At 73.9% G+C, this 52,265-nt stretch carries 47 protein-coding genes, 1 tRNA gene and 1 pseudogene (1 of these 49 running past the window's edge); 28 read left to right on the top strand and 21 right to left on the bottom strand.

All coding sequences use genetic code 11. The features are described 5' to 3' along the window. Positions 1 to 1,662: 1,662 nt before the first annotated feature. Positions 1,663 to 1,935, top strand: a complete 273-nt coding sequence (locus OG553_RS38725; RefSeq protein WP_331719378.1) for a hypothetical protein — start codon at positions 1,663 to 1,665, stop codon at positions 1,933 to 1,935. Positions 1,936 to 2,558: 623 nt separating this feature from the next. Here OG553_RS38725 and OG553_RS38720 read toward each other — a convergent pair. Beyond that, positions 2,559 to 2,759, bottom strand: a complete 201-nt coding sequence (locus OG553_RS38720) for a hypothetical protein (RefSeq protein WP_331719377.1) — start codon at positions 2,757 to 2,759, stop codon at positions 2,559 to 2,561. A gap of 384 nt (positions 2,760 to 3,143) precedes the next feature. On the opposite strand from OG553_RS38720, the gene OG553_RS38715 reads away from it, so the two are divergent. From OG553_RS38715 to istB, 3 genes and pseudogenes are all read left to right on the top strand, one after another. Next, the gene (locus tag OG553_RS38715; protein WP_405983278.1) at positions 3,144 to 3,284 is read left to right on the top strand and encodes a hypothetical protein; all 141 of its coding nucleotides are present in this window, start codon (positions 3,144 to 3,146) and stop codon (positions 3,282 to 3,284) included. Between the two features lie 117 nt (positions 3,285 to 3,401). Next, positions 3,402 to 3,751: pseudogene (locus tag OG553_RS38710) on the top strand (IS21 family transposase); the annotation flags it as partial. Next, complete coding sequence (gene istB, locus OG553_RS38705) at positions 3,748 to 4,545, top strand: IS21-like element helper ATPase IstB (protein ID WP_331719375.1); 798 nt, start codon at positions 3,748 to 3,750, stop codon at positions 4,543 to 4,545. The pseudogene OG553_RS38710 and the gene istB, both read left to right, overlap by 4 nt. A 32-nt stretch (positions 4,546 to 4,577) precedes the next feature. Here istB and OG553_RS38700 read toward each other — a convergent pair whose 3' ends face one another. After that, entirely contained in the window at positions 4,578 to 4,853 is a 276-nt protein-coding gene (locus OG553_RS38700; protein WP_405983277.1) for a hypothetical protein, read from the bottom strand. Between the two features lie 492 nt (positions 4,854 to 5,345). Between OG553_RS38700 and OG553_RS38695 the strand changes: the two genes are divergently transcribed. Further along, complete coding sequence (locus tag OG553_RS38695) at positions 5,346 to 5,624, top strand: hypothetical protein (protein ID WP_331719373.1); 279 nt, start codon at positions 5,346 to 5,348, stop codon at positions 5,622 to 5,624. A gap of 157 nt (positions 5,625 to 5,781) precedes the next feature. Here the strand turns inward: OG553_RS38695 and OG553_RS38690 are convergent. Further along, positions 5,782 to 5,872 (bottom strand) — tRNA-OTHER (locus OG553_RS38690). Positions 5,873 to 6,301: 429 nt separating this feature from the next. Next, on the bottom strand, positions 6,302 to 7,180 hold the full coding sequence (locus OG553_RS38685; RefSeq protein WP_331719372.1) for an NAD(P)-binding domain-containing protein: 879 nt from the start codon (positions 7,178 to 7,180) through the stop codon (positions 6,302 to 6,304). Between the two features lie 106 nt (positions 7,181 to 7,286). On the opposite strand from OG553_RS38685, the gene OG553_RS38680 reads away from it, so the two are divergent. After that, positions 7,287 to 7,877: a TetR/AcrR family transcriptional regulator gene (locus OG553_RS38680; protein ID WP_331719371.1), complete on the top strand. Its 591-nt coding sequence runs from the start codon at positions 7,287 to 7,289 to the stop codon at positions 7,875 to 7,877. 84 nt (positions 7,878 to 7,961) lie between these two features. Here the strand turns inward: OG553_RS38680 and OG553_RS38675 are convergent, their stop codons facing one another. The 3 genes from OG553_RS38675 to OG553_RS38665 all read right to left on the bottom strand — a co-directional run bounded on the left by OG553_RS38675 (position 7,962) and on the right by OG553_RS38665 (position 9,553). Beyond that, the gene (locus tag OG553_RS38675) at positions 7,962 to 8,396 is read right to left on the bottom strand and encodes a YdeI/OmpD-associated family protein (protein WP_331719370.1); all 435 of its coding nucleotides are present in this window, start codon (positions 8,394 to 8,396) and stop codon (positions 7,962 to 7,964) included. A 42-nt stretch (positions 8,397 to 8,438) separates the two neighbouring features. Next, positions 8,439 to 8,852, bottom strand: a complete 414-nt coding sequence (locus tag OG553_RS38670) for a VOC family protein (protein ID WP_331719369.1) — start codon at positions 8,850 to 8,852, stop codon at positions 8,439 to 8,441. A 62-nt stretch (positions 8,853 to 8,914) separates the two neighbouring features. Continuing rightward, on the bottom strand, positions 8,915 to 9,553 hold the full coding sequence (locus OG553_RS38665; RefSeq protein WP_331719368.1) for a glyoxalase: 639 nt from the start codon (positions 9,551 to 9,553) through the stop codon (positions 8,915 to 8,917). Positions 9,554 to 9,699: 146 nt separating this feature from the next. On the opposite strand from OG553_RS38665, the gene OG553_RS38660 reads away from it, so the two are divergent. Continuing rightward, on the top strand, positions 9,700 to 9,873 hold the full coding sequence (locus OG553_RS38660; RefSeq protein ID WP_331719367.1) for a DUF5958 family protein: 174 nt from the start codon (positions 9,700 to 9,702) through the stop codon (positions 9,871 to 9,873). Between the two features lie 16 nt (positions 9,874 to 9,889). On the opposite strand, the gene OG553_RS38655 is transcribed toward OG553_RS38660, so the two are convergent. From OG553_RS38655 to OG553_RS38630, 6 genes are all read right to left on the bottom strand, one after another. After that, complete coding sequence (locus OG553_RS38655; RefSeq protein ID WP_331719366.1) at positions 9,890 to 11,272, bottom strand: YcaO-like family protein; 1,383 nt, start codon at positions 11,270 to 11,272, stop codon at positions 9,890 to 9,892. A 4-nt stretch (positions 11,273 to 11,276) separates the two neighbouring features. Then, positions 11,277 to 11,423, bottom strand: a complete 147-nt coding sequence (locus OG553_RS38650; protein WP_331719365.1) for a hypothetical protein — start codon at positions 11,421 to 11,423, stop codon at positions 11,277 to 11,279. Continuing rightward, positions 11,420 to 12,733 carry an MFS transporter gene (locus tag OG553_RS38645; protein ID WP_331719364.1) on the bottom strand — a complete coding sequence of 438 codons (1,314 nt, stop codon included), beginning with the start codon at positions 12,731 to 12,733 and terminating at the stop codon, positions 11,420 to 11,422. The genes OG553_RS38650 and OG553_RS38645 overlap by 4 nt, the downstream gene beginning before the upstream one ends. After that, positions 12,730 to 13,728, bottom strand: coding sequence for a JmjC domain-containing protein (locus OG553_RS38640; RefSeq protein ID WP_331719363.1), 999 nt, complete (start codon positions 13,726 to 13,728; stop codon positions 12,730 to 12,732). Before OG553_RS38640 ends, OG553_RS38645 begins: the two co-directional genes overlap by 4 nt. A 63-nt stretch (positions 13,729 to 13,791) precedes the next feature. Then, positions 13,792 to 14,583: a thioesterase domain-containing protein gene (locus tag OG553_RS38635; RefSeq protein ID WP_331719362.1), complete on the bottom strand. Its 792-nt coding sequence runs from the start codon at positions 14,581 to 14,583 to the stop codon at positions 13,792 to 13,794. Continuing rightward, positions 14,580 to 16,586: a non-ribosomal peptide synthetase gene (locus OG553_RS38630; RefSeq protein ID WP_331719361.1), complete on the bottom strand. Its 2,007-nt coding sequence runs from the start codon at positions 16,584 to 16,586 to the stop codon at positions 14,580 to 14,582. The genes OG553_RS38635 and OG553_RS38630 overlap by 4 nt, the downstream gene beginning before the upstream one ends. Positions 16,587 to 16,766: 180 nt before the next feature. Between OG553_RS38630 and OG553_RS38625 the strand changes: the two genes are divergently transcribed. Further along, on the top strand, positions 16,767 to 17,663 hold the full coding sequence (locus OG553_RS38625) for a TauD/TfdA family dioxygenase (protein WP_331719360.1): 897 nt from the start codon (positions 16,767 to 16,769) through the stop codon (positions 17,661 to 17,663). 60 nt (positions 17,664 to 17,723) lie between these two features. Continuing rightward, positions 17,724 to 19,697 (top strand): prolyl oligopeptidase family serine peptidase, encoded by a 1,974-nt coding sequence (locus OG553_RS38620; protein ID WP_405983276.1) that lies wholly within the window; start codon positions 17,724 to 17,726, stop codon positions 19,695 to 19,697. Between the two features lie 102 nt (positions 19,698 to 19,799). Here the strand turns inward: OG553_RS38620 and OG553_RS38615 are convergent, their stop codons facing one another. Then, on the bottom strand, positions 19,800 to 22,760 hold the full coding sequence (locus OG553_RS38615) for a beta-ketoacyl synthase N-terminal-like domain-containing protein (protein WP_331719358.1): 2,961 nt from the start codon (positions 22,758 to 22,760) through the stop codon (positions 19,800 to 19,802). Positions 22,761 to 22,885: 125 nt separating this feature from the next. Between OG553_RS38615 and OG553_RS38610 the strand changes: the two genes are divergently transcribed. The 4 genes from OG553_RS38610 to OG553_RS38595 all read left to right on the top strand — a co-directional run bounded on the left by OG553_RS38610 (position 22,886) and on the right by OG553_RS38595 (position 28,827). Then, positions 22,886 to 26,080 carry an amino acid adenylation domain-containing protein gene (locus OG553_RS38610; RefSeq protein WP_331719357.1) on the top strand — a complete coding sequence of 1,065 codons (3,195 nt, stop codon included), beginning with the start codon at positions 22,886 to 22,888 and terminating at the stop codon, positions 26,078 to 26,080. After that, positions 26,077 to 27,249 carry a cytochrome P450 gene (locus tag OG553_RS38605; protein ID WP_331719356.1) on the top strand — a complete coding sequence of 391 codons (1,173 nt, stop codon included), beginning with the start codon at positions 26,077 to 26,079 and terminating at the stop codon, positions 27,247 to 27,249. Before OG553_RS38610 ends, OG553_RS38605 begins: the two co-directional genes overlap by 4 nt. A gap of 115 nt (positions 27,250 to 27,364) precedes the next feature. Next, the gene (locus OG553_RS38600) at positions 27,365 to 27,784 is read left to right on the top strand and encodes a RidA family protein (protein WP_331719355.1); all 420 of its coding nucleotides are present in this window, start codon (positions 27,365 to 27,367) and stop codon (positions 27,782 to 27,784) included. Between the two features lie 17 nt (positions 27,785 to 27,801). Next, complete coding sequence (locus OG553_RS38595) at positions 27,802 to 28,827, top strand: alpha/beta hydrolase (RefSeq protein ID WP_331719354.1); 1,026 nt, start codon at positions 27,802 to 27,804, stop codon at positions 28,825 to 28,827. Between the two features lie 78 nt (positions 28,828 to 28,905). On the opposite strand, the gene OG553_RS38590 is transcribed toward OG553_RS38595, so the two are convergent. Continuing rightward, positions 28,906 to 30,162: a helix-turn-helix domain-containing protein gene (locus OG553_RS38590; RefSeq protein WP_331719353.1), complete on the bottom strand. Its 1,257-nt coding sequence runs from the start codon at positions 30,160 to 30,162 to the stop codon at positions 28,906 to 28,908. Between the two features lie 303 nt (positions 30,163 to 30,465). Here OG553_RS38590 and OG553_RS38585 point away from each other — a divergent pair, with 303 nt between their 5' ends. Both OG553_RS38585 and OG553_RS38580 read left to right on the top strand, forming a co-directional pair. Then, a complete protein-coding gene (locus OG553_RS38585) occupies positions 30,466 to 30,693 on the top strand; it encodes a hypothetical protein (RefSeq protein WP_331719352.1) in 228 nt (75 codons plus the stop codon). A gap of 15 nt (positions 30,694 to 30,708) precedes the next feature. Beyond that, positions 30,709 to 31,587, top strand: a complete 879-nt coding sequence (locus OG553_RS38580) for an aminoglycoside phosphotransferase family protein (RefSeq protein ID WP_405983280.1) — start codon at positions 30,709 to 30,711, stop codon at positions 31,585 to 31,587. 76 nt (positions 31,588 to 31,663) lie between these two features. Here the strand turns inward: OG553_RS38580 and OG553_RS38575 are convergent, their stop codons facing one another. Further along, a complete protein-coding gene (locus OG553_RS38575) occupies positions 31,664 to 32,914 on the bottom strand; it encodes an ATP-grasp domain-containing protein (RefSeq protein WP_331719350.1) in 1,251 nt (416 codons plus the stop codon). Between the two features lie 150 nt (positions 32,915 to 33,064). On the opposite strand from OG553_RS38575, the gene OG553_RS38570 reads away from it, so the two are divergent. The 10 genes from OG553_RS38570 to OG553_RS38525 all read left to right on the top strand — a co-directional run bounded on the left by OG553_RS38570 (position 33,065) and on the right by OG553_RS38525 (position 44,019). Then, positions 33,065 to 33,874, top strand: a complete 810-nt coding sequence (locus OG553_RS38570) for a phytanoyl-CoA dioxygenase family protein (protein WP_331719349.1) — start codon at positions 33,065 to 33,067, stop codon at positions 33,872 to 33,874. Between the two features lie 11 nt (positions 33,875 to 33,885). After that, complete coding sequence (locus OG553_RS38565; protein ID WP_331719348.1) at positions 33,886 to 34,935, top strand: polysaccharide deacetylase family protein; 1,050 nt, start codon at positions 33,886 to 33,888, stop codon at positions 34,933 to 34,935. Next, positions 34,932 to 36,218, top strand: a complete 1,287-nt coding sequence (locus OG553_RS38560) for an FAD-binding protein (RefSeq protein ID WP_331719347.1) — start codon at positions 34,932 to 34,934, stop codon at positions 36,216 to 36,218. The genes OG553_RS38565 and OG553_RS38560 overlap by 4 nt, the downstream gene beginning before the upstream one ends. Positions 36,219 to 36,252: 34 nt before the next feature. Further along, entirely contained in the window at positions 36,253 to 37,245 is a 993-nt protein-coding gene (locus tag OG553_RS38555) for an aldo/keto reductase (protein WP_331719346.1), read from the top strand. 43 nt (positions 37,246 to 37,288) lie between these two features. After that, entirely contained in the window at positions 37,289 to 38,080 is a 792-nt protein-coding gene (locus OG553_RS38550; RefSeq protein WP_331719345.1) for an SDR family NAD(P)-dependent oxidoreductase, read from the top strand. A gap of 44 nt (positions 38,081 to 38,124) precedes the next feature. Next, the gene (locus OG553_RS38545) at positions 38,125 to 39,351 is read left to right on the top strand and encodes an ATP-grasp domain-containing protein (RefSeq protein WP_331719344.1); all 1,227 of its coding nucleotides are present in this window, start codon (positions 38,125 to 38,127) and stop codon (positions 39,349 to 39,351) included. A 70-nt stretch (positions 39,352 to 39,421) separates the two neighbouring features. Next, positions 39,422 to 40,645 (top strand): ATP-grasp domain-containing protein, encoded by a 1,224-nt coding sequence (locus tag OG553_RS38540; RefSeq protein ID WP_331719343.1) that lies wholly within the window; start codon positions 39,422 to 39,424, stop codon positions 40,643 to 40,645. Beyond that, positions 40,642 to 41,826 (top strand): ATP-grasp domain-containing protein, encoded by a 1,185-nt coding sequence (locus OG553_RS38535; RefSeq protein WP_331719342.1) that lies wholly within the window; start codon positions 40,642 to 40,644, stop codon positions 41,824 to 41,826. The genes OG553_RS38540 and OG553_RS38535 overlap by 4 nt, the downstream gene beginning before the upstream one ends. Further along, entirely contained in the window at positions 41,819 to 43,105 is a 1,287-nt protein-coding gene (locus OG553_RS38530; RefSeq protein ID WP_331719341.1) for an MFS transporter, read from the top strand. The genes OG553_RS38535 and OG553_RS38530 overlap by 8 nt, the downstream gene beginning before the upstream one ends. A gap of 14 nt (positions 43,106 to 43,119) precedes the next feature. Next, positions 43,120 to 44,019: an aminoglycoside phosphotransferase family protein gene (locus tag OG553_RS38525; RefSeq protein ID WP_331719340.1), complete on the top strand. Its 900-nt coding sequence runs from the start codon at positions 43,120 to 43,122 to the stop codon at positions 44,017 to 44,019. 78 nt (positions 44,020 to 44,097) lie between these two features. Here OG553_RS38525 and OG553_RS38520 read toward each other — a convergent pair whose 3' ends face one another. Both OG553_RS38520 and OG553_RS38515 read right to left on the bottom strand, forming a co-directional pair. Then, positions 44,098 to 45,357: an MFS transporter gene (locus OG553_RS38520; protein WP_405983275.1), complete on the bottom strand. Its 1,260-nt coding sequence runs from the start codon at positions 45,355 to 45,357 to the stop codon at positions 44,098 to 44,100. Further along, a complete protein-coding gene (locus OG553_RS38515; protein WP_331719338.1) occupies positions 45,354 to 46,676 on the bottom strand; it encodes a hypothetical protein in 1,323 nt (440 codons plus the stop codon). The genes OG553_RS38520 and OG553_RS38515 overlap by 4 nt, the downstream gene beginning before the upstream one ends. A 179-nt stretch (positions 46,677 to 46,855) precedes the next feature. Here OG553_RS38515 and OG553_RS38510 point away from each other — a divergent pair, with 179 nt between their 5' ends. Then, a complete protein-coding gene (locus OG553_RS38510) occupies positions 46,856 to 47,497 on the top strand; it encodes a class I SAM-dependent methyltransferase (protein WP_331719337.1) in 642 nt (213 codons plus the stop codon). Here OG553_RS38510 and OG553_RS38505 read toward each other — a convergent pair. Beyond that, complete coding sequence (locus OG553_RS38505; RefSeq protein ID WP_331719336.1) at positions 47,487 to 48,371, bottom strand: virginiamycin B lyase; 885 nt, start codon at positions 48,369 to 48,371, stop codon at positions 47,487 to 47,489. The genes OG553_RS38510 and OG553_RS38505 overlap by 11 nt on opposite strands. Positions 48,372 to 48,406: 35 nt before the next feature. Then, positions 48,407 to 50,035 carry an ABC-F family ATP-binding cassette domain-containing protein gene (locus OG553_RS38500; RefSeq protein ID WP_331719335.1) on the bottom strand — a complete coding sequence of 543 codons (1,629 nt, stop codon included), beginning with the start codon at positions 50,033 to 50,035 and terminating at the stop codon, positions 48,407 to 48,409. Positions 50,036 to 50,145: 110 nt separating this feature from the next. Between OG553_RS38500 and OG553_RS38495 the strand changes: the two genes are divergently transcribed. Then, positions 50,146 to 50,811: a TetR/AcrR family transcriptional regulator gene (locus OG553_RS38495; RefSeq protein WP_331719334.1), complete on the top strand. Its 666-nt coding sequence runs from the start codon at positions 50,146 to 50,148 to the stop codon at positions 50,809 to 50,811. A 4-nt stretch (positions 50,812 to 50,815) separates the two neighbouring features. Here OG553_RS38495 and OG553_RS38490 read toward each other — a convergent pair whose 3' ends face one another. Next, on the bottom strand, positions 50,816 to 51,679 hold the full coding sequence (locus tag OG553_RS38490) for an alpha/beta fold hydrolase (protein ID WP_331719333.1): 864 nt from the start codon (positions 51,677 to 51,679) through the stop codon (positions 50,816 to 50,818). A 170-nt stretch (positions 51,680 to 51,849) separates the two neighbouring features. Here OG553_RS38490 and OG553_RS38485 point away from each other — a divergent pair, with 170 nt between their 5' ends. Continuing rightward, positions 51,850 to 52,265, top strand: partial view of a TetR/AcrR family transcriptional regulator gene (locus OG553_RS38485; RefSeq protein ID WP_331719332.1) — the 5' portion only. It continues 199 nt past the right edge of the window; only the first 416 of its 615 coding nucleotides appear in the window; it begins with the start codon at positions 51,850 to 51,852; its stop codon lies beyond the right edge, outside the window.

Here is a 52,265-nt window from a genome sequence, read left to right as displayed (position 1 = left end):
TGAACGAAGTACACTGAAAAAACACACACACACACACACACACACACACACACACACACACACACACACACACACACACACACACACACACACACACACACACACACACACACACACACACACACACACACACACACCCCTGGAGCTGCGCGCCTGGGAAGAGACCCGCCTCGCTGCGCTCGGCGGCGGGGCGCTTGCGCCTCAGAGCCGGCCTTTGGCCGGGGCTCCTCCGCCCGCCTGGAGCTCTAGGACGCTCCGCGTCCTAGGGACCCGCCTCGCTTCGCTCGGCGGCGGGCGGCTTCGCCGCCCAGAGCCGGCCTTCGGCCGGGTGGCCCTCCGCTTCGCTCCGGGCTCTTGGCCGCTGCGCGGCCAAGAGGAACCCTCCTCGCTACGCTCGGCGGAGGGGCGCTTTGCGCCCCAAGCCGCTTTTCCGGGCGGGGCTTCTAGGCCTCCGCCCCAGAGCTCTAGAACGCTCCGCGTCCTAGAGGGACCCGCCTCGCTGCGCTCGGCGGCGGGCCGCTTCGCGTCCCAGAGCCGGCCTTTGGCCGGAGCCCCTCCGCTCCGCTCCGGGGCTCTAGGCCGCTCCGCGTCCTAGAGGGACCCGCCTCGCTGCGCTCGGCGGCGGGCGGCTTCGCCGCCCAGAGCCGGCCTTCGGCCGGGTGGCCCTCCGCTTCGCTCCGGGCTCTTGGCCGCTCCGCGGCTTCCAGACCCCCTGGAGCCCCCGCTTCGCGGGGCCTTGGCCGGCCGTTCCGGCCGGGTGCCTGCGCTTCGCTTCGGCCCGGGGTACCCGGGCTTCGCCCGGGTCGGCCGCTTCGCGGCCTTGGGGCCCGCGAAGCGGGCCCGGGATGGGGGCGGAGCGACCGGCGGGCCAGGGCTGAACTCGAGCGGCTGGCAGCGGGAGCGTGGCCCGGCTCGGAGCCGACGTGCCGCTTTGGCTTTAGTAACTCTCAGTCAAGATGACGGTAAAAGACGGGTGACGTCAACCCCACCCGACCCCGTCCGGCACCCCCTGAAGGGGCGCGGGCCCCGGCAACGCTCCGCCGGGCCAACCCCGAGACTCTGCCCCTGAATGCCCCTGGAGAGCCGCCTACCGGCCTCCGAGCTGCACAAACACTGGGGCCACATAGTCGAGGAACAGCCTGCACAACAGCCCACACACCCCCGGCCGTTCCTCGCCACAGCCCGCCCACCACGAAAACACACCAACCTGACGAACCGTCAGAGGCGGTGGGGAAAATTCACTGCGTCGCGAACTGAATTCAGAGAAGTGCTTCAGGACCCCTGAAAGGGAACCAAAAAGAGGCCCCTCATAAGCACTTCTATTTCCAGTCCTGGCATGTAATTCGGCGCTGACGTGCCCCAAGCGGGCGAGGCGACGAACTGATGTGCCCTCCCGGCCCGAGACGTCCCGGGCCAGCCCCTGGGCGGGGGTTGCGGGGCTTACCCCCGCGCTCGGCACTGTGCGTCCAGCGACAACGGAGTGCCCCCTCGGTGCGCCGTGTCAAGCCTTCGCGAATCCGGGTCACCGACTCACTTCAGGGCCTCTGACCAGGCACAGAACCCAAATTCGCGAGAACTCGACCTCGCCGCCCGACCTCCGCACAGTGGCTCCCGCTCCACCCAACAGCCCCGGCAACACGCCGACCCGACCAAAGGACTCCCATGCCCATCACCACGACCATCACCCGCACCACCCAGACAGTCACCCAGACCTTCGAGACGGTGCACACCACCGAGACCACGGAGACCCCGACCCCCGAGACCGGCGCCCGGCCGAACGTCACGCTGCTCCTGGCCGCCGGGACCACCCTCCTGTCCCTCGGCGCCGGCGCCGTGGCGTACCTCGTCCCCTCCCTGGCCAACCCCGCGCAGGTCGCCTTCAACGTGGCCAGCCTCGCCGCCGCAGCACTCCCCTACCTCCACCGGCACCCGTGACGGCGTCACCCAGGCGCACCGCGACCCGGCCAAGGGAGGGACGGCCGGGCCGCAGACGGCCAGGGGTAACAGGCAGACCACCGCGTCGCGTGACGTGGTGGTCTGGGGCAAACCTCAAGCCCACGCATCACGTGATGCGTGGGTCTGGGGCATACCTCAGGCGCGGGAAGCAAGTCGTGAGCAGCCAGACGGCGGTCGCGCCTTCCGGCACTCCTTGCAGGTATGAGGAGCAGTAATGGAGGGGCAGCAGACCCGAGACCGAGGCAGAAATCACCGCCTCAGGCACCCGATGTCCACCCACAACAGCCAGCCTTCAAGCGCTCGCGAACCACTCACATCCCATGGGATCGTTGCAGTTCAACGGCTTGTGGTGTCCCCTGCGTAGGACTGGCCGGGCTCAACCTGTGACACATAAAAGTAGGCAGGACCCACTACAGTGGAGTTCTGTGACGTCGGCACCGCAAGTCTCGGACCATGCAGCGATGCGTTGTCAGTGGTGAGCGGCAGACTGACCTCATGGAGTTCAGCGGCCCCTGCCCGGCATGGATAGGTGGACAGGGACCGCTGCGGGATGTACCCGCACACCTCGCGCCTCCTGGTTGCAGCCAGGGGGCGCGTCGCGTTTACAGGTGGCTGACCAACATCTCGTACAGCCACACCACGACCTGGACGAACCAGTGCGCGGCCTCGTCAGCAAGACCAGCCAACAGGGCCTGGACTACGCCGACGAGCAGTACATCGCGAGCGGTGGTGCGGCTCTCACCCCGGACCGGCCGGCCTTCGTCCTCCGCATCGTCGGACGTCGCCTGGTCGCTCCCGGGCATCTGAGCCCCCTCTCTGGACCGCCGCGCGGCAACTGCAGAGCCGAGTTCGCGACGGTCCGTCAAAACCCGGCTCTCCAGAAGCTGCACAGTGCCCGAAGAGGCGCGACACCAGAGTATCGGTACGTGCCGACAGACCGAGGGGCACTGATGGGTGCGGGCGCCCCGCCACAAGGCGGGCAACACTGCATGCGCCCAGCCGCAGGAGCCATTCCACACCTCCGACCAGCGGCGATAGGCCTCCGCCGTGAGGCTGCTGGTCGAAGGTGCGATGCGTGGACTCGTACCGCAGCACGAACGTCGCCTAGCACTTCAAGGCCCCAAGCAGCGCCCACAACCGCTTGCACCCTTGTGAACTAGACCTATTTGCCAGTCAACAATCCGGCTTTGCGCCGCGATCAGCTTCGTTCCCTGGCAGCGCTCCGCCAGCACGTCACCCGTGCCCGCCAGGAGCGCGACGAGATCATCACCGACAACACCCTGGTCCAGATCAAGGCTGCGGCTTCGGACCGCGCCGCCACCACGTAGGCGCGCCCGGGGATGGCAGAGCTGGTCCCGGGCACAGCGAAGCGGGGGCCACTGGCGGGCCTTCAGGCGGCGCCACGCGGTCACCCAGTCCTCGACGTCCCGGATTCCGCACAGCCTCACGAAGGCGACGCAGCGGAGGGCGGCTGCCGCCTGGATCCGGACCACTACCTGGAGGCCCTGATCCGCAAGCCGGGAGCCTTCCCCGGGCGCCACCGCGCTCGAACAAGCCCGCTCAGCTGGCAAGTTCACCCCGGTCCATGACGCCTGGTGGGCCGCGGCGATCAAGGCCCACGGCGACACCGTCGGCAAACGCTGGCGGCGCGGCCGCCGTGACGTTTCTGCACGAGTGGCGGCTCGCGCATCTTCCCCCGGACACCAGGCCGCTGCCCTCGGTGACCCACTACGACCAACTGCTCCGACGCCGTCGCGCCAGCGGCGGTGAACACCGCGAGGGAGAAGCACGGTGACCCTGCCCCGCCAGCGAGGACTGGCCGAGCAGGCCGCCACCACGGCCATCGACACCGCCTGCCGCCTGCCGCGGCTCCCCTCGATCAGGAACGAGTTCTCCGACATCGCCGACCGGGTGTTGAGGGACCAGATGACCTACCGCGGGTTCGTCGCCGAGCTGCTGATGGCCGAGTGCGACGACCGGTCCCGACGCCGTTCGGAGCGTCGGATCAAGGCGGCCGGCTTCCTCCGGGACAAGTCGTTGCGGACCTTCGACTTCGACGCGAACCCGAACATCGACGCGGCCACCATCCACACTCTCGCCAGTTGCGAGTGGATCAAGAAGAGTCAGCCGCTCTGCCTTATCGGCGACGCCGGGACCGGCAAGTCCCACATGCTGATCGCGCTGGGAACCGAGGCCGCGATGGCCGGCTACCGGGTCAAGTACGTGCTGGCCCCGAAGCTGGTCAACGAGCTCGTCGAGGCCGCAGACGAGAAGCAGCTGAGCAAGACGATCGCCCGCTACGGCCGCGTCGACCTCCTCTGCATCGACGAGCTCGGCTACATGGAGCTCGACCGCCGCGGCGCCGAACTCCTCTTCCAGGTCTTGACCGAGCGCGAGGAGAAGAACAGCGTCGCCATCACCTCCAACGAGTCCTTCGGCGGCTGGACCAAGACGTTCACCGACCCCCGCCTCCGCGCGGCCATCGTCGACCGCCTCACCTTCAACGGCACCATCATCGAGACCGGAACCGACTCCTACCGCCTCGCCAGCACCCGCGCTCGCGCCGAGGAGTCGGCCAAGGCCGGCTGACCTCTGCCGCTACCTGCCTCGTCGGCCCCACGTCACGACTCATCGATCAGTCCGAAGTCCTGAGGGAAGGCCTCAAGGAACTCCCTCCTCGCGGGATCGGCCTCTGCCTCAGCCATCTCTCCAAGCACAACGAGCAGGTCATGCCGCTGATCAAACGACAGGCGCTTCAGCACCGCCGCCACACCCTCCAGAGCCTTCACCGCGTCATCGAGATCCATGTGATCGTCGTCCGCGCCGTCGACGAACCAAGCCATGTCAACCAAGGCCTCGGTCAAGGCATGTGCCAGCGATGAGTACTCAGATGCCACGGTGATCTCCCCAAAACTGCGGTCCGGCCTGCACCGCCATCCCACCACATCGCTCCCGGCACCAGGGAGCCGCCCAACGGCAGCGGCTTTGCCGTCCGCGACTTCATTTCCCATGAACATTCACCGGGACTCTGATCGCACACTGCCTTCCGATGAGGTGGACAAACGCTGCTGCTGAACGTGAATAAAGCCAGCCCAGCGCCTCGATCGGCAGACCCGTCCGGCCCGGTGCAGCCGGGAATACAGGGCACCGTCAATCGGGACGCCCCATCGCCCAGCGGCCGCGGTGAGCGCGTCCTTCACTTCCCGTTGTAGCCGCTGTGTACCGCTGCATCATTCTGAAGCCCGGATTGACTCGGGAGAAGGGGCTTACGCCGGCCAGGAGCGGGTCCCGACAGCTGGCGGCGCCGACCACTGGAACTGAAGCCGTGCAGTGCCTGCGAAGATGACGAATAGCGCAGCCGGCGGCGAGCCCGTGGCATGATCCCCACCATGCCTGGTCTCACCGCAGAGGGACAGCTCGCCTCGGTCGGCGGGCTGGCCCCCGCGCGCGCTCAGGAGATCGCCGGCCACGTCGATGCGTGCAGAGATCTACTGGCGGCAGGTGGTGACATGGACACCGTCCAGCAGCACCTGAAAGACCAGGGTGTCCCCGTCATGAGTGCCGTCCTGATCACCACCAGACTCATCGGCGACCACCCCAGCAAACTGCAGGCGGCACGCCTGATCGTCGAGTGCAGCCCCGCGCGCGCACGACGCTCGTACGAATAGTGACCTCGACCATGTCGTCGCTCCCCCTCACGGGCGGCGACGCCCGTTTAAGGTCCGTGGGGTTCAGTGCCCAGCTCGGATGAGCTCCGCCAGGTCGATGTGTCCCGGTTCCGTCTGGGCCCTTCGGGGGGTGGGGGGATCGCGGCGGGGTGAAGGGCGGAGAGGGCAGGATTCGAACCTGCGTGGGTTCTCGTGGAACCCGAACGACCAGTGGCCGGTCCCCGATCAACCGCTCCGGGCACCTCTCCCTCGTGAGCCGGGTCCGTTGTGCGTCCGCCCGGTCACGAGAACCAGATTGCACCGGGGACGCTGACGGCGTGCTGACGCGGAGGGAGAGGGGCCCGAAGTCGGTCAGGGCGTGGCCTCGTGGACGTTGTGGACCGTGAATTTTTCGCCGGTGCCGGTGGGGCCCGTCGCGGTGCGGTGGAGGGTGACTGCTCCGGAGCCGCCCGGGGCCAGCTGGGACTCGGTGATGCGGTAGGTGGACGGGACCGCGCATCATGTCGAAGGTGGTCCGGCCGAGGAGGAGGGCGTCGGCCCGGGCGAACCATTCGCCGAGCGGGTCGAGGCGGCCCTCGGTGCTGTGCGGTACGAGCCAGCCGCCTCGGTCGAAGCCGCCGGGGCCCTGCGTGACGCCGTCGAGGCTGACGAAGGTGTGGACGCCGAGTTCCTCTTTGCTACTTCCCCATCAGTTCCACCAGGCCCGAGAAGCTCTGCGTGGCGCCGCCCGCGTCCATGCCGCGTCGGAAGAGGGCGGCTACGGCGGCCGGGAGGGCGGTGTCGACGCCGGCGTCGGCGTGGGTGTGCAGGACGTGCTCGACGCTGGCCATGCCCATGGCGAGCCGGTCGACGTCACCGCTGTGCCGTCCGGCGTCGATGCGCTCGGCGTAGAAGGCGAGGAAGCCGGGGAGGGAGTTCGCGGTGTCGACCGCGTGTCCCAGGATGTCGGAGGCGGTCAGTCCGTTGGCCCGGGCCAGTGCGGTCGCCTGCCAGTAGCTCAGCATGGACGTCCAGAACATCGTCATGCCGATCTGGTAGAAGAGCGCGGCGAGTCCCGGGTCCTCGCCCCGGTGGTCGGTGGTGCCGGTGATCGCTTCGAGTACCGGCCGGTGGCGTTCGAAGACCTCGCGGGGGCCGCTGTAGAAGGTGGACGACTCGGGCCGGCCGATGCCGGAGGGCGGGACGGTGACGCCGCCGGTGAGCTGTACGGCGCCCCGGTCGGCCGCCCAGCGGGCGGCCTTGCGGGCTTCTTCGGGGGTGTCGGAGCTGAGGTTGACCAGGACCCGGCCCTGGAGGCGGTCCTCGACGGGGCCGAGCAGGTCGTACATCGCCGCGTAGTCGGTGAGGCTCAGGACCACCAGCTCGTTGGCGGCGAGCGCTTCCCCGACGCCGGGCGCCAGGTGTGCGCCGCGGGCCACCAGGGCGTCGGCGCGGGACGCCGTGCGGTTCCAGACCGTGACGTCGTATCCCTGGTCCAGGAGGGCGTCGGCCATCGCCGTGCCCATGGGGCCGAGGCCGATGACCGTGACTTTGGTGATGGTTGTTGTGGTGGGCATTGGTCTGGGCTCCCTTGCTAAAACGATCGTTCTATTTAGCGGCTGGGAGGAACGTAGCACGGGAGTGGAACGAACGCTCTAATTAGTTGGCGGGTAGGGTGGTCCCATGCAGACCAGCAGCACTCGGGACCGGATCGTCGTCGCAGCAGCGCGCCTGCTCCAGCGCCAGGGGTACGTGGGGACGGGGATCAAGCAGATCGCGGGCGAGGCGCAGGCCACGCTGGGCTCCGTCTACCACTTCTTCCCCGGCGGCAAGGAGGCCGTCGGGGTGGCGGCGATCCGGCACAGCAGTGAGGAGTTCGCCTCGGTCCTGCGTACGGCCCTGGCGGCGGAGGACGATCCCGCCGAGGCGGTGCTCGCCTGCTCCCGGCAACTCGCCGCGGAGCTGCGCGAGTCGGGCTGGGTCGACGGGTGTCCCGTCACGGCAGCGGCCCTGGAGACCCTCGGCACGGACTCCGAGATCCAGCGGACCTGCGCCGAAGCCCTGCGCGACTGGACGCGGCTGGTCAGCGAGAAGCTGCTCGGCGCCGGCTTCGACCCGGTGACCGCCGGAGAGCTGGCCACCACCGTGATCAGCACGCTGGAAGGGGCCGAGGTCACCGCCCAGGTCAACCGGAGCGAAGAACCCCTGCACGCCGCCGGGCGGCAGCTCGCCCGCCTCGTCCGTTCGTACGGGGAGCGCGGCCCGCGGGGCTGAGGGGGAGCTGCTCGGACTGATCGGGGGCGTCGGGGCGGCCGTTGGGGAGAGCCGGCCGCGGCTGGGCCGGGCCCAGGCGGTGTTCTAGCCGCGGAGGGCGGCGAGGGCCTTTTCGATGCGGCGTTGCCGCGTCTCGGGCTTCTTCGCGCTCTCGACGGCTCGGACGTGCTCGCGCTTGCGGCTGTCCGTGAGGGCGTCGTAGGCGGCGCGGGCGAGCGGGTCGCCGTCCAGGGCCCGGGCGAAGTCCGTGGGCTCCTCGATGACGCGGGGCTCGGTGTCCAGGTGCAGTTCGACCTCGACCTCGTCGCCGACCGCCACTCCCGCGGCCTGCCGGTTGGCGTTGCTGAGGCCGAGCAGGTGACGGCCGCGCAGGATGGCGACCCGGCTCTTCCAGGAGTGCCCGTTGACGGTGATCACCACCGGCGGCCGCGCTCCCCCGCCGAGCGCTGCCACCGCCTCGGGCGGAACCTCCAGGCCCCGCATGGGCTCGGGCGGTTCGACTCGGGTCCGGAACTTCATGGTCTTCTCCTGTTCGTGTTGCCGGTCCGCCTCGGTCCGCTGCTACTCCGCGTAGGGCTGGTCGGTTCCCTGGGCGCTGTAGCCGAGGCTCCAGACGTAGCCCTCCGGGTCGGCGAAGGTGCCGCCGTAGCCGCCCCAGGGCAGGGCGCCGGCGGGCTTGAGGACCGTGGCGCCGGCCTTCGACGCCTCCGCCATGATCTCGTCGACCCGCGTCTCGCTGCGTACGACGTAGGTCAGGACCAGTCCGCTGAAGCCGCTGCCTTCCTGGTCCGTGCCCACCTGGGCGGCGAGGCCCTCGCGGCTGTAGAAGCCGACGGGCGAGGCGCCGTCCGATTCGAAGAAGACCGAGACGCCGAAGTCGTTCTGGATCTTCCAGCCGAGGCCCTCGGTGTAGAAGCGCTTGGCGCGGTCCATGTCGCGGACGCCGAGGAGGATCGAGCTGATGTGTGCCTTCATGGTGTTCTGCTCCTTGGGTGGGGGTGGGGGGGAGTGGGTGGGGGTGGCTGGGGCGGGGTGGGTTACGCCGCGGATTCCCAGGTGAAGCCGTCCGGGTCGGTGAAGGCGTTTTCGGTGCCGCCGAGGACGATGCGGTGCGAGCCGGTGCCGTCGACGGGGACGCCGAGGTCCTTGGCCAGGGCGCGGCGCTTGTAGAGCGCCAGCTTGACGGGGGTGGAGGTGCCGGCGGCGAACTCGGTGTACTTGCCGCCGAAGCTCTTGGCGACGGTCAGGCCGCGTTCGACGTAGAACTGCCTGGTGGCCTTCACGGCCTCGACGCCGAGCAGGAGGACGATCTCGTCGATCTCGCGGGTGTCGGGGCCGGTGTCCTTCTTCGCGCCGGTCGCGATCTTCCAGATGGTCCCGTCCGGGGCCTGGACGACGCCGCTGTAGCCCCACAGGGACTTCGCGGTGGGCTTCAGGACCGTGGCGCCGGCGTCGACCGCGGCGCGGAAGAAGCCGTCGACGGTGGCCGGGCCGGACACCGTGATGCCGAGGGTGAAGCCGCGGAAGCCGGTGGTGGGCGTCTCGGACGCCCGCAGGCTGACGTACGCGTCGACGCCGAAGGCGGTGTAGAAGCGGTGGGCGGCGGCGGGGTCGGCCACTTCGAGGGTGACGGACGCGAGGGAGGTGCCGGCTGCGGTGGAGGTCGTGTTTGCCATGACCCATACGCTAGGCGCCGGTCCGGGGCCGGGGCTTCTCGATTCCTGACCACCTGCCGTTCGGCCCAGGGGCTGCGCACGCTGGAGGACGGGACCGCGTGGTCCTCCGGGCTCTCGCTGCCGCAGCGGGAGCGGGCCCGTGCGTGATGATCTGCATGGACCCGCCCCGCTACGGGTTCTCGGGCCTGCCGGCCGACGAGCACGTGAGGGCCTTCCGGGTCCTCGTCTCGGTGTTCGCGGTCGCCGACAGCCGCCGCCGGGAGACCTGTTGCCGGGGCGCCTGCGGACACTCGTGGCACAACCTGCCCACGGCCCCCTGAGCGGCCTGCGGAAGCGTCAGGAGTGGGGCATGGGGAAGGTGTTGAGGGCGGTTTCGGGGACGTCGGCCGGGGTCCAGCCCAGGTGGGTGGCGGCTCGCTGGAGGCGGTGGGCGCCCAGGGCGGGGTAGGCGGCCGGGGCCGCGCCCGCCGTGCCCGGGACGATGGTGCGTGCGGCGTGCATGCCCGCGGCCGCGGCCCGGGGGGTGGTCAGGTCTACGGTGATGACCTCGTAGCCGCGTCCGAGGACCCGGTGGAGCAGGGTGTCGCCGGCGGCGAGGTGCGGGACGTCGCTCCAGCGGCCGGAGGGGACGTCCCAGGTCCACGGCGCGACGCGGTCGGCCGCCCGGCGGTCCAGGTACAGCTGCTGCTGGCACAGCTGCTCGACGACGTCCGAGGCGTCCGCGCGGTAGGAGTCGAGGTAACGGCGGTCGGCGCGCCAGGGTTTGAGCGGGGAGGGCCGGCCCGGGGTGCGGACGGCCGCCGCGGGATTGTCCAGGGTGCGGCAGGTCAGGTGCAGGGTGTACGCCTCGGCCAGGGCCTTGGCCGCGGCCTCGACCGGGTCCGGGCGGGCCGCGAACCCGTACGTCAGCCAGCCCTCTTCGCGGCTGCGCACCCCGGCGGCGAGCACCGGGGCCCCGAACTCGTTCTCCAGGTACGTCAGGCGGACGTCGAAGCCGCGGGGGGCGCCGGCGGTCAGGGCGCGCAGGTACGGGGTCGGTTCCAGGGCGGGGAGCGGCCGGGCGTGGGCCCACCACACGGCGGCGGCGTCGCGTTCGACCACCTCCTCCAGGCCGGCGCGCAGTGCGTGTGCGGGGGTGGGGCCGGCGGCGGTGCCGCCCAGGGCGGGGAAGGCGTACAGGGGCTCCGGCCGCTCGTGCGGCATGCGCCGCCATGCGGTGTGGACGAGGAAGGCGGGTACGTGGACGGGGGTGCCGTCACCGGCGTGGCGGCCTTCGATCCAGTGGGCCGGGGAGTCGCGCAGGAAGGGGCGGAACGGGAAGCCGGGGGTCGCGTACTGGCGGGGTGAGTAGAGGACGAGCCGGCGGGGGTCGAGGGCGGGGATGCCGCGGCGGGTCAGTTCGTCGTGGGTGGCGTAGCGGAGCCGTTCCGGGGCGGGGGGTACGGAGAGGCAGAGGCGTTCGACGGCTTCGCCCTCGGCGGACGCGCGGGCCCGTCCGGGGCTGGTCCAGGAGGTGCCGAACGCCTGCCGGTCGGCCTGCCAGGGGCGGTCCGGGCCGGGTTCGGCGAGGTCGCTGACAGCGAGGTGGAGGGCGGGCGGGGTGCCGGCGGGGCCGGTGAGGACGCGCGTACGGGTGACGACGGGCGGGTGCGGGCCGGTGCCCGGCGCCGGACGGTGGTCGCCGTCCGGGCCGGGCTCCTGCGTACGGAGGGGTGTCATCGGCTCACACGTACGCGGCGACGCAGTTGTCGACGATGAACTCCTCGGCGTCGACGTAGGCGGCCACGCAGTTGTTGACGACGAACTCGTCGGTGTCGAGGTAGGCGGCGACGCAGTTGTCGACGACGAACTGCTCGGTGGTGGGGTTCATGGCGTGTTCCCTTCGGTGAGGTTTCCTCTTCCGGGTCCGGAGGAGGCGGGTGGGGGCGGTGGTGTGCCGCTCCCGTCCCGTACGGAGGCCGCGAGGCCCGTACGGAAGTCCTTGGTGCGGGCGGTGACCAGGGCGCAGCCGGCGCCGGCCGTGCAGGCGAGGACCGCGCACAGGGTCCACAGGGTGGTGGGGCCCCACCGGTCGAGGACCCAGCCGCCGCCCGCGGGGGCCAGGAAGGCGGCGGCCGACCAGGCGCCGCCGTACATCCCCTGGTAGCGGCCGCGCCGGTCGGCGGGGGCGCGGTCGGCGGTGACGGCGATGCCGGCGGGCGCCTGCAGGATCTCGCCGAGGGTCCAGACGAGGACCGTGCAGGCGAAGGCCGCGACGCTGTCGGCGAGCACGGTCAGGCCGAAGCCCCAGCCGAGGAGCAGGCCGGCGGTGAGGAGGACGGCGGGGCGGGAGCGTCCGCTCACCATCCGGGTCAGGGGGATCTGGAGGGCGACGACCACCAGTCCGTTCACGGCGCTGACCAGGCTGTACATCTCGGGTGAGTGGCCTTCGCGGGTCATGACCACGGGGAGGGTGGAGGTGCCCTGTCTGAAGACCACGGCGAAGAGGGCGGTCATCAGGACGAAGAGCATGAAGGGGGTGTCGCGGTGTACGGGTACCGGTGCGGGTGGGAGCTCCGGCCGGGCGGACGGGGCCGCGGGGGCGGGGCGGGTCTCGGGTACTTTCGCGAGCACCAGGATCCCGCAGAGCAGGGTCGCGGCGCCGTCGGCGAGGAAGATCAGGGCGTAGCCGTGGGTCACCATGAGTCCGGCCAGTACGGCGGCGATGGCGCCGCCCGCGTTCAGGGCCCAGTAGTTGAGGGAGAAGGCGCGCTGGCGGTCCTCGGGCGGGACGAGGTCGGTGAGGGAGGCCTGCATCGCCGGCCGGACCGCGGTGGCGCCGAGTCCCATGGCGAGGGCGGAGCCGGCCACGGCCCAGGGCTCGGCGGCCACGCCGAGCAGGGCCATGCTCGCCGCCGTCCAGGTGTGGGCGGTGAACATGGTCGTGCGGCGGCCGATCCGGTCGGCGAGGGTTCCGCCGAGGAAGGTGCCGGCGATCCCCCCGAGTCCGACGAGGGAGAGGACGAGTCCGGCGTGCGAGGCGGAGTAGCCGCGCCCGGCGGTGAGCGAGAGGGCCAGCATGGGGCCGGCGAACCCGCCGATCCAGTTGACGAGGACGCTCAGCCAGATCCACCAGAAGGCGGCGGGCAGTCCGCGGACGGCCGCCGGGGCCTTCGGGCGGGTCCGTGCCGGGCGGGTCACCGGCTGTCGGCCGGTGCGGCGGCCGGGGCGTGCTGCGGGAGGTGGGGGAGGGTGAACTCCGGCCGGGCCGGGGCGCCCGCGTCGGCCCGTGCGGCGAGCCGTTCCAGGAGGCCGGGCTCGCGGGCGGCCGTCACGAGGACCTCGCGCAGGTCCTCGTACCAGTTCCGGGCGTCTTCGGGGGTGGTGAACCTCGGCAGGTCCTGGCGTACGTGGGGGTGGTTGCGGGCCAGGTGGGTGAGGAGGCGGCGCAGCAGGTCGCCGGCGGAGGGCAGCCGGGTGCCGAGGGTCAGGTGGAGGGAGGGGCTGCCTTCGACGGCCCTGACGGTGTGCCACCAGCCGCGCGGGAGGTAGAGCACGTCGCCGTCGGTGAGTTCTCCGGACCAGGTGGCGGCGCCGGCGGGGGGTGGGGCGGGGGTGCTGAGGACGCCGACGGGGTGGTCCTCGGTGGGTGGGTGGAGGTCCCAGTGCTTGGCGCCCCCGGTCTGGAGGACGAACACGTCGTGGTCGTCCCAGTGGGTGTGGAAGCCCTGTTCGGCGCCGCCGAGGTTCGCGTAGAGGTTGGCCTGGACGAGGGTGCGCAGGGTGTCTTCGAGGGCGGTGGTCAGGGTCCGCAGGGGGGTGTGGAGTTCCTCGATCCCGTCGATGACGAGGGTGGCGCCGGCGGCGAGCACCTCGTACAGGCGGTCCGGGTGGAGCCGGGAGGGGCGTCCGCGCGGGGAGAGCTGGGGGACGGGCTCGGCGCAGGAGGCGAGGGGGATCCCGTCGGCGGACCGCACCAGGTGGGTGCGGGAGGGGTCGGTGCGGGCCGCCGCGAGGACCTCGTTCAGCCGGGGCCAGCCGAAGAGGCCGTGGAAGCGGCCTTCCCGTCCGCGGATCAGGACGGGTTCGGTGCCCAGCCGGTGGCGGAGGAACTCCGGTTCGGCGAGCGGGGACAGCAGGCCGGCGAGCCCGTCGGCGGGGACGTGGTCCGCGGCGTCCGCCTGGAGGATTTCCACAGCTGCTCCGGGTTCCTCGGGGGTGGGGAGTGGGGGGCGTGGGCGGGTGGGTGGGTGGTGGGGTCAGGCGGCCGGGCGCGGGGGTGCCAGGGTGTCCCGGATCAGTGTGTGGGGAGGGGAGGCGACCAGGTAGAAGTGGTCGCCGGGGACGGTCAGGGCGCGTACGCCGCCCGTGGTGAGCTCGCTCCAGGGCCGGCGGTCGGCGTCCGGGTCGGCGTCCCCGGTGAGGGTGGTGACCGGGCACCGCACGGTGGGGGCGGGGCGGGCGTCGGTGGCGGGGGAGTAGGCGTGGAACAGGGCCGCGTCGGCCCGTACGTAGGGCAGGACGAGCTCCTGGAACTCGGGGTCGGCGGCCAGTTCGGGATCGGTGCCACCGAGCGTGAGGAGGCGTTCGATGACGGCGGGGTCGTCGTCCTGGTCCGGGTCGGACCATTCCTCGGCGGACGGGTACGGGGCGTCGCGGGAGCCGGACGCGAACAGGTGGACGGGGTCGATCCCGCGGGCCTCCAGCGCGGCCGCGGTCTCCAGGGCGATGGGCGCGCCCATGCTGTGGCCGAACAGGGCCAGCGGGCGGTCGGCCAGGGGGGCCAGGGCGTCGGCGACGGCGCGGGCGAGTTCGCGCAGGTCGGTCGCCGGGGGCTCGGCGAGGCGTTCGGCGCGGCCGGGGTAGCGGACCGCGTACACCTCGACCCCGGGGATCCGTTCGCCCCAGGCGCGGAAGAAGGACGCGGATCCTCCGGCGTGGGGGAAGCAGACGAGGCGGGCGACCGGGTCGGCCACGGGGGCGGTGCGGTGCAGCCACGGGCCGGTGTCGGCGTCCGGGCGGTGCGGGGCGGTGGTGGGGGCGGTGGTCACTGGGCGGCCTCCTGAGCCGGGTCCTGCCGTCGGGCGCGCAGGGCGCGGGCGCGGCGTGCGGCGGCGCGGCGCTCGGCCGAGGCGGCGGATTCGGCGCCTTCGGCGGAGCCGTCGCCGTCGCGGAGCATCGCGGCCTGTGCGGCGACGGTGGTGTGCTTGAACAGTGCGATCACGGGCGGGCGCTTGCCGGTATGGCGTTCCAGGGCTTCGCGGAGCTTGAACATGGCCAGGGAGTGGCCGCCGAGGTCGAAGAAGTTGACGTCGAGCGGCACGTGGGGGGCGGCGAGGACCTCGGCCCAGGCGGCGGCGACCTGTGCGGTCAGGTCGGTGTGGGGGGCCGGCCCGGCGGCGGGGGTGTGGGGGGCGGTGGGGTCGGTGAGGGGCGGGCGTTCGTCGGCCCGGTCGCGCAGGGCCGCCCGGTCCGCCTTGCCGTTGAGGGTGCGGGGGAAGGCGTCGAGGCGGACGATCCGGGCGGGGACCATGACGGCGGGCAGCCGGGCGGCGAGTTCCTCGCGCAGGGTCTCGGGGGCGGGTGCCGACCCGGACGGGGTGAGGACGAAGGCGGTCAGGGCGCTGCCGGTGGCGTCGGGGACGACGACGGCCTCGCGCACTCCGGGGAGGGCCGCCAACTGGGCTTCGATCATGGGGAGTTCGATGCGGTGTCCGCGGATCTTGACCTGGTGGTCGCGGCGGCCGAGGAAGGCGAGGGTGCCGTCGGCGTTCCAGCGGGCGCGGTCGCCCGTCCGGTACATCCGGGCTCCGGGCGTGTCCGTGAACGGGTCGTCGAGGAAGGCCCGGGCGGTGTCCTCGGGCCGGTTGTGGTATCCGCGGGACACGCCGGCGCCGCCGATGTACAGCTCGCCCTCGGTGCCGGGGGGTACAGGGCGCAGGTGTTCGTCGAGGAGGTGGAGGGTGGTGCCGGGGACGGGCCGGCCGATGGAGACGGGGCCGGGGGCGTCGAAGCGCCGGTAGGTGGCCCAGACGGTCGCTTCGGTGGGGCCGTATTCGTTGACCAGCGCGGTGGGGGTGGTGCGCCGGGCGAAGTGGCGGTCGACGAGTTCGGGCGGCAGGGGTTCGCCTGCGACGACGACGGTTTCGAGGGAGCGGAGGCGGTCGCCGCCGAGGGAGCGTGCGGCGTCGAGGAGGACGCTGTAGAGGGAGGGCACGCACAGGAGCTGGGTGACCTGGTGGTGTTCGACGAGTTCGGCGAGCGCTTCCGGGTCGCGGATCTCGTCGGGGGTGGCGACGACGAGGTGGCCGCCCGCGGTGAGGGTGCCCCAGAGGCCGGCCACGGACGAGTCGAAGGCGAGGGGGGAGACGAGGAGGAAGACGGGCCGGCCGGGGTAGACGGTGCGGCGGGCCAGGGTCGAGGCGGCCAGCTGGCCGTGTTCGACGACGACGCCCTTGGGTTCGCCGGTGCTGCCGGAGGTGTAGATGAGGTAGGCGGCGTCGTGGTCGGCGACCGGGACGCCGGGCGTTTCCGGCTCGCGGCCGCGGGCCGTGCCGTCCGGGCGGCCGGCCGCGGGCTGCCGGGCGGTGGCGCCGGCGTCGACCAGGGGTATGCCGAGGCCGGTGAGGCGGGGGCGGGTGGCGTCGGTGACGAGGACGGCGTCGGCCTGGGCGTCCTTCAGGATGGCGGTGACGCGCGGGTCGGGGTTGGAGACGTCCACGGGTACGTAGGCGGCGCCGCAGCGCATCGCGCCGAGTACGGCGGCGACCATCGCGAGGGACGGTTCGGCCAGCACGCCGACGCGCCCGCCGGGGCGGACGCCCGCCGCGGTGAGCTCGGTCGCGATGCGGGCGGCCCAGGCGTCGAGGTCTCCGTACGCGATGCTGCTCGCGCCGCTGCTGACGGCGGTGCGGGCGGGGGTGGTGCGGGCGAATCCGGCGACGAGTTCGTGCACCGGGGGCCGGGGGCCGACGGGCAGGGGCTCGCCCTCTCCGGTGGGGCGGGGCGCGCCGGCCGGGGGCCCGGGAGGGGCGGTCAGAGTCGGCGTGGCCATCAGGAGTCCTCCACTGTTCGTCGCGGCGGCCGGGGGCCGGTCCGCGTCTTCAGGAGCTTCATGCCAGACGATATTGCCAGGCTGGTCACATCCATGGCAACCTCTTGCCAGATCTGGAAAGTCAATCCGGTGCACCGGGACGCCCGGTGAACCGGAATCCCCATGGGAAAGGCAAGAGCCATGACTGAAACCCTGCAGGCGCACACCGGTGTGACGGTCACTCCGCTGACCGGGAACATCGGCGCCGTGATCGGCGGCGTGGACGCGGGCGCGGCGCTCGGCGACGAGACGATCGCCGCGGTCCGCGCGGCCCTGCTCCGGTACAAGGTGGTGTTCCTGCGCGACCAGGACCTCGACTACGCCGAGCAGACCGCCTTCGCCTCGCGCTTCGGCAAGCTGACGCTCGGACACCCGATCTACGACGCCCCCGAGGGCCGCCCGAACCTGCGGGAGATGGACTCCAAGCAGGGCACCCGCGCCAACCACTGGCACACGGACCTCACGTTCATCGAGCGCCCGCCGGCCTTCGCGTTCCTGCACAGCAAGGTCATCCCCCCGGTGGGCGGGGACACCGTGTGGGCCAACGCGGCCACCGCGTACGCCTCCATGCCGGCCGAGCTGCGCGACTTCGCCGACCGGCTGCGGATCGTCCACAGCAACGACTGCGACTTCACCGACGACACCGTCATCGAGCGCGGCGCCTACATCTCGACCCCGTACGAGGCCGAGCACCCGGCGGTCCGGGTGCACCCCGAGACGGGCGAACGCTCGCTGCTGCTCGGCGGGTTCGCCCGCCGGGTGGTGGGCTACGCCCCGCAGGCCTCCCGCGACCTGATCCGGATGATGCAGGAGTACCTGACCAAGCCGGAGCACACCGTGCGCTGGCAGTGGCGGGTCGGCGACATCGCCATCTGGGACAACCAGTCGACGGCGCACTACGCCATCTACGACTACGGCAACCAGTACCGCCGCGGCGAGCGCGTCACCGTCGTGGCCCCCACCCCCGTCGGCGTGGACGGCCGGCCCAGCGCGGCCCTGCGCGGTGACACCTCCGCCTACAGCACGGGCCGGGACTGAGCGTCGTACCCCGCAGGACACGGAGACCCGGACCGGACCCAGAACATGACGGAGACACAGGTGCGCACGTCCCCTTACGGAACCTGGACCTCGCCGATCGGCGCCGACGCGGCGGCGGCCGGGCAGAAGAAGGTCGAGTGGGCCGCTTTCATCGGCGAGGAGGTCTGGTGGACCGAGTGGCGCCCCGGCGAGTCGGGCCGCGTGGCGCTGGTGCGCCGGACGCCCGACGGCTCGGTCGGCGACGCGCTGGGGCCGGGGTGGAACGTGCGCACCCGGGTCATCGAGTACGGGGGGCAGCCCTGGCTGCCGCTGGGCGATGACCCCGGTGCCGGGTTCGTGTTCACCCACTGGGACGACCAGCGGGTGTACCGGGCGGTGCCCGGCGGCCGGCCGGAGCCGGTCAGTCCGGAGCCCGCGCTGCCGGGCGGGGCGGCGTACGCCGACTTCTGCGTGGTCGGGGACGAGGTGTGGTGCCTGCGCGAGGTGGCCCTCACCGCGGACCGCTGCGAGGTACGGCGGGACCTGGTCGCCCTGCCGCTGGACGGTTCGGCGGCCGGGGATCCGGCGGCGGTGCGGGTGCTGGCCGCGAGCCACCACCTGATGACCGGCCCCAAGGTCTCCCCGGACGGCCGGTACGCCTGCTGGCTCGGGTGGGACCACCCGCGGATGCCGTGGGACGGCACGGAGCTGATGGTCGCGCCGGTCGGACCGGACGGCACGCTGGGGCCCGCCCGCGTGCTGGCGGGCGGGCCCGGGGTCGCCGTCAGCCAGGCGGAGTGGGCCCCGGACCGGCCCGGCGTGCTGTACGTGCTGAGCGACACCACGGGCTGGTGGAACGTCCACGAGCTGGGTCTCGACGGCTCCGTACGGCCGTTGTGCGCCCGGGAGGAGGAGTTCGGCGAGGCGCTCTGGCGGATCGGCGCCCGGTGGTTCCTGCCGGTGGGCGGCGGCCGGATGTTCGTCACGCACGGGGTGGGCGCGCGGCGGCTCGCGCTGCTGGGGGCCGACGGGTCGCTGACGGACCTGGACGGCCGAGAGGAGCTCACGGAGTGGGCGGTGCTCGCCACCGACGGCCGCCGGGTCGTGGCCTCGGCGGCCGGCCCGCGCGACCGGGGCGAGCTGCTGCTCGTCGGCGCGGACGGCGGGGCCCCGGAGGTGCTGCGGGCCTCGGACACGGCGTACGCGGACCATCTGCCCCCGGGGTACCACGCGGTGTTCCGCGGCCCGGAGGGCGAGGAGGTGCACGCGTACGTGTATCCGCCGCACAACCCCGGCTTCCGCGCCCCGGAGGGCGAGCTGCCGCCGTACGTGGTGCAGGCGCACGGCGGCCCCACCACCCGCAGCCAGCTGGTGGCGGACCTCTCCACCGCCTTCTTCACCAGCCGGGGCGTCGGCGTGGTCGACGTGCAGTACGGCGGGTCCACCGGCTTCGGGCGCGCCTACCGCGAACGGCTGCGGGAGGCCTGGGGCGTGGTCGACGTCCGGGACTGCGCGACCGCGGTGCGCGGGCTGGTCGCGCGCGGGGAGGCCGACCCCGGGCGCATCGGCATCCGGGGCGGCAGCGCGGGCGGCTGGACCGCGGCGGCCTCGCTGGCCGCCGAACCGGAGCTGTACCGGGTGGCCGGGATCTACTTCCCGCTGCTGGACCCGGAGGAGTGGCGCGCGCAGGGCACGCACGACTTCGAGTCGCGCTATCTGGAGAGCCTCATCGGGCCCTGGCCGCGGGCGGCCGGGCGCTACGCGCAGGTGTCGCCGCTGCGGCGGGCCGGCGAGGTGCGGGCGCCGTTCGTGCTGATGCAGGGGCTGGAGGACGCCGTGTGCCCGCCGGTCCAGGCGGAGCGGTACGTGGAGCGGATGCGGGAGAGCGGGGTGCCGCACGCCTACCTCACGTTCAAGGAGGAGCAGCACGGCTTCCGGATGGCGCGGACCGTCGTCGACTGCCTGCACGCCGAGCTCTCCGTCTACGGGCAGGTGTTCGGCTTCGAGGCGCCGGGCGTTCCCCGGACCGAGCTCTCGGCGGACGGGCGGGACTGACCCGCGCCGGTTGCCCGCCCGCTCACGCGGAAGCCGCCCCCGGATCTGTCCGGGGGCGGCTTCCGCGTGAGCGGGGCCGCGTGGGCCGGGCCGCGTGGGCGGTCAGCCCGCGGCGGTGGCCGGGGGCCGGGCGGCGAGGGCGGTGGCGACCTCGGTCTGGCGCTCCAGTGTCCGGGCGAGGAGCAGTTCGCGGATCGGGACGCGGACGCCGAGTTCCGTACCGAGCCTGCGGGCGAGGCGGGTGACGAGGAGGGAGTCGCCGCCGAGGGAGAAGAAGTCGGCGTCCGGGGCGGTCTCCGGGTGGCCGAGCAGCTCCGCCCAGAGCCGGGCGACCAGTGCGGGCACGTCGAGGGGGGCCGGGGCCGCGGGCCGCTCCTGCGGGGCGGTCCGCGGGGCCGCCGGCCCGGGGGCGGCCGTGGCGGGGCGGGGGGCTTCGGGCCGCGGGGCGGCCTCGGGTGCGGTCCGGCGCGGGCCGGCGAAGGAGTAGCCGGGCAGGCGTACGGGGCGGCCCTGCGCGCACAGGCGGCGCGCGGCGAGCGGCTGGCCGGCGGTCCAGAGCGCGCCCAGGGCGGTGAGTACGTCCTCGGCGCGGGCGGCGCGGCCCGGGGCGAGCGGGACGGCGGTCAGGTCCGCGGCCTCAGCCAGGGCGGACAGCGTACGTCCGGGGCCGGCCTCCACGACCAGCGCGCCGGGCAGGTGCCGGGCGAGGGAGTCGAGGGCGCGGGTGAAGAGGACGGGATTGCGGGCGGCGGTGGCGAAGTGGTCCGCGGCGACCGGGGTGCCGGGCAGCAGCAGCCGGCCGTCGTCGGCGGCCCAGGCCAGCGTCGGCGGGTGCACGGGGGTGCGGGACAGTTCCGCGGCGAGGAGCGGCAGGGCCGGCTCGACGAGGGCGGAGTGGAAGGCCCGAGTGGTGCGCAGCCGGTGGGTGGCGACGCGGCCGGCGAGCCGGGCCTCGAACTCCGCGACCGCCCCGGGGGTGCCGGCGACCACGCTGCCGTCCGGGGAGTTGGCGGCGGCGAGCTCCAGGGGCGCGCCGTGGGCGGCCAGCAGTTCGCGGGCGGCGTCCTCGCCGCAGCCGAGGGCCAGCATGGCGCCCTCGGGGCAGTCCTGCATGGCGCGCCCCCGTACGGTCACGAAGCGGGCGGCGTCGGGGAGTTCCAGTACGCCGGCCGCGCAGGCCGCGGTGACCTCGCCGAGGCTGTGGCCGATCACGGCCCGCGGTACCAGGCCGAGGCCGCGCAGGGCGGCGGCGACGGCGTACTCGACGGCGAAGAGCGCGGGCTGGGCGAGCCGGGTGCGGTCGAGTTCCGCTTCGGGGAACGCGGGTTCGTGCAGGGCCCGTTGGAGTTCGGCGGCGAGGCCGGGCTCGAAGGCGCCGAGGCATTCGGCGAGGGCCCCGGCGAAGCCCGGGAGGGCGTCGGCGAACGGCAGGGCCATGCCGGGGCGCTGGGCGCCCTGGCCGGGGAAGGCGAGGACGAGGGGGGCCGGGCCGGTGTCGGGGACGCGGCCGCGTACCGTCCCGGCGCCGGTGAGGAGCCGGTCGGCGAGGTCCGCGGTGCCGCCGCCCGCGACGGCGAGGCGTTCGGGCAGGGCGGCTCGGGCGGTGGCGAGGGTGCGGGTGACGTCGGCCGGGTCCGGGGCCGGTTCGGCGGACAGGTGGCGGCCGAGGCGTTCGGCGGTGCGGGCGAGGGCCTCGCCGTCGGCGGCGGAGAGCAGGGCGAGGTACCCGGCCCGCGGCCGGTCGGGGGCGTCGGAGCGGGGGGCGGGGGCGGGGGGTGCCTCGACGACGGCGTGGGCGTTGGTGCCGCCCACGCCGAAGGAGCTGACCCCGGCCCGCCGGGGCTCGGGTCCGGACCAGGGGGCGGCGGCGGTGGGGACGTACAGCGGGGAGTCCTCGGCGTCGAGCAGGGGGTTGAGCCGGGTGAATCCGGCGACGGGCGGGACGACGCCCTCGCGGACGACGAACAGGGCCTTGATCAGCCCGGCGAGCCCGGCGGCGTTGTCGAGGTGGCCGGTGTTGGCCTTGAGCGCGCCCACGGCGACCTGGCCGGGGGCGGCGCCCGCGGCGCTGTAGGCGGACGAGGCGGCGGACCACTCGATGGGGTCGCCGACCCGGGTGCCGGTGCCGTGGGTCTCCAGGTAGCCGATGCTCGCGCCGTCGGCGTCGGCGGCCTCCAGGGCGGCCCGGATGACGGCTTCCTGTCCGCCGGCCGAGGGGGCGTAGTAGCCGGCCTTGGCGGAGCCGTCGTTGTTGACGGCGGTGCCGAGGACGACGCCGTACGGTTCGGCCCCGTCCGCGAGCGCGTCCGCCAGGCGCCGCAGGACGACGCAGGCCACGCCGGATCCGGCGACCACTCCGTCGGCGTGCTCGTCGAACGGCCGGCAGGCGCCCGACTCGCTGTGGATGCCCCCGGGCACGTGGAGGTGCCCGGCCTGGGGGTGGGCGACGCCGGCACCGACGACGAGGGCCTGGTCGCATTCGCCGTTCAGCAGTGCCTGGACGGCGGTGTGGAGGGCGACGAGGGAGGAGGAGCAGGCGGTCTGGACGGCCACGGCGGGGCCGGTCAGGTCGAGCTTGTAGGAGATGAGGCTGGCCATGAAGTCCGGCTCGTTGCCGTGGATGGCGTCTTCGAGGGTCATGGGGTCCAGGCCGCCGCCGGCCAGCATGGCGCGCAGGTAGCCGCTGCCGCTGGCGGAGGCGTAGACGCCGGTGGTGAGCGGGGTGCCGAGGGGGCTGGTGCCGGCGTCCTCCAGGGCCGCCCACGCGCATTCGAGCATCATCCGGTGCTGCGGGTCCATCATCTCGGCCTCGCGCGGGCTGACCCGGAAGAGGGCGTTCTCGAAGCGGTCGGCGTCGTCGAGGTGCCCGTGCACCGGTACGAACGCGGGGTCTTCGGCCAGGCTGCGGGGCACTCCGGCCTCGCGCAGGCGGCGTGCGTCGTACCGCGTGGTGAGGACCCGTCCCTCGACGAGGGCCTCCCACCAGGCGGCCAGGTCGGCCGAGCCGGGGAACCTGCCGGAGATTCCGGTCACGGCTATGTCGAGGGAACGGTCGCGCGTCATGGGTCCGCCTTCGTGTCACGCCAGTACGTACCGGCAAGGTTGCCAGACTGGGCAAGTAGGTGGCAATGTTCTTGCCATCGCTTTGTCTGACAGGTGGGTAACCGGAACAGAGGGGAGGGGACGGCGTGCGACCGGACCCGAAGTGGACCGCCGGCCCGCGCAGTACGGCACCCGGCGGAGGACTCCACGAGGCGTTCGCCCGCAGGGCCGCGGAGCGCCCCGGCGCGGTCGCCCTCGTCGAGGGGGACCGCGCCACCACGTACGCGGAACTCGACGCGACGGCGGACGCCTGGGCCGCGCGGCTCGTCGCCGCGGGTGTCGCCCCCGGCGCCCTGGTGCCCGTACTGCTGCCCAGGAGCGCGGAGCTGGTCACCGCGCTCCTCGCGGTCCTGAAGGCCGGGGCGGCCTACGCCCTGCTGGCCCCCGACTGGCCCGAGGAGCGGCTGCGGGACGTGCTGCGCGACCTGAGGCCGCCGCTGCTCGTCGCCCGCGACGGCCGGGACCTGCCGGAGGGCTTGGCTCCGGCCGTGTGGTCACCGCCCTCCGGCCCGGCCGGCGCCCCGGCGGGGTTCGTGCCGGTGGCCGTCGACGCCGGTGATCCGGCGTGCGTCTTCTTCACCTCCGGGACCACGGGCCGGCCCAAGGGCGTGCTCAGCCCGCACCGGGCGACCGCGCGCCTCTTCCAGCCGGGCACCTTCGCCGAGTTCACCGCCGACACCGTGATGCCGCTGGCCGCCGCCACCCCCTGGGACGCCTTCTCGCTCGAACTGTGGTCGGTGCTGCTGAACGGCGGGACCTCGGTGGTCGTGACGGACCCGTACCTCTCCCCCACGGGCCTGGCCGAAGCCGTCACCCGGCACCGCGCGGACACCGTCTGGCTGACCGCCAGCCTGTTCAACATGATCGTGGACGAGCTCCCCGACGCCTTCCGCGGACTGCGCCAGGTGGCGATCGGCGGGGAGCGGCTCTCGCCCGGCCACGTCCGCCGCTTCCTGCGCCGGCATCCCGGCGTCGTCCTCCTCAACGGCTACGGGCCGGTCGAGTCCACGGTGTTCGCCACCACGCACCGCGTCACGGAGGCCGACTGCGACCTCCCGGGCGGCATTCCCCTGGGGCGTCCGGTGCCCGGTACCGGGGTGCACGTCCTGGACGGGACCCGGCCGTGCGCGGTGGGCGAGACCGGGGAGATCTGCCTCGCGGGCGACGGGCTGGCGCTCGGCTACCTGCGCGACGAGGCGCTGACCGACGCGAAGTTCACCGGCGTACGGATCGACGGGCGCGAGGTACGGGTCTACCGCACCGGCGACCTCGGCCGCTGGGACGCGGACGGCCTGCTGCATTACGAGGGCCGCGCCGACCGGCAGCTGAAGGTCCGGGGCCACCGGGTGGAGCCGGCGGAGGTCGAGCGGCAGGTGGAGCGGCTCCTGCCGGCCGTCCGGCACTGCCGGGTGCTGGCCCGCGGGGACGCCGCGCGCGGTGAGCGCGAACTGGTCGCGTTCTGCGTGCCGGTGCGGCGGGGGGACCCGCTGGACGGGGTCCTCGCGGTGCTGGACGCGGGCCTGGTGGCCTACCAGCGGCCGGCCGAGGTCGTCGCCGTCGACGCCCTGCCCGTCACCCCGCAGGGCAAGCTGGACGAACGCGCCCTGCTGGCACTGGCCGGGCCGGCCGGGCGGCCGGCCGCCCCCGGCGCGGCGCGGGAGCGGGCGGGGGGCGCGGCGGGGCCCGGCGTGCTCCCCCGCGACCTGGCGGATCCCGTGCTGCGGGCCGTCGCGGAGTGCTTCGCCTCCGTCCTGGAACTCGACGCGGTCCCCCTTGACGTGCCGTTCGTACGGCTCGGCGGGACCTCCCTCGGCGCGGGCCGGGTGTGCTCGCGGCTCGCGGCCGCGCTGTCCCGGCCGGTCCCGGTCTCCTGGCTGTACCAGGAGCCGACGGCCGCGGGCCTCGCCCGTCGGCTGGCCGCCGCGCCGGAGCCGGATCCCGAGCCCGGATCGGAACCGGCCTGCCGGGCCGGGGCGGGGGGCTCCGCCGGGACACCGCTGTCGGCCATGCAGCTGGTGTACCTCACCCCGCAGTTGCTGGATCCGGCGGACCGTACCGGGCACTGCCTGCTGACCTGGGTGGTCGAGGGCCCGCTGGACCGCGCCGCGCTGGAAGCGGCCGTCGGTGAGGTGCACCGCCGGCACGAGTCCCTGCGGGCCGCGTACGTGCTCGACCCGCGGCCCGCCGCCGAGCTCGTGGACATCCCCCCGCCGCCCCTGGAGGTGCTGCCCGCCCGGGAGTCCGTCGCCGCGGCCGCCCGCGCGGTCCGCGCGGAGCTCGGCGGGGAACTGGCCCCGGACGTCGGGGAGGTCTGGCGCACCGTCCTGGTCCCGGTCACCGGCCCGGGGGCGGGGACGGGCGCGGGCGCGGGCGCGGGCAGTGCGCTGTTCGGTTGCGTGGTGCATCACGTCGCCTTCGACGGATGGTCGGAGGGGGTCCTCGCCGAGGACCTGAGCACGGCGTACCGTACGGCGGTCGCCTCCGGCGCCCCCGTCCTGGACCCCCGGCCGAGCCTGGCGGAGGTGCACCGGGCGCGCGGGGCGCGCCTGCGGGAGGCTTCGGCCGAGGCCCACCACGCCTTCCTGCGCGAGGAGCTAGCCGGTGTCCCGGCCATGGGCTGGCCGGCCGGCGCCGAGCCGCGCGGGGCGGGGGCACCCCGGGTCGTGGAGACCGTACTGGACGCCGGTGCGCTGGCCGGGGCCGACGCCGCGGCCGCCGCCGCGGGGGTGACCCGGTTCGTGGTGCTGCTCTCCCTGTGGGCGGCGAGCCTGTCGGAGGCGACCGGGCAGCGGGACTTCGCCGTCGGCGTGCCCGTCGCCCAGCGCGACGGCGCGGAGCTGGAGCGGGCCGTCGGGTGCCACATCAACATGCTGGCCCTGCGGCTGCGCGGGGCGGCCCTGGACGGCGACGGGCCCGCCGTCGCCCGGGTCGCGGAGACCGCCGCCCGTGCCTTCGCCGCGCAGGACGTGCCGTTCCCCGACGTCCTGGCCCTGGTGGACCCGCCGCGCGACGGCCGGCCCCCGCTGTACCAGACCCTCTTCGCCTGCCAGGACAACCTTCCGCCGAGGCTGGAACTCGCGGGGGCGAGGACCACGCTGCTGCGGCAGCCCTACCTCGGCCTGCCCCTCGAACTGCACACCGAGCTGTGGCCCGCGGAGGGCGGCGGGCTGCTCGTCCACACGGCCTTCCGGCCCGACGCGGTCGCGGAGAGCACCGCGCGGGAGGTCTCCAAGCGCTTCGCGGAGCGTGTGCGCACCCTCATCCCAGGAGTCACGCCATGACGACGACCGCCCTCTCGCCCGCCCTGCTGACCGATCCGGGACTCCACGCGGGAGGTGATCCGCACTCCGTGTGGGAGTGGATGCGCGCGCACGCCCCCGTGCACCGCCACGAGGCCGCGGAGCTGCCCGCGTTCTGGTCGCTGACCCGGTACGAGGACGTCCGGGCGGTGTACCGGGACTCCGCCGGCTTCAGCTCGGCGCGCGGCGTGCTGCTGCGCCCCGGCGAGGACCCGGGCGGCGGCATGACGCTCGCCCTGACCGACGCCCCGCGGCACAAGCAGCTGCGCGGCCTGATGGCGGACTGGTTCAACACCCGTTCCGTACGGGGCCTGGAGGGCTACGTGGTGGCGGCGACGCGCCGGGTCCTCGGGCGCGCCGTCGAACTGGGCGGCTGCGATTTCGCGGACGACGTGGCGGGGCGGCTGTCGCTGTCGGTGATCTGCCACATCCTGGGCATCCCCGAGCGGGACCACGAGGACCTGTACCGGTGGACGAACGAGGCGTTCGAGGCCCATACGTCGCTGGTCTCGCACCCGCTGCTCGTCGAGTACTTCATGGAGCTGCTCTACCGGCGGATGGAGGAGCCGACCGGCGACCTGCTGAGCGCCCTCGTCAACGGAACGGTGGACGGGGAGCTGCTGACCGAGGAGGAGGCGGTCCTCAACTGCGAGAACCTCATCGGGGCGACCGAGAACGGCCGGCTGGCGCTGATCGGGGGCATGCAGGCCTTCCTGGAGCACCCGGAACAGTGGCGGCGGCTGGCCGCCGACCGGAGCCTGATGCCCGGCGCGATCGAGGAGGTCCTGCGCTGGACCTCCAGCGCGACGCACAGCATGCGGGTCGCCACCCGCCCCGCGGAGATCCGCGGCACGCGGGTGGAGGCCGGTGAGCGCGTGGTCCTGTGGCTGCCCTCGGCCAACCGGGACGAGGACGTCTTCGCCGATCCGTACCGCTTCGACATCGCCCGGAGCCCGAACCGGCACATCGCGCTGGCCGCCGGCGAGCACTTCTGCATCGGCAGCACGCTGGCCAGGGCCGAGATGCGCGTCCTGTTCACGGAGCTGCTCGACACCGTGGGCCGGATCGAGCAGAGCGGCCCCGTACGGCGGCTGCGGTCGATCGAGGTGGGCGGCCCCGAGTCGCTGCCGGTGCGCCTCACCGCGAGGTGACGGCCGTCGCACCGCCGCTCCGACTCCGCATCCGCATCCGCATCCGCCCCACCGCTGCCCCGCACCACCGTCTCCCCGCACACACCCGCCCCACGACCCGTCCAGGAGTGAAGACATGACGGACAAGAAGGACCTGCCCGGTCTCGTGCACCTCTCGCACCCCGCCGGGGTCGCCCCCAGCTCGGGGTACACCCATGTGGTCACCGGTCCGGGCCGGGTGGCCGCGATCGCCGGCCAGATGCCGTTCGACGCCGACGGCGAGCTGGTCGGAGCCGGGGACCCGGCGGCGCAGGCCCGGCAGGTGTTCACCAACATGGCGCGCTGTCTCGCGGCTGCCGGGGCCACGTTCGACGATGTCGTCAAGCTCACCTGCTTCGTCACCGACATCGCCTTCGTCCCGCAGGTCCTGGCCGCGCGCGACGAGTTCATCGACACCGCGCGTCCGCCGGCGAGCACGGTGGTCCAGATCGTGGCGCTCTACCGCCCCGATCTGCTGCTCGAGGTGGACGCCCTCGCCCTGCTGCCCGTCGAGTAGATCGGATCCCGCACGCCATGACTGCCTCCACCGCCTCCTCCCCCTCCGCCGCCCCACTGCGGGAAGCCGGACTGCAGGCTCCGCCGCCGCCCTTCGACGCCGAGCTGGCGGGGCCGATCGGCTGGATCCTCGGCGAGCTCCCGATGCCCCTGACCCCCGAGCTGATCGCGGACCGGCGCCGCCGCTCCGCGTCGGGGCGGCTGGGCGACGAACGGATACGCCGCAACGGGACGTTCGAGATCGAGGAGCGTACGGTGCCCGGCCCGGCCGGCGCGCCCGCGATCACCCTGCTGGTCTGCCGCCCGGCCGCGGCCCGGGGGCCCGTTCCGGTCATCTACCACACGCACGGCGGCGGCATGGTGGCCGGCAGCCACCGCAGCACCGAGCTGGTGGGGGAGCTGGACCGGGCGCAGGAGCTCGGGGCGGCCGTGGTCTCCGTCGAGTACCGGCTGGCACCCGAACACCCCGATCCGGCGCCGGTGGAGGACTGCTACGCGGGCCTGTGCTGGCTGGCCGAGCACGCCGGGGGCCTGGGCCTGGACCCGGAGCGCGTCTTCCTCAGCGGCAACAGCGCCGGCGGGGCCCTCGCCGCGGGCCTCGCGCTGCTGGCGCGGGACCGGTCGGGTCCGCGCCCGGTCGGCCAGGTGCTGCAGTTCCCGATGCTCGACGACCGGTGCGGGACGTTCTCGGCCGGGCAGATGGCCCGGGTGGGGCTGTGGGACGGGGAGTCCAACCTGGCGGGGTGGACGGCCCTGCTCGGGGAGCGGCGGGGCGGGCCGGACGTCTCCTGCTACGCGGCCCCGTACCGGGCGCGGGACCTGTCCGGGCTGCCGCCCGCCTTCATCGAGGTGGGTTCCGTGGAGGCGCTCCGGGACGAGGGGATCGCGTACGCGTCGCGCATCTGGCAGGCGGGGGGCGAGGCCGAACTCCACGTGTGGTCGGGGGCGTTCCACAGTTTCGACGAGTGGGTTCCGGACGCGGTGGTCTCGAAGGCCGCCCACCGGGCGCGGGTGGCGTGGATGCGGCGCGTGCTGGCCGGGTGAGGTGTCCGCCACCGCCCGCCCCGGGCGTGCGAACGCCCCGGGTCCGGCTTCTGCCGGGGCCCGGGGCGTGTGCGGTGGTCAGCGGCGGGCGGTGCCGGCCTGCTCGGCGAGTTCCAGCGTCTCCGCCAGGACCCGCCAGATCTCTGCCGCCAGGTCCATGTTCGAGGCGCGGCGGGCTTCCTCGCCCAGTTCCTTCAGCCGGGCGCGGCCCTGCTGCTGGTGGCCTTCCACGATCAGCAGCAGGCTGTCGAGCGTCTGGAGCCGGATCCGGTCGCGGTAGGTGAGCCGCAGGTTGTCGAAGTCCAGCCGGGTGTGGACGGCGCGGGCGTCCGCGTAGCGGCCCTCCTCGAACGCGAGGTGGGCCTGGAGGACCATCAGTTCCTGTTGCTGGACGGGCGTGCCGATGAGCGAGAGCGCCATCTCGGCCTGCGCCAGGCAGGTGCGCGCCTTGTCGGTGAGGGCCGGTCTGGACTGGAGGTACAGCGAGGCCGCGGCGAGTCTGAGGCGCGCCCACAGGATGGGGTCGACCCGGCTGTCGAGGGCCTCCATGGCCTCTTCCAGGTAGGCGTGGACGGCGTCGTCGTCTCCTTGGCGGGAGCTGACGGTGGCCGCCGACCACAGGGCCTCGGCGCGCAGCGCGTCCTCCCTGCCCTGGACGAGGGCGACGAGTTCCTCGGCGTGCGCCCGGGCGTCGGGCAGGCGGCCGGACTCGGCCTCGACCGACACGAGCGCCAGCAGGGCGGTTCCGGTGTCGGTGACGGAGAGACCCGCTTCCTTGGCGACGCGGTAGGCGTTCTCTGCGAGTTCGAGGGCGCGGGCGACCTGTCCGACCGAGCGCAGGCAGCGGGCGAGCTGGGTGCCGGACCGGCACTGCAGGGCGGGGAGGGCGAGTTCGTCGGCCACTTCGGCCAGCTCTTCGAGGCAGGCCTGCTCCTCGGCGCGCTCGCCGTGGCGGGAGCGGTAGCCGGCGATGACCCACAGGGCCTGCCAGCGCAGGAGGGGGTCCTCCTCCGCCCCGGCGGTGGCGAGCACGTCGATGAGTTCCTCGACGGACTCGTCGTTGTCGCAGGAGGCGACGATGCTCAGGGCCCGCGTGAGCGAGCTGCCGCCGGCGGCGGGCGAGGCCGCCGCGGGCAGGGCGTCGAAGGCCATGCGGTCCACGCCCAGCTGTTTGGCGAGGTAGGCGATCACCCGCTCGGTGGGCTGGCGTGCGCCCGACTCCAGTCGGGACAGGTACCCGGTGGAGATCTCCGCGCCGGCCAGTGAGGCCTGGGAGAGTCCCCGCTGGAGTCTCAACGCCTTGAGGCGCGCGCCGAATGACGACTCGTCTGTCATATGAGTCCTGCAATCAATTATCGGAATTCAACCTGATCGCGCCCCCAACGCTTTGGTGGGCATCGTAGCGCCCCTCGGGCCGGTTGGCAAAGTATTTGCCGGATGCGTGCCTCAGGGGGTTCAAGCGTCATTCCACACCCTCCGTGGCGGCCGGAAGAACGTTTGGCAATCTTTGGCAAATCGACTTGCCAGCAGGACTCGGCCGATCTAGGTTCATCGAGGCCGAGCCGTTCAAGCGGTTCTCAAGCCGTAACTGCCAGACTTCCCCATCCCGTGCCTGGGATTCTCCGTTCGGAGCCCTCCATGCGTAGAAGCGTCCTCGCCACCTCCGCCGCGGCCCTGCTCTCCGTCGTAGCGGCCGCCACCCTCGCCACCGGCACCGAGCCGGGCATCGACTGGCCCGCCGGACCCTCGGTCCGGACCGTCAGCTCGGGGCCGGCCGACGGGGGCGGCGTCATCGACTGGCCGAATCCGCCGGCCACCCCGACGGGCACCCGTGGCGGCGACACCGACGTCATCGACTGGCCCTGACGGCGCATGGCCAGGATGCACGCGGACGAAGCGCACACCGACGAAAACCTCGTACGGGAGCTGCTGCGCGGACAGTTCCCCCAGTGGGCCGGGCTGCCGGTCCGGCGCCTGGAGTCCGGGGGCACCGTCAACGCGATCTACCGGGTCGGCACCGAGCTGACCGTCCGGCTGCCGCTCACCGCGGGCGGCGCCGGCACCCTGGAGCGGGAGGCCCACTGGCTGCCGCGGATCGCGCCCCTGGTGCCCGTACCGGTCCCGGAGGTGCTCGGGCTGGGCGAGGCCGCCGAGGGCTACCCGTGGGGGTGGGCCGTCCACCGCTGGATCGAGGGCGAGGTGCTGGTCGAGGGCCGGGCGCCGGACCCCGGGCGGCTGGCCCGTGACCTCGCGGGGTTCGTCACCGCCCTGCGCGGTGCGGACCTGGGGGCGGGGCCCCGCGCGCACCGGGGCCGGCCGCTGGCCGCCGCGGACGCGGAGACCCGGGCCGCGATCGAGGCGCTGCGCGACTCGGACGAACCGTTCGACGCCGGGGCGGCCCTGGCCGCCTGGGAGGAGGCCCTCGCCGCTCCCGGATGGTCCGGGGAGCCGCGGTGGATCCACTCCGACCTGATGCCGGGCAACCTGCTGGGCGCGGACGGCCGGCTGGCAGCGGTGATCGACTTCGGGACCGCGGGCCTCGGCGATCCCGCCGTCGACCTGATCCCGGCGTGGAACCTGCTGCCCGCCGACGCCCGGCAGGTCTTCCGCGGGGCCGTGGACGCCGACGACGCCTCCTGGGCCCGCGGCCGCGGGTGGGCGTTGTCCATGGCCCTCATCCAGCTGCCCTACTACCGCAAGACGAATCCGGTCATCTCCGCCAACGCCCGCTACGTGATCCGCCAGGTCCTCGCGGGCTGAGGCCGCGTCAGGGGGAGGGGCGGGCGCCGTACGCGCCCGCCCCTCCCCCGTTTCCGCGTGTCCGCGCGTCCGGCGGCTAGCCGAGCCGGAACACCTCCTTCGACAGCGCCAGGACGCGGGCCTCGTCGCGGGCCAGGGCCGCCGCGTCGGTGTGCGCCATGTGCACGGTGAGCGGGCTGGACGGCAGGTCGACGGTGGGCCGCAGCCGGTCGCCGGGGCCGGGCTTGACCGTGACCGCGCGTACGGACCCGACCTCGCCGATGCGTGCCAGGGCGGCGGCGTCCACGGACTCCACGACGCCGGAGAGCTCCGTGGCCACGTGGTACACGAACCCCTCCCGGAGCAGGCGGTACGTACGGCCCGCGAACTCCTCGGCGAAGGCGTCCGGGCGCAGCCAGGCGAGCGCGGTCGCCCGTGCCTGGTCCGCGCCGAGGTTCGCGGCGTCGAAGTCCGGGTTCATGGTCCCGTTCATCCGGGCGCCGATCTCGACGAGCGCGGGCCCGTCGGCCGTCATCATCACCTCGGCGTGCGCGGCGCCGTACTGGATGCCGAGGGCGTCCAGCACCTCGTGGGTGTAGGCGGTCAGTTCGGCCACCACCGGGTCGTCCGGTGCGACGAGCAGGGCGCGGTGGGGGACGTTGCGGGTGCCGCGCCGCCGTTTGTCGCAGCGCCACACGCCGGCGTCGTAGCGCGCTCCGCGGCCGGAGACGGTGTCCACGATGTACTCGGTGCCTTCGAGGTAGGACTGTGCCAGGACCTCGGAGTTGGTCTCGCCGTACATGGTGTCGGTGCCGAGGACCGCCTCCGCGGCGGCGCGCACCTGGGCCGGGCCGGTGCAGATGGACACGCCCTGGGAGCCGGAGGCGGCGAGCGGCTTGATCACGACGGGCCGGCCGTCCTGCTCCCGGGCCCAGGCGACGACGGCGTCGACGTCGTCGGAGCGGAACTGGCGGGCGCAGCGCACGCCGGCCTTCCGGACCGCTTCGATCATCCGGTACTTGTCGCGGCGCGCCGCCGACAGGGCCGAGCCGTTGGTCGGCAGGCCGAGCATCTCGGACATGAGGTCGGCGAGCGGTACGCCGGGCTCCTGTCCGGCCACCACGAGCGCCGGGCGCATCTCGGCCAGCCGTCGGGCGGTCTCCACCGGGCCGTCGGCGACGAGGGACGCGGCGTAGCCGCCCGGGTCGGGCGCCTTCAGGGACTTCAGGGGTGCGGGGGTGCTGGACAGGTGCACGACCTGGGCGCCGAGGCCGGCGAAGGCCGCCCGCAGGTGTCTGCCCGTCCCGTACGCGTCGACGAGTACGACCAGGGGGTGTTCGGCTCGCATGCTGCCTCCGCGGAGCATTGTGTTGCCATGGCTAGGCAAGTGGACTTGCCAAGATTATTGACCAGATAGGCAACCTCTGTCACTCTTTCTGGACAGAGCCGCTCGATGGAGCCGATGCCAGTTCATCAACGGAGAACGGAGCTCTTGCCCATGTCCGTGCAGACGTTGCACACCCCCACCCGGCTGCCCGAACTCGACGAAACCCAGAGGGCCCGGTTCGAGCAGGACGGTTTCCTCGTCCTGCCGGGCTTCCTCCCGAACGACCTGGTGACCCGGGTCAAACAGGAGGTCGACACCTGGGTCGACACCGGGCTGCGGGCCCGGTCCATAGCCGCCGTCCTGGACTACCCCGCCCACGGCGTGCCGGACGTCCTGGAGCTCGACCTGCCCGGCCACGGCGGACTCCTCGCCCACGAACCGCTGCTGGACGTGGTGGAGCAGCTGCTGGGCCCGGGCTTCGGCTTCCACCACATGCACAGCGACCGGCACGCCCCCGACCTCCCCGGCAAGGGGTGGCACCACGACTACGAGCAGCTCACCGCCTCGCACCGGACGCACACGATGGTCCACGCGCTGCACTACCTCGACGGCATAGACCCGGACATGGCCGGACTGGCCGTCCTGCCGGGCTCCCACCGCGAGGTGGCGGAGAAGAGGGCGCGCGCCCACCTGGGCACCGACGTGCTGCCCGGCGAGGTGTACCTGGAGGAGCTGCCGGCCGGGTCGACCGTGCTGCTGCACTCCGCGCTCTTCCACGCCCGCCGCGCGAAGCCGCAGTTCCCGGGCCGGCCGCGGTACTTCGTCGACGCCTCCTACTGCGAGGCCGGGGCGGCGTGGCCGCCGGTCAAGCCGTACTGGCGGGAGATGCTCCGGCGGGCCCGCCGGCTCGGACTGGCCGGCGACCGGTGGCCGGACCTCTTCGCCGAGCACCACTTCGCCGAGTACGCCCGGCCCGAGTGAGGGGGGACCAGATGCTGCACGCGGGAATCTCATGGCACGCGGGCGGGTACCGCCTCGCGGTGGTCGGCCCCGACGGCCGCCGCGTCCCGGTGCCCGGCGACTACGCCCCGCACCGGGCGGACGAACTGATCGAGCGGCTGCGCGGGCTGGGCGACCGGCTCGGGATCGTCGTGGAGAGCACCAACGGCACCCTGGACGGCCGCCTGATGGCGGCCGGACTGCGCGTGCACCGCGCCGATCCGTGGCTGCTGCCGGACCGGCCGCTGCTGGGCTCGGTCCCGGCGGAGGAACTGGCCCTCGCGAGCCTGCGCGGCGGGCGGGGCCTGGTACGGCTGGAGGCCCACCGGGGCACGCAGACGGGCCGTGAGGAGGAGCTGGCCGCCCAGATCGCCTCGTCCGCCGACGCGGACCGCGAACTGGGCCTGGCGGGGCGCCTCTACAACCACGGCGACCGCGGCCGCCGCGAGGTGGCGCTCACCTTCGACGACGGCCCGCTGCCGCCCTACACCGGGCAGGTCCTGGACGTCCTGGAGCGCTACGGCGTCCCGGCGACCTTCTTCTGCGTCGGGATCAGCGCCGGCGGGTTCTCCGAGGAGCTGACGCGGATGCGCGAGCAGGGCCACGCCATCGGCAACCACACCTGGTCGCACCCGTTCCTGCCCGAGCTGACCCGGCCGCAGCTGGCCGAGCAGATCGACCGCACCGCGGAGGCGATCGCCGACGCGAGCGGCGGCGCGGCGCCCCGGCTGTTCCGGCCCCCGTACGGATCGCGGACGCCCCAGGTGCTGGACTGGCTCGGGGACGTCGACGCCACCACCGTGCTGTGGGACGTCGCCCCGGACGACTGGGCCCTGCGCCAGGCCGACGACATCGCCCGCGACGTGCTGGCCGGGGTCCGGCCCGGCTCCGTGGTCCTCCTCCACGACGGGGGCGGCGACCGTTCGCCCACCGTGGCCTCGCTGCCTCCGATCATCGAGGGGCTGCTGGAGCGCGGCTACGAGTTCGTCCGGGCCGACGACATGATCGACCGGAGCCGGTCCGGGCTGGTGACGGCGCCGTGAGGAACTGGGCGGGCAACATCGGTTTCGGTACGGCCCCGGTCGCGCGGCCCGGCTCCGTCGACGAGCTGCGCCGTATCGTCGCGGGCAGCGAACGGGTCCGGGCGCTCGGCGCCGGCCACTCCTTCAGCGGGGTGCTGGAGACGGCGGGCGGGCTGGTCCGGCTCGACGGGCTGCCGCCGGCCGTCGACATCGACCCCGACGCGGGCACCGCCACGGTGACCGCGGGCATGCGGTACGCCGACGTGGCCGCCGCGCTGCACCCGGCGGGCCACGCGCTGGCCAACCTGGCGTCCCTGCCCGACCTCTCCGTCGCCGGGGCCACCGCCACCGGGACCCACGGGTCGGGTGACGGCAGGCGGAGCCTGGCGGCCGCCGTGGTGGGGCTGGAACTGGTCGGCCCCGAGGGCGACCTGGTCGAGCTGCGCCGCGACGTGGACCGGGACACCTTCGCGGGATCGGTGGTCTCCCTCGGCGCGCTGGGCGTGGCCACCCGCGTGACCCTGGAGATCGAGCCGGCGTTCGAGGTGGCCCAGTCGGTGCGGGCGGCCGTGCCGCTCGACGGGATCCGGGACCGCTTCGACGAGGTCTTCGGGGCCGCGTACAGCGTCAGCGCGTTCACCACCTGGGGGGACGACGCGTCCGTGTGGCTCAAGCACCGCACGGACCGGCCCGCCGGCGGGCTGGACCTCGGAACCCCCGCGCCCGGCCCGATGCATCCGGTGCCCGGGGCGGACCCGGCCCCGTGCACGGCCCAGCTGGGCGTGCCCGGCCCCTGGCACCTGCGGCTGCCCCACTTCCGTCCGGGCGCCACCGCGGACACCGGCGACGAGCTGCAGTCGGAGTACTTCCTGCCGCGCGCCGCCGCCGCGGCCGCGTTCGACGCGCTGCGCGGCATCGGCGGGCTCCTCGGGCCGGTCCTGCACGTGTCCGAGGTACGGACCGTGCGCGGCGACGACCTGTGGCTGAGTCCGGCGTACGAACGCGACTCGGTGGCCTTCCACTTCACCTGGGTCAAGGACGCCGTCCGCGTGCTGCCGGCGATCGGTGCCGTGGAGGAGCTCCTGGTCCCGCTGGGCGCGCGGCCGCACTGGGCCAAGCTCACGGCGATGACCGGGGCCGACATCCGGTCCCGCTACCGCCGGGCGTCCGATTTCGCGGAGCTGCTGGCGAAGTGCGACCCCCGGGGCAAGTTCGCCAACGCGTTCGTGGACGGGCTGTTCTCCCCGGTGACCCCGGTCGCCTCGTTCTCCCCCGTCTCCCCCGTCTCCCCCATCGCTTCCTGACCCCCTCGTACCGGCAATCGCGGAAGGCGCGCGCATGGAAAAGCGACCACTGGCCAAGGCCGGGCGGAAGGTCTCCGTCGTCGGTCTCGGCACCTGGCAGTTCGGCGACGGATGGGCGCACGTGCGCGAGCACGACGTGCGGGCCATCCTCGACGAGGCCTGCCTGGCGGGCGTCGACTTCATCGACACCGCCGACGTCTACGGCGACGGCCGCAGCGAACGGCTGATCGGGCGGTTCCTGCGGGAGTTCCGCACCTCGCCGGGCGAACGGCCCACCGTGGCGACCAAACTGGGGCGCCGCGGGGCGCAGGAGCTCGGGGCGTTCACCCTCGACAACTTCCGCGCGTGGACCGACCGCTCCCGGGAGAACCTGGGGACGGAGACCCTCGACCTCGTACAGCTGCACACCCCGCCGGACGCCGTGTTCGAGTCCGACGCGGTCTTCGACGCCCTGGACGTCCTGGTCGAGGAGGGCCGGGTCAAGGCGTACGGCGTGAGCGTGGAGACCTGCGCCCAGGCGATGACCGCCATCGCGCGGCCGAACGTCGCCTCGGTCCAGATCATCCTGAACGTGTTCCGGCGCAAGCCGCTGGAGCGGGTGCTGCCGGCCGCGCGGGCCGCGGGCGTGGGCGTCATCGCCCGGGTGCCGCTGGCCTCCGGCCTGCTGTCGGGGAAGTTCCGGCGCGACACGGTCTTCGCCGTGAGCGACCACCGCAACTACAACCGGCACGGCGAGCAGTTCGACGTGGGCGAGACCTTCTCCGGCGTCGACTACGAGACCGGCCTCGCGGCGGCCGGCGAGTTCACCGGCTTGGTGCCGCCCGGTGCGACGGCCGCGCAGCTCGCCCTGCGCTGGGTCACCCAGCAGGAGGGCGTCACCACGGTCATCCCGGGCGCCAGCTCGGTGGCGCAGGCCCGGTCCAACGCCGCGGCCGGGTCCATGGAGCCGCTGTCCGAGGAGACCCTCGGCCTGCTGCGCGACCTGTACGACCGCCGGATCCGCGCCCAGGTGCACCACCTCTGGTGACCCCGGGCCCCCGAACCGCCTTCCCCTTCCCAGGAGCCGCAGGATGAAGATCGCCGGAGAGACCGTACTCCTCACCGGTGCGACCGGAGGCATAGGCCGGGCGCTCGCCGCCCGGCTCGCCGCGGCGGGCGCCGACCTGATCGTGACCGGGCGCGACGCGGACGCGCTGCGCGCGCTCGCCGGTCCGCTCGGCGCCCGGTGGGTGGCCGCCGACCTCGCCGACCCGTACGACGTGGAACGCCTCGCCGAGGAGTCCGCCGGCACCGGGATCCTGGTGGCGAACGCGGCCCTGCCGGCCAGTGGCGACCTCCTGGAGTACACGACCGGCCAGGTGGACCGCGCCCTGGCGGTGAACCTGCGGTCGGCGGTCGTCCTGGCCCGGCTGCTGGCGCCCGCGATGACCGCGGCCGGCCGGGGCCACCTCGCGTTCGTGGGGTCGATGTCGGGGAAGGCCGCCACCCCGTACTCGTCGCTCTACACGGCGTCGAAGTTCGGGCTGCGCGGCTTCGCGCACGCCCTGCGCCTCGACCTGCGTCCGGCGGGCGTCGGGGTGTCGCTCGTGCAGCCGGGCTTCGTCGCGGAGGCGGGCATGTTCGCCCGGACCGGGGCGCCGCTGCCGCGCGGTGCGCGGGCCGTCACCCCGGACCAGGTGGCGTCGGCGGTGCTGCGGGCCGTCACGGACGACCGCGCGGAGATCAACGTCGCGCCGCTCGGGCTGCGGCTGCGCTGCGCCCTGTCGGTGCAGTTCCCCTCCGTCGCTGCCCGGCTCCAGGGGCGGGGCGCGCCGGACGACAGCGGGCGGCGGATCGTCGACGCGCAACGGGCCTCCCGGTGAGCCGGGCGGGCGCAAGGCCCCACGACCTTCTGAGGAGTGAGCACATGTTGGACAGCGTTCTCGTCATCGGCTCCGGCTACCTGCACTTCCGCGAGTACGCGCTGCGCGGGCTGGCGGAGCACCACCGCGTGGTCCTGATCGGGCAGCGTCCGCTGGACTGGCAGCTGAAGTACGCGGCCGAGTACCGGGAGGCCGACCTCCAGGACGAGGCGGCGGTCTTCGCGGCCGCCGACGAGCTGGCGGCGGGCAACCGCATCGTCGGTGTCGTCACCTGGGAGGAGATGCTGATCACGCGGGCCGCCGCGGTCGGTGCCCGGCTGGGCGTGCCGACGATGCCGGTGGAGGCGGCGCGGGCCTGCCGGGACAAGGCGGAGCAGCGCAGGCTCTTCCAGGAGCAGGGCGTTCCGTCGGCCCGGTTCCACCTCGCGGGCTCGGTCGCCGAGGCGGTCTCGGCCGCGGCTGCCATCGGCTACCCCGTGGTGGTCAAGCCGCGCGGCCGGGCGGCGAGCGTCGCGGTGCAGATCGTCCGTTCCGAGGCGGAGCTGCGCGCGGCGTTCGACTTCGCGCGGACCTCGGAGAACGCGGCCATCGAGGACGGGCTCGTGCTCATCGAGGAGTTCCTCGTCGGCCCGGAGATCAGCGTGGACAGCTGGGTGCTCGACGGGCGGGTCGAGCCGTACGCGATCGCGTTGAAGCGCACCGGGTACGCGCCGTTCTTCGAGGAGGTGGCGCACGTCGTCGGCACGGTCCTCGACCCGGAGACGGAGGCCGCGGTCCGCGAGGTGGTGGTCCGCTCCAACCTGGCGCTGGGCATCGACCGTACGGTCACCCACACCGAGCTGATGCTCACGGCCGACGGCCCGAAGGTCATCGAGGTCAACGGGCGGCTCGGCGGCGAGCTGATCCCGCGCCTGGCCGAGCTGGCGGTCGAAGGCCTGTCGGTCGGCCGGCTGCTGGGCTCGGTCGCCACCGGCCGCGAGCCCGAGCCGATCCCGCGCCCGGAGCGGCTGGTCGGCATCCGCTTCCTGTACCCCGCCGAGGACCTGGTGTTCGAGGACATCGAGGTGCCGGCGGCGCTGGCCGGCGAGCCGTGGGTGCGGGAGGTGCGGCGGGTGAGCGATCCGGGCACCGAACTGCGTTTGCCGCCGCGGCAGTTCCTGGGCCGTGCCGGATACGTGATCGCCACCGGCTCCGGCGTCGAGGAGATCGACGCGCGGCTGCTGAAGCTCGCCGAGGGCACGGCCGTCCTCGGCCGTCCCCTGCCCCTCTGACCCCGCCCCTTCCACCCTCACCGACCCGTTCCCCCTTCCCCGCCGTCCCGTACAGATGGAGACACACACCATGAAGAAAGCCCTGATCTTCGGCGAGTACAAGATCGCCAGGTTCCTGCCCGTCCTGCGCGACCGCGGCTACACCGAGTTCGTCGTGTACTCGGCCGTCGAGTTCGACGCGGCCCTGGAGTTCGACGCCACGGGCGTCGAGGTCAAGCTGCTCAGCCTGGACTGGGACGCGGACGACGTGCTGCGCGTGCTGGACGCCGAGCGGCCCGACGTGGCCATCGCCAACCCGTACGCCCACGGCCAGGAGCAGCTGCCCATCGTCTACGGGCGGGCCGCGGCCCGCTGGGACGGCCGGTTCGTCGCCCACTCCGCCGAGTTCGCCGAGGTGGCCTGCGACAAGGTCAAGCTGCACGAGACCGGTGTGGCGCGCGGCTGGCCGGTCCCGGCGGGGGCGGTCTGCGCGGACGCCTCCGAGGTGGCCGGCGCGGCCCGGGAGCTGGGCTTCCCGCTGGTGATCAAGGAGGCGCAGGCCCAGGCGGGCGACGGCCGGTTCTTCGCGGCCTCGGCGGCGGAGCTGGACGCGGTGCTCGGGGCGGGGCTGGCGTTCCCGGCGATCGTGCAGGCGTTCAAGGTCGGTGAGGAGACCGGGATCGAGCTGATCACCGCGGGCGGCGAGCTGATGCGCTGGCCGGTCGTCTCCATGGGCCCGCTGGACGCGGGGCTCGACCCTTCGAAGCGGGCGCGCGTCACCCCGTACGCCCTCCCCGAGCGGGCCGCGGCGCGCCTGGAGGCGTTCCTCACCGACATCCAGGACAACTTCGCCCCGTACGGGCCGTGGCAGATAGACTTCGCGGTCGTCGAGGACGACATCGTCATCCTGGAGATCAACCCGCGCCTGGGCGGTCTGTCCGACCTGGGCGCCACCGGCAGCGGCACGGACCCGCACGCGGTGTTCACGGCCGCCGCGCTCGGCGAGCCGCTGCCGCGGGCGCGGACGCGCGCGGTGGCGATCGAGCTGCCGTCCGTCGAGATCCCCGGCGTCGAGGTGCCCGCGCACCCCGAGGGGGCCGAGGTCATGCGGGTCACCGCGCGCAAGCCCACGAACCGCTGCTTCATCAACACCGACCGGATGCAGCTGGTCACCACGGTCGGTGACCTGGAGGCGGGCAGGCGCTGGGTGAAGGAGCTCGACGCGGCGGGCCTGCTGCGCTGCTCGGCCGAGTCCGCGTTCCGTCAGCTGGAGCAGGGCTTCGGCGTGTTCGGCGGGGGGTCGCAGGCGCTGTGAAGGTGCTGATCGCCGGGCTCGGCGACAACAAGGAGTTCGGCCTCAAGTCGCTGCGCGACGCGGGGCACTTCGTCGGGGTCATCGACCTCCCGCAGCGCGTGCCCGTGAACCAGTGCGACTGGTGGCGGGCCGGCGACCGGTTCTCCGTCGACTCGATGTTCGAGGCGGCGAGTTCGGCCGGGTTCGAGTGGGACGCGGTCCTGTGCTGGGAGGAGCTGTCCACGGACATCGCCCGGGAGGTCGCGCGCAAGCTCGGCGTCCCGGCGCCCCGGATGCCGGCGGGCCACTTCCGCGACAAGGGGGTCATGCACGGCCGGCTGCGGGAGCTGGGCGTCCCCTCGCCGCAGCTCGGCGTGGCCCGGACGGTGGAGGAGTGCGTCACCCTCGCCGCCGGCCGCTTCCCGGTCGTGGTCAAGCCGACGGACTACGGCGGCAGCGGCGGGGTCCGGGTCGTCGAGGGTCCGGACGGGCTCGTCGAGGCCTTCCGGACCGCCGCCGCGCTGGCGGCGAGCGGCCGGGTCGCCGTCGACCGCTACGTGACCGGCAAGGAGTACAGCGTCGAGGCCGTGACGTGGGCCCCGGGCGAGTCCCAGGTCCTGGCGGTCACCGACAAGTACCTGACCCGGCCCCCCTACTGCGTCGAGGTGGCCCACGTCTCCCCCTCGGCGGTCTCGGACGAGGAGCGCGAGCTGCTGTCCGAGGCGACGGTCCGCGCGCTCGACGCGCTCGGCATGGAGGCGGGCGTCTCCCACGCGGAGTTCCGCATGACCGCGACGGGCCCGGTGCTGATGGAGATCGCGGGGCGTCCGGCGGGCGGCCAGATCCCGCGGCTCGTGGAGCTGGCCACCGGCTGGAACCTGAACACCGCCGAACTCGCCGCGGTGGTGGGCGAGCGGACGACGCGGGGGACCCCGGCCGCCGAGTGCTCGGCCATCCGGTTCTTCGTCGGCGACGGCCGGACTCCGTTCCGCCATCCGGTGACGTGGGAGTCCGCGAGCCTGCCGCCGCTGGTGGGCACGCTGCGGGAGCTGCGCTACTTCGCCGGGGAGGGGACGGTGGCGCGGGTGCCGCGCGGCCCCGAGGACCGGCTCGGGTACGCGATCTTCGCCGGTACCCGGGAGGAGACCGCGGCGGCGCTGGCCGCCGTCGACGGCGGCGCCGAGGAGTACCGCGGTGAGTAGCGCCGGGACCCGGGCGGCCGGCGCGCCGCCCGGCTCCGGCCGGGGCCTGTGGCACAACCACGACTTCCTCAAGCTCTGGTCGGGCGAGACGGTCGCCGCACTCGGCTCCCAGGTGACCCAGCTGGCCCTGCCGCTGCTGGTGCTGGGTGCCCTGGGCGGCAGTGCGGCGGAGGTCGGCCTCGTCACGGCGATGCAGTTCCTGCCGGCGCTGTGCGTGACGCCGTTCGCCGGCCTGCTGATCGACATGTTCGACCGCAGGCGGATCATCCTGGTGGCCAACCTGGTGCGGGCCGTGGCCCTGGCCGTGGTGCCGGTGCTCTACCTGACGGACGGGCTGGGCGTACCGGCGCTGTGCGCGGTCGCGTTCGTCGTCGGCGCGGGCACGGCGGTGTTCGACGTCGGCTACCTGGCGTACCTGCCGGCGCTCGTGCCGCAGCAGCACCTCGTGGACGCCAACAGCAAGCTGCAGGGCTCGTACGCCGTCGCCCAGATCGGCGGCTCCGGGGTCGGCGGCCTGCTGATCAAGGTGCTGGGCGCGTGGTTCGCGATCGTGGCGAACGTCGTGGCCTACCTGGCGGCGTTCGTGGCGATGCTCCTGATCCGGCACCGTGAGCCGGCGCGCGACCCGGAGTCGGCCGCGCGGCCGCGCCTGGCCGACGTCGTGACCGGCTTCGGGCTGCTGTGGCGCAACCGGATCCTGCGCATGCTGAGCCTGCGGGCCGGCTGGTTCAACATGTGCGAGCAGGCGATCCTGACGCTGTTCCTGGTCTACGCGGTCAAGGAACTGCACATGGACGCGGGCGGGGTCGGCTTCGTCCTCGCCTTCGGCAGCGTCGCCTCGCTCGCCGGGGCGGCGGTGGCCCGGCGGGCCGGGAACCGGTTCGGGTTCCCCAGGATCCTGATCCTGGCGAGCAGTGCGTCGTCCGTCGCGCCGATGATCCTGCTGCCGACCGGGGCGGGCACCGGGTGGGACTTCGTACTGGCGACGCTGACGTTCGCCGTCTACGGCTTCGGCCTGACCATCTACAACGTGCACGTGGTGGCGTTCCGGCAGACGGTGATCCCGTCGGACGTGCTGGGCCGCGCGACCGCCGCGTACCGGATGCTCACCTACGGGCCGTTCCCGCTCGGCGCGTTCCTGGGGGGCGTGCTGGGCGAGCGGCTGGGGCTGTGGAACTCCCTGCTGATATTCGCGGTGGCGTCGCTCGCGGGGTGGGTACTGTTCGTCGTGGCCTGCACGAGGCTGCCGGAGTCGGAGATGGAGCCGGCGGCGCCCTGATGGAAGAGTCCCCCGTGAAGACGCGTGCCGACGAGGCCGGAATCGACGAACCGCTCGTAGGGCGGCTGATCGCCGCGCAGTTCCCGCAGTGGGCGGGGCTGCCCGTACGGAAGGTCCGCTCGGCCGGTACGGACAACGTCATGTTCCGGCTGGGCGGGGACATGACCGTACGCCTGCCCCGCGTCCCGGACGCGGCGGGGCAGGTCGCCGCCGAGCAGCGGTGGCTGCCGCACCTCGCTCCGCACCTGCCGCTCGATGTGCCCGTGCCGCTGGGGCACGGGTCGCCGGGCGAGGGGTTCGGGTACGCCTGGTCGGTGTACCGCTGGCTCGACGGTGAGGACCTGTACGACCGGCCGCTGCCCGACGGCGGACTCCGCGACGCCGCCGCCGGGCTGGGGCGGTTCCTCTCGGCGCTGCACCGCGTCGGCACGGCCGGGGCGCCGCGCTCGTTCCGGGGCGGCCGGGTGGACACGGCGGACGACGAGGTCCGGGCCGCGATCCGGGACCTGGGCGCCGACGGGACGCACGACGCGGCGGCCGCGACCGAGGCGTGGGAGGCGGCCGTGCGGGCGCCGCAGTGGGAGGGCGCGCCCGTGTGGCTGCACGGTGACCTGCTGCCCGGGAACCTGCTGGGCCGCGGGGGCCGGCTGACGGCCGTCATCGACTTCGGGCTGGTGGGGGTCGGTGACCCGGCCTGCGACGTGATGGCGGCGTGGACGCTGTTGACCGCCGGGACGCGGGAGGTGTTCCGCGAGGCGGCCGGCGTGGACGACGCGACGTGGGCGCGGGGGCGGGGCTGGGCCCTGCGGTTCGGGCTGACGGCGGAGCACTACTACCGGGGCGGCCGCAACCCGGCCCTGGCGGCGGTCGGCCACCGTGCGGCGGCCGAGGCGATCGCCGACCACCACCGCTGACGCGGCCGCTGGGTTCGCACGCGACACGCGGCCGGCCCGGAGCGAGATCGCTCCGGGCCGGCCGCGTGTCGCGTGGGGCTAGGCGGTGGGCGCGGTCGGCGCCGTCGGCGCCGTCGGCCGGGTCCGGGACGCGCGGGCGACCAGGGGCCGGCTGCCCAGGCCGACGCACAGCAGGAGGGCGCCGAGCAGCAGCCAGCCGGGCAGGCCCATGCCGAGCGGCAGCAGGCTCATGACCGCCGGGGCGACGGCCTGCACCGCCCCGCTGCCCAGTCCGAACACCCCGGCGTACTGCCCTTGCAGGTGGGCGGGCGCGAGCCCGAAGCAGTACTGGGTCGAGGCGGCCGCGTACCAGAGCTCGCCGAGGGCGAAGACGGCCATGCCGCCCATGAGCAGTCCCGTCGCGGTCCAGGGGGAGGGCCCGTCGGCGAGTGCCATGAGGGTGAGCCCGGCGGCGAAGGCCGCGCCGGCCCAGGCCATGCGCAGGCCGGCCTTGTCCACGTCGTGCACCCCGCGGCTGACCTTGACCTGGAGCAGCACCACGAAGGCCATGTTGAGGACGAGGACCGCCGAGACCACCCAGCGCGGGGCGCTGGTGTGTTCGACGATCCACAGCGGCAGCAGGAACCCGGACACGGCGTAGTTCAGCGAGAGCACGGCGTTGGCGAAGGTGGCACCGAGGTAGGCGCGGTCGCGCAGTGCGGTCCAGCCGCGTTCCCGTTTCCCGGCGCCGGCCGTGATCCTCGGCAGCCGCAGCAGGATGAGGCCGCAGGTCACGTAGGCCAGGGCCCGGCAGACCACCAGCGCGAGGTACGCCGGACGGCTGTCGATCTGGATGACGAAGCCGGCGACGACCGAGCCGAGCGCGAGGGCCAGGTTGGTCACCGAGCGCAGGTAGCCGATGAGGACGGTGGGATCGCCGTCGGCCACGCCGCGGATGAGGGGTGCCTTGCTGGCCACGTCGGCGGGGATGATCGTCCCCGCGACGAGTGCGACGGCGAGGAAGGACCAGAAGGAGCCGATCAGGGTGAAGCAGGAGATCGCCGCCCCGCCGCAGAGCATGACGGTGACGTGGACGCGTTTGGGTCCCCACCGGTCCGCCAGCCGTCCGACCAGGACCCCGGAGACCAGGCCGGCCATCGCCCCGGCGAACAGGCCGATGGCGACCTGCCCGGCCGGCAGCCCGACGACGCGGGTGTAGTACAGGGCGCTCGCGGTGGTGAACATGCCGCCGCCGAAGCTGTTGGCGAAGGTGGCGACGGTCAGGACCCGCTGTGCGGGGGACGCGGGGAAGAGCCCGCGCAGGCCGCCGCGGGCGGCCGCGGGGGTGGTCGCCGTCACTGCCACAGTGCGTCCCCGAAGCGGACGCCGGGGCGCAGCGTGGGCTGGAGCGCGCGCAGTTCGCGCGGGGTGAGGCCGTCGGGGACGATCTTCACCTGGGGGCCGAACCAGTCCCAGACCTTGGCGAACCGCTGTTGCAGGTCCTCGGGGTCGTCGGCCGCCACCATGAACTGGCCGATGCGGTGGTTGGTGCCGGCGACGGCCGGGGAGCGGTCGCCGACGGGCCGTTCGATGCGGACGAACTCCACTCCGGGCCGGGCCATGATCTGGTCGGCCGTCGGGCAGTCGAGGAGCAGTCCCGGGCCTGAGGTGAGGTAGGCGCCGCCGATGGCGCCGGGGCGGACCTTGACGTCGAGTTCGGGGCGTCGTCCGAGGGCGATCTGGATGGCGCAGTCGGCCAGGTCGACGTTGAACTTGGCGTGCACGACCTCCTGGACGAGTGCGCCGCCGCGGCGGGCGGCGCACTCGCCGAAGGTGAGCGTGCCGGTCCCGGCGTCGTGGAAGAGCTCCATGTGGAACGTGCCGTCCGTGAGGCCCAGGGCGGCGAGCGAGGCCGTGACCACGGGAAGGGCCAGGTCGTAGGCCCAGGTCTCGTCGGTGGGGTCGAAGTGGCGGAAGTTGAGGGGGCGTCCGCTGTCGACGGCGGTCAGGCAGGGGTCCCCGTACCGGCCGAGGGCGCAGAACCGCAGTTCGCCGTCGTACATCACCCCGTCGGCGATCCATTCCTCGCCGCGGACGAACTCCTCCAGGATGAAGGTGCGCTGCCGGGTGTGCTGGGCCCGGTACTCGTCGCTGCGGTCGCGCAGTTCGGCGAGGGAGGAGACGACGGTCGTCCGCTCGGTGGCGGCTCCCGCGACCGGCTTCAGCACGGCCTTGCCGGAGGCGATGGCGGTGACGCCGGTGACGTCGTGGACGTCGTCGACGACGACGGCGCCGGCCGTGGCCAGGCCGGCCGCCCGTATCTCGCGCTTCTGGACCGACTTGTCGCGGAAGCGCACGGCGACGTCGGGGGGTACGGCGGGCAGGCCGAGGTGGGCGGCGAGCAGGCCGACCATCACGAGGGAGTCCTCGGCGGTGGTGTACACGGCGTCGAAGGAGCCGGAGGTCAGTCCGGCGCGGTCGAGGGCCATGAGGACGGACTCGGCGCTGGTGTGGTCGTCGACGCGGATCACCTCGGCCTCGTCCGGTATCGCGATGTGGCCCTGCTCCCACGCGGCCGCCCCGCAGACGACGGTGACGTCCAGGCCGCGGCGGACGCATGCCCGCATGCCGTAGCGGTCGAGGCCCACGATCAGGATCCTGGGGGTTGCCTTCTCCATGCGCTTCCTTCCTCGTGCTCTGAAGCCGTGGCCGAAATTGCCAATTCCGGCAAAGGTGCGGCGACTTATTAACCCAGCAGGGGAAGTATGTTGTCAATCGAGGAAATTCATGTTGCCTAGATCTGGCAAGTCTGCTGTCGGGGGCGGTGCGCTCGCTTCGGGGCGGGTAGGTTGCGGCGGTGGGTGCATATCGGGACGGGACGAGGGCCGGCTACGACGGGGTGGTCGAGCTGTACGCCTCGCTGTTCGCCGACCGGCTGGAGACGCGGCCGTTCGCGCGGGCCATGCTGGGTACCTTCGCCGAGCTGGTGCGGGAGACGGGGAACACCCGGGTGGCCGATGTCGGTTGCGGGCCCGGGCATCTGACGGGGCTGCTGCACGAGCTGGGGCTGGACGCCTTCGGGCTCGACCTCTCGCCGGGCATGGTGGAGCACGCCCGGCGGGCGCGTCCGGCGCTGCGGTTCGACGAGGCACGGATGGAGGCCCTGCCGGTGGAGGACGGCGCCCTCGGCGGGGTGCTCGCCCACCACTCGATGATCCACACCCCGCCCGGGGAACTGCCCGCGCTGCTCGCCGAGCAGGTGCGGGTGCTGGCGCCGGGCGGCTTGCTGCTGGTCTCGTTCTCCGTGGCCGAGGGACCGGAGCCGGTGCGCTTCGACCACAAGGTGGCGCCCGCCTACAGCTGGCCGGTGGACCGGTTCGCCGACCTGCTGGCCGGGGTGGGACTCGACCCGTTCGCCCGGCTGGTCCACGGTCCGGCCTCCGAACGGGGCTTCCTGGAAGCCCACGTGATGGCCCGGGCGGACGGGGTCAGCGGCTGACGTCCCAGCGGGTGATCTCGCCGGTCTCCTGGGCCACGTAGAGGGTGCCGTCGGAGGCGAAGGCGAGGCCGTGGGGTTCGCAGGCGGGGGTGGCGAGGGGGAACTCCGTGACGGTGCCGGACGGGGTGACGCGGCCGATGCGGCCCGTGGCCCACGCCGTGTACCAGCAGGAGCCGTCCGGGGCCACCGCCACGGCGTGCGGGCGGCACCGCGGGTCCGGCAGGGGGTGTTCGGTGATGCCCTCCGGGGTGAGGCGGCCGATGCCGCCGGTGCCGATCTCCGCGAACCAGAGGGTGCCGTCCGGGGCCGCGGCGAGGCCCACGGGGGCGGCGCCGGGGGTGGGCAGGGGGTGGAGGGTGGTCTCGCCGGTGACGGTGATCCGGGCGAGGGCGTCGCCCTGGTTGAGGGTGCACCACAGGGCTCCGTCGGCGGCGGTGGTGACGAAGGACGGGAAGGAGCCCCCGGGGAGGGCGTGTTCGGTGAGTTCGCCGGCCGGGGTGAGGCGGGTGACGGTGGCGGTGTTCAGGGTGGTGAACCAGACGGCGCCGTCCGGACCGGCGGTGATGCCGTACGGGCCCGGGTCGGAGCCGGGGACGGGGAAGGAGCGGGCTTCGCCGTCGGGGGTGAGGCGGCCTACGCGGTGGTCGCGGTTGCGGGTGAACCACAGGGCGCCGTCGGGGCCGGCGGTGATCAGCGTCGGGCCGCAGCCGGGGGCGTCGAGGGGGAACTCGTCGATCCGGCCGTCGGGGGTGAGGCGGGCGATGCGGCCGGCGTGGACCAGGGTGCACCAGATGTTGCCGTCGGGGCCGGCGGTGAGGGCGTAGGGGCCGGCGTCCGGGGTGGGAAGGGCGTACGTGTGGATCAGGCGGGTCAAGGGGGGCCTTTCGAGGGGTGGACGGGGAGGGCGGGTCAGGCCGCGGCGGTGGCCGGGGCCCGGAGGGGAAGGCGGTCGCCCTGCCAGCGGGTGCACAGGCGGCGGTCGTGGCTGACGACGACCACGGCGCCCGGGAAGGAGGCGAGGGCCTCGTCCAGTTCCTCGGCCAGGGCCGGCGAGAGGTGGTTCGTGGGCTCGTCCAGGAGCAGCACGTCGGCCGGTTCGGTGACCAGCCGGGCCAGGGCCAGCCGTTGGCGCTGGCCCGCGGAGAGGGCGGCGACCGGGGTGGCGAGCTGTCCGGGGGCGAACAGGCCGAGCGCCAGAAGCTGTTCGGTGTGTTCCCCGGGGGTGCCGGGGCGGCCCGCGGCGAAGGCCTCGACGAGCGGGCGCCCGGCCGGCCCCGGAGGGGTGTGCTGGGTCAGCAGGCCGGTCCGGGCACGGCGGACGACCCGGCCCCGGTCGGCGGTGACGGTGCCGGCGAGAACGCCGAGCAGGGTGCTCTTGCCGGCGCCGTTGGGGCCGGTGACCAGGAGCCGGCCGCCGGGCTGGAGGGTGAGGTCCACCGGTGCCAGGCGGCCCGCGAGGGACACGCCCTCGGCGGTGAGGACCGGGCCGCGCGGGGTGGCGGCGGCGGTGGAGCGCGGCACGGCGGTGAACCGGAGCGGGTCGGCGGGGGCGGGGACCGGGCGGGCGAGCAGCCGGGCGAGGCGTTCCTCGGCGTTGCGGACCCGGCTGGCGAGGGACTGCTGGACCCGGCCGGCGGCGCGGTCGTAGGCCATCTTGTTGCCGTCCTTCATGGCCCGGCCGGGGGCGACCTTGCGGGCGGTGACGGCGGCGGACTCGCGCAGCCGGTCCGTCTCCTCGCGCCAGGCGGTGTGGGCCTGGGAGCGGCGCTGCCGTTCGGCGGCGCGGCCGGCGAGGTAGCCGGCGTAGCCGTTGCCGTAGCGGACCGTGCGGTGGAGGTCCCCGTCGACCTCCAGGAGGGAGGTGGTGACGCGCTCCAGGAACCGCCGGTCGTGGGAGACGGCGACGGTGATGCCGCGGCGGGCGCGGAGGTGGTCCTCCAGCCAGGTCAGGGCCGTGTGGTCGAGGTGGTTAGTGGGTTCGTCGAGCAGGAGGACCTCGGGGGCGGAGGCCAGCAGGGCGGCCAGGCGCAGCCGGACCTGTTCGCCGCCGGAGAGTTCGCCGGCGGTGCGGTCGCGGGGCAGGCCGAGGAGTCCGAGGCCGTGCAGGGCGCGTTCGGTGCGGGCGTCGGCGTCGTAGCCGCCGCGCAGTTCGAAGGCGGTGAGGAGGTCGGCGTAGGCGGTGAGGGTCTCGTCCGCGGTGTCGCCCCCGGCCATGCGGGCCGCCAGGCGGCACATGCGGTGCTCCATGGCGCGGAGTCCGGCGAGGGAACGGTCGAGGACCTGCTGGACGGTGAGGTGGGCGGGGAGGTTCTCTTCCTGGGCGAGGTGGCCGATGCCGCCTTCGGCGCGGACGGTGACCGTGCCGGTGTCGGGGCGTTCGGCTCCGGCGAGCAGGCGCAGGAGGGTCGACTTGCCGGATCCGTTCTCGCCGACGATGCCGAGGCGGGTTCCGTCGGTGACGGAACAGTCGACGGAGTCGAGGACGGTGCGGCCTGCGTAGGACTTGCCGAGGTCAGTCGCGGTGAGCTGTGCGGTCATGGAGCGGCTCCAGGGGTTCGGGGGTGCGAGCGGGGGCGGGGTTGGCCTGGTGGCGGGTGAGGATCACTGGGGGCTCCTTATTGCGACTGATGTTGCTTTAAGATCGTTCCATGGATGCTGCTGAGCACGCAAGCGAGGGTTCCGGCCATGACGATCAACCGGATTCGGCCACGCCGAGGCGCCGGACGGGCGGGCGCAGCGCCCGGGTCCGGGCGCAGGTGCTGGCGGCGGTGGGCGAGCTGCTGATGACGGGCGGGTACGACGGGCTGACGGTCGACACGGTCGCCGAGCGGGCGGGCGTGCACCGCACCACCGTCTACCGGCGTTGGCGCGACGTCGGCGGCCTGCTGGCCGACGTGCTCGACGCCGCCGCCGACGACATGTGGAGCCCGCCCGACACCGGATCGCTGGAGGGGGACCTCACCGCGCTCAACCAGGAGGTCTACGGGGCCCTGGCGGGCGACGGGCCCAGCCTGACCACGGCGCTGATCGCCGCGGGCTTCCGCTCGGCCGAGGCGGCGGGCGCCCTGGCCCGGTTCTGGGAGGACCGGTACGCGCGCTGCGCGGTGGTCGTCGAGCGCGCCGTCGGGCGGGGCGAGCTGCCGGGCCCGGTCGACGCCCGCGCGCTGCTGGTCGCGGCGACCGCCCCGCTTTACCACGAGCTGCTGCTCCTGCGGGCGGCCCCGGACCCGGCCCTGCCCGGCCGGGCCGCGGCCGGTGCCGCGGCGGCGGGGAGGGCGGGGGTCCACGGGGTCCCGGCCGCGGACGGCGGGTGACCGTTCAGCGCTCCCGGCGGGACGGGGACGGGGCCGCGAAGGCTTCGGGGTGTGCTTCGGAGAGGAGTGCGTGGCCGCGTTCCAGGATCCTGCTGAAGGCGGCGGGGTCGCTGAGGGACATGGTGTGCGGGCCCCGTACGTGGAACAGCCGGGCGTGTCCGCCGCCGGCGCGGACGGCCGCGACGAACTCCTTCTCGTGGGTGCGGAAGAGGGGGTCGCCGAGGCCGTTGACGAACAGGACGGGCAGCCGGCAGCGGCCGGCGACGTCGAGGAAGTCGCTGCGGGTGAGGTCTGCGACGGCTTCGGCGAAGGCGGGCATGGCGAGTCCGCCGGCCATCACGGCCCCGTAGCTCTCGGCGGGCAGCCGATGCCTGAGCATCCGGTCGCCGAGGCGGGCGGCGCGGGCCGGGCCGAGTGCCGCGAAGGTGCGGGCTGCCGCTCGGTAGATCCGGCCGGTGGCCCCGTCGGGCCGGGCGGTGGATCCCTGGACGAGGACGGCGGCGGCGGTGGCGGGGCGTGCGGCGCCGTAGGCGAGGGCGACGTATCCGCCGAGGGAGGCGCCCGCCACCAGGGGGCGGCGGCCGGTGGCACGGACGGCTTCCGCCACGGCGAGGCCGACCCGCTCGACCGCCTCCTCCAGGCCGAACGGGCGGTCGCGCAGGGTTCCGTGTCCGGGCAGGTCGGGAGCCGTGATCCGGAAACGGGGGGCCAGCCGGCGGGCGTGGGGGTCCCACATCCGCGCGGAGAGCCGGATCCCGTGGACGAGGACCAGGGGAACGCCCCCGGCCGTTCCGGCGGTCCAGATGCCGGGACGGCCCGGGGCGGGACCGAGTCCCGTGCCAGGGGCCGCCGTTCGGTCTGCGCTCATGTCTCTCCCCCGTGGCCCCATGGCAGGTGCGGTGCGGTGCGGTGCGGTGCGGCACGGCGCCGATATGCAACGCAACGTTGCGTTGCATATTAGGAGCGGGGCCCGCCAAGCGCAACACCACGTTGCGTTGCAGTAGCCTGGCCGTCCCACTGGCACGGAAGGGGCCGACGGTGACGCAGAGGCAAGGCGGAGGGAGCGGCGGGCCGCGGCGCAGGGCCGAGATCTTCACGGCCACGCTCGACATGCTGGGCAGCCTGGGCTTCGACTCCCTGACCATCGAGGGCGTGGCCCAGCGCTCCGGGGTCAACAAGACGACCATCTACCGCTGGTGGTCGTCCAAGTCGGAGCTGCTGCGCGACGCGCTGCTGCACTCGCACGTCCTGCGGTTCGATCCGGCCGACACCGGCAGCCTGCGCGGCGACCTGACGGCGATCGCCGAGCAGGTCCAGCAGCTGCTGGACGACGAGCACCGGCGGACGATCGTCGAGGCCGCACTGGTCGGGGCGGTGCGCCACCAGGCGATGCGGGACCTCGTGGTCTCCTTCCTCGACGACCGCTTCGGCCGCCACCAGCCCGTGTTCGAGCG

The organism is Streptomyces sp. NBC_00158 (genome assembly GCF_045160885.1).
In the GTDB taxonomy this organism is placed as follows: domain Bacteria; phylum Actinomycetota; class Actinomycetes; order Streptomycetales; family Streptomycetaceae; genus Streptomyces.
Note: the sequence above shows the minus strand (reverse complement) of the source record. Positions and strands in the feature narration are given on the sequence as shown.

Excerpts from the sequence above, each read along its gene's own strand:
- OG553_RS38720 (WP_331719377.1), bottom strand. The coding sequence starts at position 2,759 with ATGCCCGGGAGCGACCAGGCGACGTCCGACGATGCGGAGGACGAAGGC.
- OG553_RS38655 (WP_331719366.1), bottom strand. The coding sequence starts at position 11,272 with ATGACACCCCTCCGTACGCAGGAGCCCGGCCCGGACGGCGACCACCGT.
- OG553_RS38490 (WP_331719333.1), bottom strand. The coding sequence starts at position 51,679 with ATGAGCGCAGACCGAACGGCGGCCCCTGGCACGGGACTCGGTCCCGCC.
- OG553_RS38670 (WP_331719369.1), bottom strand. The coding sequence starts at position 8,852 with ATGAAGGCACACATCAGCTCGATCCTCCTCGGCGTCCGCGACATGGAC.
- OG553_RS38595 (WP_331719354.1), top strand. The coding sequence starts at position 27,802 with ATGACTGCCTCCACCGCCTCCTCCCCCTCCGCCGCCCCACTGCGGGAA.
- OG553_RS38575 (WP_331719350.1), bottom strand. The coding sequence starts at position 32,914 with ATGCGAGCCGAACACCCCCTGGTCGTACTCGTCGACGCGTACGGGACG.
- OG553_RS38550 (WP_331719345.1), top strand. The coding sequence starts at position 37,289 with ATGAAGATCGCCGGAGAGACCGTACTCCTCACCGGTGCGACCGGAGGC.
- OG553_RS38680 (WP_331719371.1), top strand. The coding sequence starts at position 7,287 with ATGCAGACCAGCAGCACTCGGGACCGGATCGTCGTCGCAGCAGCGCGC.
- OG553_RS38585 (WP_331719352.1), top strand. The coding sequence starts at position 30,466 with ATGCGTAGAAGCGTCCTCGCCACCTCCGCCGCGGCCCTGCTCTCCGTC.
- OG553_RS38590 (WP_331719353.1), bottom strand. The coding sequence starts at position 30,162 with ATGACAGACGAGTCGTCATTCGGCGCGCGCCTCAAGGCGTTGAGACTC.
- OG553_RS38540 (WP_331719343.1), top strand. The coding sequence starts at position 39,422 with ATGAAGAAAGCCCTGATCTTCGGCGAGTACAAGATCGCCAGGTTCCTG.
- OG553_RS38580 (WP_405983280.1), top strand. The coding sequence starts at position 30,709 with ATGCACGCGGACGAAGCGCACACCGACGAAAACCTCGTACGGGAGCTG.
- OG553_RS38605 (WP_331719356.1), top strand. The coding sequence starts at position 26,077 with ATGACGACGACCGCCCTCTCGCCCGCCCTGCTGACCGATCCGGGACTC.
- OG553_RS38565 (WP_331719348.1), top strand. The coding sequence starts at position 33,886 with ATGCTGCACGCGGGAATCTCATGGCACGCGGGCGGGTACCGCCTCGCG.
- OG553_RS38515 (WP_331719338.1), bottom strand. The coding sequence starts at position 46,676 with ATGGAGAAGGCAACCCCCAGGATCCTGATCGTGGGCCTCGACCGCTAC.
- OG553_RS38665 (WP_331719368.1), bottom strand. The coding sequence starts at position 9,553 with ATGGCAAACACGACCTCCACCGCAGCCGGCACCTCCCTCGCGTCCGTC.
- OG553_RS38650 (WP_331719365.1), bottom strand. The coding sequence starts at position 11,423 with ATGAACCCCACCACCGAGCAGTTCGTCGTCGACAACTGCGTCGCCGCC.
- OG553_RS38495 (WP_331719334.1), top strand. The coding sequence starts at position 50,146 with ATGGATGCTGCTGAGCACGCAAGCGAGGGTTCCGGCCATGACGATCAA.
- OG553_RS38660 (WP_331719367.1), top strand. The coding sequence starts at position 9,700 with ATGATCTGCATGGACCCGCCCCGCTACGGGTTCTCGGGCCTGCCGGCC.
- OG553_RS38545 (WP_331719344.1), top strand. The coding sequence starts at position 38,125 with ATGTTGGACAGCGTTCTCGTCATCGGCTCCGGCTACCTGCACTTCCGC.
- OG553_RS38695 (WP_331719373.1), top strand. The coding sequence starts at position 5,346 with ATGCCTGGTCTCACCGCAGAGGGACAGCTCGCCTCGGTCGGCGGGCTG.
- OG553_RS38625 (WP_331719360.1), top strand. The coding sequence starts at position 16,767 with ATGACTGAAACCCTGCAGGCGCACACCGGTGTGACGGTCACTCCGCTG.
- OG553_RS38600 (WP_331719355.1), top strand. The coding sequence starts at position 27,365 with ATGACGGACAAGAAGGACCTGCCCGGTCTCGTGCACCTCTCGCACCCC.
- OG553_RS38685 (WP_331719372.1), bottom strand. The coding sequence starts at position 7,180 with ATGCCCACCACAACAACCATCACCAAAGTCACGGTCATCGGCCTCGGC.
- OG553_RS38500 (WP_331719335.1), bottom strand. The coding sequence starts at position 50,035 with ATGACCGCACAGCTCACCGCGACTGACCTCGGCAAGTCCTACGCAGGC.
- OG553_RS38630 (WP_331719361.1), bottom strand. The coding sequence starts at position 16,586 with ATGGCCACGCCGACTCTGACCGCCCCTCCCGGGCCCCCGGCCGGCGCG.
- OG553_RS38615 (WP_331719358.1), bottom strand. The coding sequence starts at position 22,760 with ATGACGCGCGACCGTTCCCTCGACATAGCCGTGACCGGAATCTCCGGC.
- OG553_RS38555 (WP_331719346.1), top strand. The coding sequence starts at position 36,253 with ATGGAAAAGCGACCACTGGCCAAGGCCGGGCGGAAGGTCTCCGTCGTC.
- OG553_RS38675 (WP_331719370.1), bottom strand. The coding sequence starts at position 8,396 with ATGAAGTTCCGGACCCGAGTCGAACCGCCCGAGCCCATGCGGGGCCTG.
- OG553_RS38725 (WP_331719378.1), top strand. The coding sequence starts at position 1,663 with ATGCCCATCACCACGACCATCACCCGCACCACCCAGACAGTCACCCAG.
- OG553_RS38570 (WP_331719349.1), top strand. The coding sequence starts at position 33,065 with ATGTCCGTGCAGACGTTGCACACCCCCACCCGGCTGCCCGAACTCGAC.